The sequence below is a fragment of the Achromobacter aegrifaciens genome (assembly GCF_902859735.1).
GTDB classification, from domain to species: domain Bacteria; phylum Pseudomonadota; class Gammaproteobacteria; order Burkholderiales; family Burkholderiaceae_B; genus Achromobacter; species Achromobacter aegrifaciens.
On sequence record NZ_CADIJY010000008.1, the window covers coordinates 1 to 57,296 of the forward strand.

Annotated in this window: 49 protein-coding genes (1 of these 49 running past the window's edge); 35 read left to right on the forward strand and 14 right to left on the reverse strand. The window is 66.7% G+C overall.

The window, feature by feature from the left end:
* Window positions 1–1,536, reverse strand: a 1,536-nt coding sequence (locus HV766_RS20905) for a collagen-like triple helix repeat-containing protein (protein WP_175181771.1), incomplete at its 3' end; no start/stop codon positions are given.
* A 348-nt stretch (window positions 1,537–1,884) separates the two neighbouring features.
* Complete coding sequence (locus HV766_RS20910; protein ID WP_370126546.1) at window positions 1,885–3,483, reverse strand: ShlB/FhaC/HecB family hemolysin secretion/activation protein; 1,599 nt, start codon at window positions 3,481–3,483, stop codon at window positions 1,885–1,887.
* A gap of 608 nt (window positions 3,484–4,091) precedes the next feature.
* Between HV766_RS20910 and HV766_RS20915 the strand changes: the two genes are divergently transcribed.
* The 17 genes from HV766_RS20915 (at window position 4,092) to HV766_RS20995 (ending at window position 20,195) form a co-directional block, all read left to right on the forward strand.
* On the forward strand, window positions 4,092–4,922 hold the full coding sequence (locus tag HV766_RS20915; protein ID WP_175181772.1) for an MHYT domain-containing protein: 831 nt from the start codon (window positions 4,092–4,094) through the stop codon (window positions 4,920–4,922).
* 128 nt (window positions 4,923–5,050) lie between these two features.
* Window positions 5,051–5,251, forward strand: coding sequence for a Flp family type IVb pilin (locus tag HV766_RS20920; protein WP_054453678.1), 201 nt, complete (start codon window positions 5,051–5,053; stop codon window positions 5,249–5,251).
* Between the two features lie 142 nt (window positions 5,252–5,393).
* Window positions 5,394–5,915, forward strand: a complete 522-nt coding sequence (locus tag HV766_RS20925; RefSeq protein WP_082400946.1) for an A24 family peptidase — start codon at window positions 5,394–5,396, stop codon at window positions 5,913–5,915.
* Window positions 5,861–6,322, forward strand: coding sequence for a TadE/TadG family type IV pilus assembly protein (locus HV766_RS20930; RefSeq protein ID WP_082400878.1), 462 nt, complete (start codon window positions 5,861–5,863; stop codon window positions 6,320–6,322). The genes HV766_RS20925 and HV766_RS20930 overlap by 55 nt, the downstream gene beginning before the upstream one ends.
* 13 nt (window positions 6,323–6,335) lie before the next feature.
* Window positions 6,336–6,815, forward strand: a complete 480-nt coding sequence (locus HV766_RS20935; protein ID WP_254593341.1) for a TadE/TadG family type IV pilus assembly protein — start codon at window positions 6,336–6,338, stop codon at window positions 6,813–6,815.
* Complete coding sequence (gene cpaB / locus HV766_RS20940; protein WP_175164481.1) at window positions 6,812–7,771, forward strand: Flp pilus assembly protein CpaB; 960 nt, start codon at window positions 6,812–6,814, stop codon at window positions 7,769–7,771. The genes HV766_RS20935 and cpaB overlap by 4 nt, the downstream gene beginning before the upstream one ends.
* Window positions 7,772–7,836: 65 nt before the next feature.
* On the forward strand, window positions 7,837–9,198 hold the full coding sequence (locus HV766_RS20945; RefSeq protein WP_119450017.1) for a type II and III secretion system protein family protein: 1,362 nt from the start codon (window positions 7,837–7,839) through the stop codon (window positions 9,196–9,198).
* Window positions 9,195–10,523 carry a MinD/ParA family protein gene (locus HV766_RS20950; RefSeq protein WP_054453015.1) on the forward strand — a complete coding sequence of 443 codons (1,329 nt, stop codon included), beginning with the start codon at window positions 9,195–9,197 and terminating at the stop codon, window positions 10,521–10,523. Before HV766_RS20945 ends, HV766_RS20950 begins: the two co-directional genes overlap by 4 nt.
* Window positions 10,524–10,556: 33 nt before the next feature.
* A complete protein-coding gene (locus HV766_RS20955; protein WP_054453013.1) occupies window positions 10,557–11,918 on the forward strand; it encodes a TadA family conjugal transfer-associated ATPase in 1,362 nt (453 codons plus the stop codon).
* A complete protein-coding gene (locus tag HV766_RS20960; RefSeq protein ID WP_054453011.1) occupies window positions 11,918–12,841 on the forward strand; it encodes a type II secretion system F family protein in 924 nt (307 codons plus the stop codon). The genes HV766_RS20955 and HV766_RS20960 overlap by 1 nt, the downstream gene beginning before the upstream one ends.
* Before the next feature lie 13 nt (window positions 12,842–12,854).
* Entirely contained in the window at window positions 12,855–13,850 is a 996-nt protein-coding gene (locus HV766_RS20965) for a type II secretion system F family protein (protein ID WP_175181773.1), read from the forward strand.
* Window positions 13,850–14,719 carry a tetratricopeptide repeat protein gene (locus tag HV766_RS20970; RefSeq protein WP_054453006.1) on the forward strand — a complete coding sequence of 290 codons (870 nt, stop codon included), beginning with the start codon at window positions 13,850–13,852 and terminating at the stop codon, window positions 14,717–14,719. Before HV766_RS20965 ends, HV766_RS20970 begins: the two co-directional genes overlap by 1 nt.
* 22 nt (window positions 14,720–14,741) lie before the next feature.
* Window positions 14,742–15,179 (forward strand): DUF3613 domain-containing protein, encoded by a 438-nt coding sequence (locus tag HV766_RS20975; protein WP_175181774.1) that lies wholly within the window; start codon window positions 14,742–14,744, stop codon window positions 15,177–15,179.
* A gap of 102 nt (window positions 15,180–15,281) precedes the next feature.
* Window positions 15,282–17,324, forward strand: coding sequence for a pilus assembly protein TadG-related protein (locus tag HV766_RS20980; protein WP_175181775.1), 2,043 nt, complete (start codon window positions 15,282–15,284; stop codon window positions 17,322–17,324).
* 49 nt (window positions 17,325–17,373) lie between these two features.
* Window positions 17,374–18,771, forward strand: a complete 1,398-nt coding sequence (locus HV766_RS20985; protein WP_054453672.1) for a sigma 54-interacting transcriptional regulator — start codon at window positions 17,374–17,376, stop codon at window positions 18,769–18,771.
* Window positions 18,772–18,888: 117 nt separating this feature from the next.
* Window positions 18,889–19,593 (forward strand): DUF2968 domain-containing protein, encoded by a 705-nt coding sequence (locus tag HV766_RS20990; RefSeq protein WP_054453001.1) that lies wholly within the window; start codon window positions 18,889–18,891, stop codon window positions 19,591–19,593.
* Window positions 19,594–19,733: 140 nt separating this feature from the next.
* A complete protein-coding gene (locus HV766_RS20995; protein WP_054452999.1) occupies window positions 19,734–20,195 on the forward strand; it encodes a DUF1178 family protein in 462 nt (153 codons plus the stop codon).
* Between the two features lie 70 nt (window positions 20,196–20,265).
* On the opposite strand, the gene efp is transcribed toward HV766_RS20995, so the two are convergent.
* The 3 genes from efp to HV766_RS21010 all read right to left on the reverse strand — a co-directional run bounded on the left by efp (window position 20,266) and on the right by HV766_RS21010 (window position 23,292).
* Window positions 20,266–20,826, reverse strand: coding sequence for an elongation factor P (efp, locus tag HV766_RS21000; RefSeq protein WP_006225610.1), 561 nt, complete (start codon window positions 20,824–20,826; stop codon window positions 20,266–20,268).
* Between the two features lie 144 nt (window positions 20,827–20,970).
* The gene (gene earP, locus HV766_RS21005) at window positions 20,971–22,083 is read right to left on the reverse strand and encodes an elongation factor P maturation arginine rhamnosyltransferase EarP (RefSeq protein WP_175181776.1); all 1,113 of its coding nucleotides are present in this window, start codon (window positions 22,081–22,083) and stop codon (window positions 20,971–20,973) included.
* Window positions 22,084–22,089: 6 nt separating this feature from the next.
* Window positions 22,090–23,292: a DUF2863 family protein gene (locus tag HV766_RS21010; protein WP_054452990.1), complete on the reverse strand. Its 1,203-nt coding sequence runs from the start codon at window positions 23,290–23,292 to the stop codon at window positions 22,090–22,092.
* Between the two features lie 209 nt (window positions 23,293–23,501).
* Here HV766_RS21010 and HV766_RS21015 point away from each other — a divergent pair, with 209 nt between their 5' ends.
* A complete protein-coding gene (locus HV766_RS21015; protein WP_082400875.1) occupies window positions 23,502–24,278 on the forward strand; it encodes a DODA-type extradiol aromatic ring-opening family dioxygenase in 777 nt (258 codons plus the stop codon).
* 91 nt (window positions 24,279–24,369) lie between these two features.
* Here HV766_RS21015 and acnA read toward each other — a convergent pair whose 3' ends face one another.
* Window positions 24,370–27,075, reverse strand: a complete 2,706-nt coding sequence (gene acnA / locus HV766_RS21020; RefSeq protein WP_119450009.1) for an aconitate hydratase AcnA — start codon at window positions 27,073–27,075, stop codon at window positions 24,370–24,372.
* 268 nt (window positions 27,076–27,343) lie between these two features.
* Window positions 27,344–28,273 (reverse strand): LysR family transcriptional regulator, encoded by a 930-nt coding sequence (locus HV766_RS21025; RefSeq protein WP_175181777.1) that lies wholly within the window; start codon window positions 28,271–28,273, stop codon window positions 27,344–27,346.
* 148 nt (window positions 28,274–28,421) lie between these two features.
* On the opposite strand from HV766_RS21025, the gene HV766_RS21030 reads away from it, so the two are divergent.
* From HV766_RS21030 to HV766_RS21040, 3 genes are read left to right on the forward strand one after another with little or no spacing between them, the layout of a single operon-like run.
* Complete coding sequence (locus HV766_RS21030; RefSeq protein ID WP_054453670.1) at window positions 28,422–29,309, forward strand: SDR family oxidoreductase; 888 nt, start codon at window positions 28,422–28,424, stop codon at window positions 29,307–29,309.
* A complete protein-coding gene (locus HV766_RS21035; protein WP_175181778.1) occupies window positions 29,306–30,808 on the forward strand; it encodes an AMP-binding protein in 1,503 nt (500 codons plus the stop codon). Before HV766_RS21030 ends, HV766_RS21035 begins: the two co-directional genes overlap by 4 nt.
* Before the next feature lie 47 nt (window positions 30,809–30,855).
* The gene (locus tag HV766_RS21040) at window positions 30,856–31,842 is read left to right on the forward strand and encodes a Bug family tripartite tricarboxylate transporter substrate binding protein (protein WP_175181779.1); all 987 of its coding nucleotides are present in this window, start codon (window positions 30,856–30,858) and stop codon (window positions 31,840–31,842) included.
* Between the two features lie 45 nt (window positions 31,843–31,887).
* Here the strand turns inward: HV766_RS21040 and HV766_RS21045 are convergent, their stop codons facing one another.
* Window positions 31,888–32,721, reverse strand: a complete 834-nt coding sequence (locus HV766_RS21045; protein ID WP_054452979.1) for a FadR/GntR family transcriptional regulator — start codon at window positions 32,719–32,721, stop codon at window positions 31,888–31,890.
* A 320-nt stretch (window positions 32,722–33,041) separates the two neighbouring features.
* On the opposite strand from HV766_RS21045, the gene HV766_RS21050 reads away from it, so the two are divergent.
* The 8 genes from HV766_RS21050 (at window position 33,042) to HV766_RS21085 (ending at window position 42,933) form a co-directional block, all read left to right on the forward strand.
* Window positions 33,042–34,241, forward strand: coding sequence for an ABC transporter substrate-binding protein (locus HV766_RS21050; RefSeq protein ID WP_054452977.1), 1,200 nt, complete (start codon window positions 33,042–33,044; stop codon window positions 34,239–34,241).
* Window positions 34,242–34,330: 89 nt separating this feature from the next.
* A complete protein-coding gene (locus HV766_RS21055; protein ID WP_054452975.1) occupies window positions 34,331–35,188 on the forward strand; it encodes a branched-chain amino acid ABC transporter permease in 858 nt (285 codons plus the stop codon).
* A complete protein-coding gene (locus HV766_RS21060) occupies window positions 35,188–36,177 on the forward strand; it encodes a branched-chain amino acid ABC transporter permease (protein ID WP_054452973.1) in 990 nt (329 codons plus the stop codon). The genes HV766_RS21055 and HV766_RS21060 overlap by 1 nt, the downstream gene beginning before the upstream one ends.
* Window positions 36,174–36,953 (forward strand): ABC transporter ATP-binding protein, encoded by a 780-nt coding sequence (locus tag HV766_RS21065; RefSeq protein ID WP_054452971.1) that lies wholly within the window; start codon window positions 36,174–36,176, stop codon window positions 36,951–36,953. Before HV766_RS21060 ends, HV766_RS21065 begins: the two co-directional genes overlap by 4 nt.
* A complete protein-coding gene (locus HV766_RS21070; protein WP_054452969.1) occupies window positions 36,950–37,648 on the forward strand; it encodes an ABC transporter ATP-binding protein in 699 nt (232 codons plus the stop codon). The genes HV766_RS21065 and HV766_RS21070 overlap by 4 nt, the downstream gene beginning before the upstream one ends.
* A 39-nt stretch (window positions 37,649–37,687) precedes the next feature.
* Window positions 37,688–38,971, forward strand: coding sequence for a Zn-dependent hydrolase (locus HV766_RS21075; protein ID WP_175181780.1), 1,284 nt, complete (start codon window positions 37,688–37,690; stop codon window positions 38,969–38,971).
* Window positions 38,968–40,476: a M81 family metallopeptidase gene (locus tag HV766_RS21080; RefSeq protein ID WP_175181781.1), complete on the forward strand. Its 1,509-nt coding sequence runs from the start codon at window positions 38,968–38,970 to the stop codon at window positions 40,474–40,476. The genes HV766_RS21075 and HV766_RS21080 overlap by 4 nt, the downstream gene beginning before the upstream one ends.
* A gap of 252 nt (window positions 40,477–40,728) precedes the next feature.
* Entirely contained in the window at window positions 40,729–42,933 is a 2,205-nt protein-coding gene (locus HV766_RS21085) for a TonB-dependent receptor (protein ID WP_054452964.1), read from the forward strand.
* A gap of 16 nt (window positions 42,934–42,949) precedes the next feature.
* Here the strand turns inward: HV766_RS21085 and HV766_RS21090 are convergent, their stop codons facing one another.
* The 3 genes from HV766_RS21090 to HV766_RS30235 all read right to left on the reverse strand — a co-directional run bounded on the left by HV766_RS21090 (window position 42,950) and on the right by HV766_RS30235 (window position 48,112).
* Window positions 42,950–43,549, reverse strand: coding sequence for a transglycosylase SLT domain-containing protein (locus tag HV766_RS21090; protein WP_054452962.1), 600 nt, complete (start codon window positions 43,547–43,549; stop codon window positions 42,950–42,952).
* A 201-nt stretch (window positions 43,550–43,750) separates the two neighbouring features.
* Window positions 43,751–46,342, reverse strand: coding sequence for a bifunctional aconitate hydratase 2/2-methylisocitrate dehydratase (acnB, locus tag HV766_RS21095; protein WP_054452959.1), 2,592 nt, complete (start codon window positions 46,340–46,342; stop codon window positions 43,751–43,753).
* Between the two features lie 141 nt (window positions 46,343–46,483).
* On the reverse strand, window positions 46,484–48,112 hold the full coding sequence (locus HV766_RS30235) for an FxLYD domain-containing protein (protein WP_225596793.1): 1,629 nt from the start codon (window positions 48,110–48,112) through the stop codon (window positions 46,484–46,486).
* Between the two features lie 285 nt (window positions 48,113–48,397).
* Between HV766_RS30235 and HV766_RS21110 the strand changes: the two genes are divergently transcribed.
* Window positions 48,398–49,162 (forward strand): sulfite exporter TauE/SafE family protein, encoded by a 765-nt coding sequence (locus tag HV766_RS21110; RefSeq protein ID WP_054452957.1) that lies wholly within the window; start codon window positions 48,398–48,400, stop codon window positions 49,160–49,162.
* A gap of 30 nt (window positions 49,163–49,192) precedes the next feature.
* On the opposite strand, the gene HV766_RS21115 is transcribed toward HV766_RS21110, so the two are convergent.
* The gene (locus HV766_RS21115; protein ID WP_054452955.1) at window positions 49,193–49,633 is read right to left on the reverse strand and encodes a CBS domain-containing protein; all 441 of its coding nucleotides are present in this window, start codon (window positions 49,631–49,633) and stop codon (window positions 49,193–49,195) included.
* An 81-nt stretch (window positions 49,634–49,714) separates the two neighbouring features.
* Entirely contained in the window at window positions 49,715–50,620 is a 906-nt protein-coding gene (locus tag HV766_RS21120; protein WP_175181782.1) for a LysR family transcriptional regulator, read from the reverse strand.
* 155 nt (window positions 50,621–50,775) lie between these two features.
* Here HV766_RS21120 and bktB point away from each other — a divergent pair, with 155 nt between their 5' ends.
* Window positions 50,776–51,957 (forward strand): beta-ketothiolase BktB, encoded by a 1,182-nt coding sequence (gene bktB / locus HV766_RS21125; protein ID WP_054452951.1) that lies wholly within the window; start codon window positions 50,776–50,778, stop codon window positions 51,955–51,957.
* 63 nt (window positions 51,958–52,020) lie between these two features.
* On the opposite strand, the gene HV766_RS21130 is transcribed toward bktB, so the two are convergent.
* Window positions 52,021–52,791 (reverse strand): IclR family transcriptional regulator, encoded by a 771-nt coding sequence (locus tag HV766_RS21130; protein ID WP_119450004.1) that lies wholly within the window; start codon window positions 52,789–52,791, stop codon window positions 52,021–52,023.
* 112 nt (window positions 52,792–52,903) lie between these two features.
* On the opposite strand from HV766_RS21130, the gene HV766_RS21135 reads away from it, so the two are divergent.
* The 4 genes in view from HV766_RS21135 to HV766_RS21150 are tightly spaced (at most 29 nt apart) and all read left to right on the forward strand, a layout consistent with a single transcriptional unit that may run on beyond the window.
* Complete coding sequence (locus HV766_RS21135) at window positions 52,904–53,782, forward strand: enoyl-CoA hydratase (protein WP_254593342.1); 879 nt, start codon at window positions 52,904–52,906, stop codon at window positions 53,780–53,782.
* A complete protein-coding gene (locus HV766_RS21140; RefSeq protein ID WP_175181783.1) occupies window positions 53,779–55,863 on the forward strand; it encodes an acetate--CoA ligase family protein in 2,085 nt (694 codons plus the stop codon). Before HV766_RS21135 ends, HV766_RS21140 begins: the two co-directional genes overlap by 4 nt.
* 29 nt (window positions 55,864–55,892) lie before the next feature.
* A complete protein-coding gene (locus HV766_RS21145; protein WP_125473428.1) occupies window positions 55,893–56,861 on the forward strand; it encodes a Bug family tripartite tricarboxylate transporter substrate binding protein in 969 nt (322 codons plus the stop codon).
* A 4-nt stretch (window positions 56,862–56,865) separates the two neighbouring features.
* Window positions 56,866–57,296, forward strand: partial view of an acyl-CoA dehydrogenase family protein gene (locus HV766_RS21150; protein WP_175181784.1) — the 5' end (the start) only. 757 nt of this gene lie beyond the right edge of the window; the window shows 431 of its 1,188 coding nt (coding positions 1–431); it begins with the start codon at window positions 56,866–56,868; the stop codon falls past the right edge of the window.

A 57,296-nucleotide genomic window follows, 5' to 3' on the forward strand; every position in this document is an offset into this window, starting at 1 on the left:
GGCCGCGGCGCCCGCGCCTGCGCCCGCCGCGGCACCGCCGGCTCCGGTCAATCCGCCGACCAGTCCGCCCAGCAATCCGCCGCCAGCAGCGCCTCCCGCCGCACCGCCAGCCGTACCGCCGACGGCGCCGGTCACGCCGCCGAGCAGGCCTGTCACCGGAGCCAGCAGACCACCATTGGCGCCGCCAGTCGCGCCGCCCACGGCTCCGGTTACGCCACCCAGCAGACCCGTCACGGGCGCCAGCAGGCCACCCGTGCCGTTGGCGCCGCCGGTCAAGCCGCCCGTTACTCCGCCCAGGCCCAGACCGCCGGTGAGCGAGGCGACCGCGCCCGTGGCGTTGGCCAGCGTCGAACCCAGCGGATTGGCGTTGCCCGGCGTGGCATGCAGCAAACCGCCCGCGCTGGCGACAGCGCCGCCAAGTCCTTGCAGCACGCCGTTCAAGCCCGGCGTGCCGCCCGGCAACGCGCCGCCCAGATTCGTGACCGTGCCACCCAGACTGGTCAGCAGGCCGGCCACTGGCGCGCCCAGTTTGGTTGCATCGCCCACTTGCTGCGTCAGGCCCGTGACCTTGCCGGCCAGCGGACTGGCGGTGGGATCGAGCGCGCCGCCCACCCCGGCCAGCACCGGCTGCAGGCCCAGCGGCAGCACGTTGTCGACCGTCTTGCCGACGTTGCCCAGCGCGGGCTCGAGCAGCGGGGTGGTGGGGCCGCCAAGCACCCCGCCGGTCACACCGCCCACCACCTGGGTGATGGGCTGCAACAGGCCGCCCTGGCCTGACAGCGCTCCGGTCAAGGCGCCTACCGCGCCGGTGGCGTTGCCCAGCACGGTCGTCAGGGGATTCGGATTGTTGGGATTCGCGTTCAGCAGGCCGCCTGTGCTGGCCACGGTCTTGCCCAGGCCGTCCACCAGGCCGCCCACGCCGGCACCCAGGCCCCCGGGCAGTCCTGAGCCTTTGACGTTGCCGCCCAGGTCGCTGACCAGGCCGCCTACCTGTCGGACGATGCCGTCGGCCGGCTGCCCCAGACCGGTAGTCGCGCCGATCTGCTGGGTCAGGCCGACGACGGTGTCGGCGACCGGCTTGATCGTGGGATCCAGCGCCTTGCCCACGCCGCTCAAGGTCGTGTCCAGATTGAGGGGCAGGGTGTTGTCGAGCGCCGCGCCGGTATTGCCCAACGTGGTTTCCAGCAGGCCGCTCACGCGCGGCGGGTTGGTGCCGCCGCCAGGATCGGTGCCGCCTCCGGGGTCAGTGCCGCCGGGGTTGGTCCCGCCGCCGGGGTTGGTCCCGCCACCGGGATTGGTACCACCGCCCGGGTCGGTGCCGCCGCCAGGGTTGGTACCGCCGCCGGGGTTCAGACCGCCGCCGGGATCCAGGCCGCCACCGCCAGGATTGGTCGGAATGTCCGTCCCGGGCAGGCCCGCGGTTTTCTTTCCGCCGCCGCCACCGCCGCAGGCGGCCAGGGCGCTTACCAGCGCGGTGGCAAGGACGGTGGCGGTCAGGACGCGTTGCAGGCGGCGCGTGTCGGAATGGGTATGCATGGCGAGCTCCTTTGGTTGGAAGAGTCAGGCGTCGAAACAACCCGATACGCTTCCTCATGCACAAACCATGCCAAGATTTTTCAGACCCGCTTCAAGACGCCTGCTTCGGTAAATTCTGAGAAAATAAATCGCTTCATTATCAATGGGATATGGCGGTGATTAAGGGTTTTCCTTAAATCTGGAAAATCCTCACTTTTGCGATCGCCAGGAGCCTGCGAATGTTACGGAAAGCCGCCCATTCGACGTAACGTTACGGCGGGCGTTACGTAACGCCGGTGGCGTCACCCAAGAAAAAACGCCCGTCATGGCGGGCGTTCATCGGCTTGTCGGGCGCGCTGTTCAGGACGGCTAGAACGCGTCGTAAAACAGCGAATAGTTGGCGTTGAAGCGCACGTCGCGGTTGTCGTTCACGGTGGCCGATCCCACCGGCTTGGCCACGTTGAAATCGAACAGATAGTATTTGTCGTCGGTAAAGCGCAAGCCGAGAGCCACGGAAGACAGGTGCCGCTGGTTCAAAGTCTGCAGGTCCTTGTTGTTGTACCAAGTGCGTGCGTAGTCGACCAGGGCGTAGGGCTGCACGCTGGAAAGGTATTCCCAGCCCACGCCGAAGCGGCGATTGATTTCCGCCGATACGCCGACGCCCTTGTCGCCGCTCTGGTCGCCCTGCGGATAGCCCATGGCGTAACGCCAGCTACCGTACGAGATCTGTTCGGACGACGGCAGGATATTGCTGGAGTACTGCGCCGCACCCGAGAAAACCAGGCCGATCTGGGCGGGCAGCACGAAGGTCTGCCTGGCGTTGAGGTTGTAGCGGGTGAAGTCCAGGTCGAGCAGCGGAGTGGCGGAATAACCATAGTTGGTCGCGATGTCCTTCTTTGCCCCCGCCGCGTCGAACCCCTTGGCCACGCTCAACGTGACGTCGGTGGCCTTGGTCTCGGACACCTGGATGTAGCGCATTTCGGCGGTCGCCGCACGCACCTGCGCATCCTGCTGCAGCCACCGGTCGGTGCTGTGGGCCTCGTACCGGTCCTTCGAATTGGCCGCGTATACGCCCAGCGTTCCCGTCAGCGATCGGGTGTTGTTCAACAGGAACGGATAGCTCACGCCAACCCCGATGCGGTCGTTCTTCACGCGGCGTTCGAAGCCCAGCATTTCGATCGCGTCGTCCTGGGGCCGGGCGTCGTAGTGGTAGCCGTCGATCTTGATCGCCAGGCCGTCCGCACCAATCGGCACGCGGATTTCACCCGACACGTACTTCACGTCATCGGTATTGAAGGGCACCGAGGCTGTCAGCTTCACTTGCTCGCCCAGGGGCGTCAGGCTGTTGGTCGCCAGGTTCACGATGGGCTGCATGCCGGTGCCCAGGTCTGCGATGCCGCCGGTCAGGCTGACGGGCTGGCGGCTGGCCGCCAGCACCAGTTCGGTCGCGCCGTCCGCGCGGCGCGGCAAATCCAGGCTGGGCGTGAACTTGACGCCGGGCACGGTGCGCATCAGGTTCAACTGACGTTCCAGCGTGGCCTGCTTGAGCGGCCTTTCTTCCTGCATCGGCGCGGCCAGCGCTTCAAGCCGGTCCTGCGCATTGCCGATGTCGCCTTCGATCCGCACGTTGGCGATGTAGCCCTCGACCACTGTCACTACCACCAGGCCGTTGGCAAAGGTCTGGTTCTGCAGCAGCGCGAAGGAAAGCGGAAAGCCCTTGTCGCGGTAGAGCTGCGTGATCTTGTCGACTTCCTGGACCAGCTCGCCCAGGCTGATTTCCTTGCCAGCCAGAGGGCTGAGCAATCCGGACACTTCCTCGAATGGAATGGCGCGCACGCCGCTGACGTCGAAATTGCGCGGCACGATGCGTTGAGCCAGCCGGGCCTGCAAGGCCAGTTGTTCTGGCGTTGCGGTCTGGACGTAGGGCGGGGGTTGCGTTGCCGAGGGCGGACGCTCCAGCCGCGGCATGGCGTCCACCGGGTTGCCGCGTAGCGGGCCTTCCGCCCTGGCCTGAGAGCTGGCCGCCAATATGCACAAGAGGGCGAGGCAAATCGGACTCGCCGGAAACATGCGTCTCTTGCCTTTTTCGTCTCTCATTTCCGCTGGCGCTTCTGAACGGATAGCTGATCCCGATCGAGTATCGGATGGAAAAGGGCTGCAACAGTGTTAGGAAAAAGTTGCATTTGCCGGTGCGCATATGGTGCCAGCAATCCCGGCAGAATGACAATTAATTTCAAATTCCGCCTCCCTCGGCTCATCGCGTCGACATTATTTCGGAATATTCTTCCGTTGCGGAAACTATTTTCGGGCCAAGATAACCGCCGTTCAGCCGGATTTAATAATGTTTTCGAAAACTTAGGAGCGTTCGTTACACATCTTATGTCGCAATATAGCGAAATTCAGTGAAAACCCTGATGTGTATGATTTGGCAATATATAAACTAAAGATACGTATCAAAAATACGCAAAATGTGTGGCCCGCCCGGAGGTCAAGATGGCTGGGGATTACCGCAAGAATTGCTGCAACTGCCTGACGGCCGCGTATTGCCGTCATGGCTCGCCACAAACGGGGCATTCATGAGCCCGGGCGATATCGTTCCGCTTTCATTCAATGGCGGTCTGGTGGCGCTTTCGTTCCTGATCGCCGCCTTGGGTTCGTATGTGGCCCTGCTGGCCGCAGCCGGTATTCGGGCAGAAACCCAGGACGGCGAAATCCGCATCGGCTATATCGTCATCGGCGCGGTGGCGATGGGCGGCGTGGGTATCTGGAGCATGCATTTCATCGGCATGCTGGCGCAGAACCTGCCGTTTGAAGTGGGTTACCAGGTCGGCCTGACGATACTCAGTTTCGTGGTTGCCGCAGGATTTTCCGGCTGGGCGTTCTGGTATGTCGGCCGCGAACGCTTTACCTTTCTCCGCTGTCTGGTCGGCGGTTGCGCGGCGGGGTTTGGCGTGGCCTCCATGCATTATGTCGGCATGAGCGCGGCGCGCATGCCGGCGGTATTGCTCTGGAACCTGCCGCTGGTGGTTTTGTCGGTGCTGATCGCCGTCATCGCGGCTACCGCGGCCTTGTGGCTTGCCTTCAATACCCAGAATGAACGCCAGCGCATCGGCGCAGCCGTTTTGATGGCCATCGCGGTTTGCGGCATGCACTACACCGGCGCGGCCGCCGGCGCCGTCATCTGCACGACCCAGAATGACGCCGTCGGCCTGCATATCGGCGGCGCCAAGCTGCCATACATCGCTTTCGCGCTCTCGATCGTCACCTTGTTCCTCATGCGTTGGCATTTGCAGCGCGCTTCCGAACGCTTTCGCGCGCGCACGGCGCAGCGCATCGACTCGATCATTGAATCGGCACCTGGCGCGGCTCCGGACAGATTGCCCGGAGCCACGCCAGGGCCGGGTTAGCTGGACCCTGGACGCGCGCCGCGGGAATCACGGCGGCGCGCAGGCAGTTCCAGGCTTTAGGGGGCCCTGCTTCTTGAAGAATGTTGAAGAACGGCCCCAGTCATCAATCGAGACCCATGGAGCTCGACATGAAAGCGACACTTGCGCAGTTCTGGAATGACGAAGACGGCATCACCGCCCTGGAGTACGGGCTGATCGCGGGAATGGTGGCGGTCGCCCTCATTGTCGCAGTGGGGGCGTTTACCGGGTCCTTGAAGGGCATGTTCGAGGAACTTGGCACCAAGCTGGACAACGCCAAGACCGGTACCACCACCCCGCCTCCGACCTGAGCCGCAACCCGTTCGCGCCGTGGCGGCGGTGAGTCGCTTGCCGCCGCGGCGCGTGCCCGCAACATCGCATCACTTGATTGAAGGAGTCCGCGCCGATCCGGCGCGCCCGTTGTCGCATTCGTTTTTTCAGAAGGTCTTAGCCTTGTATCCAGGGGTAGTGCTGTGGTGGCTGTTGTTCACATGCTGGATTCTGGCGCTGATCCACGCCGATCTGCGCTATCGCCGCGTCCCCAACCGGCTGATCATCGCGGGACTTGCGGGCCAATTGCTATGGCTGCTGGCGGCCTTGCTGGCGCCTGGCTGGGCCTATCCGCCGCGATGGTCGGGATGGTGGATGGCGCTGGCCGGCTTTTTGGTCGCGGCGCCATTCCTGCCCTTGTGGCGCAGGCGTCTCATGGGAGCAGGGGATATCAAGGCCATCGCCGTGCTCGGACTGCTGCTGGGCTTCGCGCCGCTGATGGTGACGCTGGCGCTGGCCAGCGTGCTGGCCGGCCTGCATGGCCTGCTGTATCTGGCGGTGTCCCGGGTCTGGGCGCTGAGCAACCGGGCGCGGCAGATCCCCTATGCCGCGTATCTGGGCCTCGCCGCCGGCATCGCGGTTCTTATTCCGTGGAGTTCGCCTTGGTATTCGTGGTGTTCTTCCTGGTGTTTTACGGGATCCTGACGTATTCCCTGGTGGTCGCCGCGCAGCATTCCGTGACCTTGGCCGCGCAGGATGGCGCGCGCAAGGTCCTGCAGTGGCAGGCGGGTTCCGCGTCGCTGACGGCGCGAGCCGACGCCGGCCGCGATTCCGCGCTGTACCAGGCGGAGTGGATCAGCACGATGTCCGCCGCGCCGGTCCAGGTGGCGGTCTGCGGCAGCGCGGGCGCGCTCAGCAGCGCGGCCGGCGGCGCCTGCAGCGGCATGCCGTTGGCGCAGGACCAGATCGAAGTCACCGTGTCCTACGCCTATGGCGCCCATCCGCTCATCCCCTCGGTGCCGCTGCTGCAGGCGGCGTTGATGCCGGCCTCCAGCGTGCTGAGTGCGCGCGCCACGGTGCATCTGGGCAATGCCCTGGGCGGGGGAGGCTGAGATGCGAGCCTGCGTGCAACTCCCTGCCGGCCAGACTTCACGCAAGCGCCAGCGCGGCATCGCGGCGTTGGAGTTTTCGCTGACGCTCACCTTGCTGCTGCTCTTCATCTGCGGCGTGGTTGGATTCGGCGCGCTGTTCTGGATGCAGCAGCAGTTGGCCGCCGCCGCGGCCGACGGCGCGCGCGCCGCGGTCTACGCCCGTTTCAGTGGTCAGGCCGATGTGCCTGCGGCGGCCTGCCTGGCGGCGATGGGCACCTTTTCCGCCGGCTCGGCGGTGCTGTGCAGCACCACGCGCGCGCCGTGTGCATGGGCTGGGGCGGGCGGCAGGCCAGCCGATTGCGCCACCGTCGCCATGACCTACAACACGCAGTCCTGGCCGCTATTGGAGACCGTGCGAGGGCTGATCACGGCGTTGCCGGGCACGAACCGGAACTGGATACCCAACAGATTGCATTCGCAGGCCGTCGTGCAGATATCGCAGGGGACACCATGAGCAGTCTGAGCAAGATCATCGCGGGCATGTTGCTGGTGGCGGGCCTGGTGCTGGCCTTCGTGGCCTGGCGGCTGGCCTCGGCGCCCGCGAGTCCCCCGGCCAGCGTGGCGCCTGCGCCTGTCGCGGCGACGCGGGCGGAACCGCTCAAACTCCATCCGGTGGTGGTGGCGCGAGAGCCGATTCCGGCCGGTTCGCGCATCGACAGCGCAAGAATGCTGACGGTGGCGCAGTGGCAGGTTGCACTGTCCGGCGGGTTTGCCGACGTCGCTCCGCTGGAGGGCGCGGTGACGAAGGTCGACATCGCCGCAGGCGATCCGATAGTGCCCAGCCTGCTGACGCAGGGCCTGGCGCGCCAGCTCAAACCGGGCGAACGCGCGGTCGCCATCGCGGTGGACGAAGTGATCGGCGGCGGCAATCGCATCGTTCCCGGCGACATGGTGGACGTGTTCTTCATGATCGAGAAAAGCGCCGAAGTGGCCGTCGGCCAGGCCCGCCTGCTGCAGTCGCAGGTGCGCGTGCTGGCGTATGGCAAGGCGACGGTGGAAGGGCCGGACGAAAAGTCGGCGCTGCAACAGGGCGGTCCCGGCCAGCCGGCGCGCACCGCGGTGCTGGCCGTGCCGGTCGATCGCGTCAACGAGTTGATGCTGGCCAGCCGCGCCGGGCGCCTGCAGTTGGCTTTGCGCCCGGTGGGCGATGACAGCATGCCCGACGCGCAGTTGTTCGCCCAGCGCGGCACGGTGCTGCCGGTGCGGGCCGACTTGACCCCTGCGCAGCGCGAATCGCTGCTGACGGGACCGAACCGCGCCTATGCCGGCGAGAGCCTGGTGCAACTGGACGGCACGACGGCCGCGGCGCTGGCGCCCGCCGCCCGCGCCGCCGGCCGGCCCCAGGGTTCCGGCGGCGGCAGGACTGTGGAAATCATCCGAGGAGAGAAATCCGAGCGCGTGCGCTATTGAACGGGGCTGCGGGCGGACCAGGCGCTGGCCGCAGCCGGACTTATTCCATCATCGGGTCCAGCACTATGAAGAAACATCAGCGCACCACCATGATTTGCCTGCTGTCGGGCGCGGCAGCGATGATGCATGGCGCCCTAGGCCTGGCACAGACCGCAGCGCCCGCGGCAGGCGCGAATGCGCCGGCCCGCGACATCTCGATGGCGGTGAAGGGACAGCAGACCCTCATGCTGGATGGCGGCGCGCCCACGCGCATCGCCATCGGCGACCCGGATGTGGCGGACGTGAAGGTATTGCCCGCTTCCGGCAAGCGCGCGGGCTCAGTACTGCTCTATGGCAAGAAGCCCGGCACCACGCAATTGCAGGTCTGGTCCGGCAACAATGCGGCGCCGCAGATATGGAACGTCCGCGTCGGCGGGAGCGTGCAGGGCGCGTTGGCGAGCCGCGGCCTGGGCGGCGGCGCCAACGTGGACATCGCCGACGGCCATGCCGTGGTGTCGGGCCACGCCGAATCGCAGCTGGGGCAGATCGCGTCAGCCACCATGGCAGCATCCGCCGTGGGCGGGGAAAAGAATGTGGTGGACATGTCCACCGCAGGCGCCGGCGGCGTGGTGCAGGTGGAAGTGAAGGTCGTGGAAGTGTCGCGCTCGGTGATGAAGGCGGCCGGCATCAGCTTCACGGCCAGCAACGGCCCCTGGAGCGGCGGCAGCTCCACGATGCCCGCCAGTCTGGGCGGCGCGCTGGCTTCGGGTTTCTCGCTGTTCTACGACTCCAACAACTTTGCGGCGCGGCTGCGCCTGCTGCAGACCAATGGCATGGCGCGCGTCCTGGCCGAGCCGACCCTGGTGGCCCTGACCGGGCAGAGCGCCAGTTTCCTGGCCGGCGGCGAGCTGCCGATTCCGCAGGCCGGCGGCCTGGGCACGGTCAATGTGACCTTCAAGCCCTTCGGCATCGGCCTGACCGTCACGCCGACCGTGCTCTCGCGCGACCGCATCTCGCTGAAGGTCGCGCCCGAGGCCAGCGAACTCGACTACACCAACGGCATCGCCATCAATACCAGCGCGGACACCAGCACCATCATTCCCGCGTTGCGTACGCGCCGCGCTGATACCACGGTGGAACTGGGCGATGGCGAAAGCTTCGTGATCAGCGGCCTGGTATCGCGCCAGACCAAGGCCATGGTCAACAAGGTGCCCATGCTGGGCGACCTGCCCATCATCGGCGCGTTCTTTCGCAGCGTTGATTACTCCCAGGAGGACACCGAGCTGGTCATCGTCGTGACGCCGCGCCTGGTGCGCCCCATCGCGCGCGGCGTGGCCCTGCCGCTGCCGGGAGCCAAGCAGGAACAGACGGACACGGCATTCAACGCTTGGGGCTATTACCTGACCGGCCCGGTGGGCGGCCAGCAGATGCCGGGCTTTTCACGGTGAGCAATATGAAGACACATGCCAGCGAATGGGTGGGCCTGCAAAACGGCACGCGGTTCCTGTTCTGCTCCCAGGGCAACGCGGTTGCGGCGCAGTTGGGACAGGCTTTGGGCGACCTGGGGATGCTGACCCAGGAATCGCCGCGCATAGAGGAACTGGCGCGGCGCCTGACGGAGATCGCGCCGCAGGTGGTGTTCCTGGACTTCACCCTGAGCGACGACGAGCCTGGCAAACTGTTCAAGTCCGCCGAACTGGCGCGCTTGCTGGCCCGCATTGCGCCGACGTTGCCGCGCGTGGCGGTGGGCTTCCTGAGCCAGCCGGAAGGGGCGATCGCCGCCTTGCGGGCAGGCGTCAGCGATTTTGTCGATCCCTCGGTGGCGCCGCAGGAAATCAAGGAAGTGGTGCAGCGCCTGCTCGACCGGCAGTCCGATGGCCGCATGGACGGCACGCGCCGCAGCGTCGTGCTGCTGGGCGCGCGTCCGGGCGTGGGCGCCAGCACCCTGGCCGTGCATCTGGCGGGCATGGTGCAGGACCGCCTGAAGCTTGCGCACGGCCAGCGCGCCGCTGCCTTGGGAGCCAAGGCGGCCAAGCCTTCCGGCGAACCGCTGCCCTTGTCCAGCCGCGTGGCGCTGATGGACCTGGGCTGGCCCGTGGGCGATTGCCAGCTCTATCTGAATATCGGCGGCGACTTCGATTTCGCCGAGGCGGCCCGCAACCTGCGCCGCCTCGACTCGACGCTGCTGGGATCGGCCATGGCGCATACGGCCAACGGCTTGAGCGTGCTGTCGCTGCCGCGAGACCTGGGCCAGATGCGTGACGTGTCGCAGTCGGATTCGCTGCTGGTGTTCGAGCGCATGCGCCAGCACTTCTCGGTCGTGGTGGCCGATGCGGGCGGTTTCAGCAATCCCGAATTCGTGTCGGGGTTGGCGCGCGCCTCGCAGCTGAACTGGATCGTGACCGACCAGAGCGTCGGCGCGCTGGTGTCGCTGGCCGGCGTACTGCAGGAGCTGGAGCAGCAGCACGTGGACCGGCGCAGCCTGGGCCTGATCGTCAACCGCTATGACGAACGCTACGGCATGACGGCGCAGCAGATCGCCGAACGCTTCCAGCTGGAACTGGTGGGCACGCTGCCGGACCGCACGCTGCCCTTGATGGTGTGCACGAACCGGGGCCATCTGCTGCACGAAGAGGCCGAACGCGATGTCTACGTGCGCGCGGTGCAGGCGCTGGCGGAACGCCTGTGCGCCGAAGAGAACTCGCCTGGCGGGCGGGCAGGCTGGCTGGCCACCTGGCTGCCCGGCGTGCACCGCCGCATGGTGGTCGGTTGACGGACAGACAGACGGACGGCTACGGGATCCGACATGATCATGACAGCGACGATAGAGTTCGGCGGCGATGGCGACAAAGGCTTTTCGGCGTCGGACCGCTACCAGGAAGTGAAGACGGCGGCGTACGAGCACCTGCTGTCCCGCATCGAGGAGCTGGGTGCGGAGTTCGGCCGCTGGGCCAGGTCGGCGATCCAGGAATTCGTGGACATCGAGGTCGCGAGCTTCGTACGCCTGCGCCGGGTGCCGATCAACGAAGGGGAAATGCGCGCCATTGCCGAAGCGCTGACCAAGGAACTGGCCGGCCTGGGCCCCCTGGAGGATCTGCTGGCGGACCCGGCCGTGGAGGACATCCTGATCAACGGCTATGACAATGTCTTCGTCTCGCGCCGCGGCGTGCTGGCCCGCGAGACGCTGCGCTTCACCGACAATCAGCATGTGCTGCGCATCGTGCGCCGCATCCTGGCGCCGATCGGCCGGCGGCTCGACGAATCCAGCCCCATGGTGGACGCGCGCCTGCCCGACGGCGGCCGCCTGAACGTGGTGATCGAACCATTGGCGGTCGACGGCCCCATGGTGTCGATCCGCAAGTTCCGCCAGGACCCGCTCAAGCCGGCGGACCTGCTGACCTTGGGCAGCTTCGATGAAGAGATCTACCGGCTGCTGAACGAGGCCGTGAAGAACCGCTGCAACATCCTGGTGTCCGGCGGCACCAGTTCGGGCAAGACTTCGCTGCTGAACGCGCTGGCGTTCTTCATTCCGGAAACGGAACGCGTGGTGACGGTGGAGGACACCGCCGAACTGTCGCTCAACCATCCCCACGTGGTGCGGCTGGAGTCGCGTCAGGGCGGCTTTGACGGCAGCGGCGCCGTCAGCATCCGCGAGCTGATCCGCAACAGCCTGCGCATGCGGCCGGACCGCGTGGTGGTGGGCGAAGTGCGCGGCGCCGAGGTCATGGACATGCTGCAGGCCATGAACACCGGACACGAGGGATCCATGGCGACCATCCATGCGAACTCCCCGCGCGAATGCCTGTACCGGATCGAGATGCTGGCCGGCTTCGCCGGATTCCAGGGCAGCGAGGACAGCCTGCGCAGGCAGATCGCCAGCGCGCTGGACTTCATCGTGCAGATCGGCCGCCTGTCCAACGGCAAGCGCCGCGTGCTGTCGGTGACCGAGATCACGGGCATGGGCGACAACGTGATCTCCACCCAGGAACTCTATCGCCACGAATCCTACGCAACGCAGGATGGCGAGGAGAAAGATCGCTGGAACTGGCTGGGCATTCATCCTCACACGCCCAAGCTGGCCAAGCTGCGCAACGAGGCGCGCGCCAGCGACAACCCGCCGGACGATCGCGATGGCGGGGGCGGCGGATTCTGGAGCAGGAGGCGCTGATGCAGGAAGCCCTGGCGCTTGCGAGCCTGGCCGTGGTGCTGGCCATAGGAGCGGTGCTGCTGTGGCGCCATGCCGACCGCCGCGCCCGCCGGGCGGCCAGTTCCGCCTTTCTGGAGAGCCAGCTGCAGCGGGGCCGCGACGAGGCCGCCGCCGACGCGCCTTTCGCTGAGAACACACGTGAGTTCCGCAGCGGGTTTTCCGGTTGGGACCGCTTGCTGCGCCTGGCCGGCCTGCGGCAAAGCGCCGGCTTGTATGTGCGCATCGCGCTTCCCGTCGTGGTCGGCGCGGCGCTGGCATGGACATTCCTGGGGGCGCTTTCCGGCGCGGTGACCCTGCTGCTGCTGGCGGTGTTCGCCTACTTCCTGCTGTGGCTGAAGGCCGACAAGCGCCAGCGGCGCATGATCTCGCAGCTGCCTGCGTTCCTGGACAACATCGTGCGCCTGCTCACCATCGGCAACAGCATGGGCGCCGCGTTCCAGACGGCCGCCGCCGCTGCCGACGAACCTTTGCGCGAAGTGGTGGAGACGGCGGCCGGCCTTAGCCGCTCCAAGGAACTCGACGCGGCCCTGGCGCACGTGTCGCGCCTGTATGGGCTGAAGGAGCTGTACATGGTGGCGGCGGTGGTGTCGCTGGCCCTGCGCTTCGGCGGCCGCAGCGACCAGGTGCTGGAACGCATGGCGGCCTTCATGCGCGACGTGGCGCAGGCGCGAAATGAACTGACCGCCAGTTCGGCCGAGGTCCGCTTGTCGGCCTGGATTCTGGCCTTGCTGCCGGTGGGCATCGCGGGCTTCATCATCGTCGCCAACAACAACTTGTTCATGGGCCTGTGGCAGGACCCGCAAGGCTTCAGGATGCTGCTGACCGCGGTCTGCCTGCAGATCGGCGGCTGCTATTGGCTCTATCGCATGGCCAAGGCCATTTGACCGGAGGGGCGCCATGCAAATCCTGCAATCCTGGAACGCTTCCACCGTGCTGGCGATGGCGCTGATGCTGGTGGCGGCTGGCCTGGTGGTGCTGGGCCTGGGCATGGCGCGGCGCCTGCGCAGCCAGGGCCGCAGTCGCCAGGTGGTGGATCAGGCGCTGGCCGCGCGCGACGGCGCGAGGGCGTCGGCGGCCGCGCGCAGCGAAGGCGGGCAGGGCAGGCTGGCGGCGGCCGCGCGGGCGGCCGACACGTTCGGCAAGCGCCTGAGCGAAGGCCGGCTGGCCGATGCGCTGCTGGCCGCCGAGGACCGCAAGCTGGTGGACATGGCCGGCTATGCCAACCCCGGCACCGCGCGTTCGCGCTTCGTCCTGATCCGGCTTGGCCTGGCGATCCTGCTGCCCGTGGCGGCGGTCATGCTGGACTGGCACAAGCATCTTCCGGATATGCCGCTGGGCGCTTTTGTCGTGGCCTTCGTGGCTTTCGCTGTCGGCTACATGCTGCCGAAATGGATCGTGCAGCGGCGCCTGGCGCGCCGTCGCAGGCAAGCGGCCGATGAGTTGCCCTTGCTGATTGACCTGTTGCGCCTGTTGCAGGGCGTGGGCCTGTCGATCGACCAGAGCCTGCAGGTGCTGGTCAAGGAGTTCGGCCAGGTGCTGCCGGTGCTGTCATTCGAATTGCGGCTGGCGTCCGAGCTCTATGTGCGTGGCCGCACGCGCGAACAATCGCTGGCCAGGATGGCCACGGGCTTCGACAACGACGACCTGTCCGCCATCTGCCGCCTGATCGCGCAGGTGGACCAGCACGGCGGCGCGGTGCAGGAGCCCTTGAACCGCTTCGGCGAACGCCTGCGCGACAAGCGGCGCCTGGAACTGAAGGAGAAGGTGGGCAAGACCACGGTCAAGATGACCGGGGTCATGATCGTGACGCTATTGCCCGCGCTGTTGATCGTGACGGGCGGGGCTGGGTTCATCGCGGTGTTGCGCGGTTTGTCGCGCATGGGGGGGATGTAATGAACGGCGCAACGGAAAGCAGCTCGCGCGCATGGCGCTGCGTGCTTGTCGTCACGGTGCTGGCGGCGGGCGCGGGTTTGAGCGGATGCAAGACCAACAACGCGGAATCCGCCTGGCAACTGATCCAGCAACAGCAGCAGGAGCAGGCGCTGTTGCGGCAGAAGGAGGACGAGGCCCAGAGCAAGAGCCGGCCCAAGGAACCCGAGATGATGCTGTCCATGATCGTCGAGGCGCAACGCCAGGAACGCTATTTCGCGTCGCTCGCGTACATCGACGGCTATCAGCAGAAGTACGGCAACGACGCGCGCGTGGCCGTGCTCCGCGCCGAGGCGCTGCGCCAGACCGGGCAGGCGGCGCTGAGCGAACAGGCCTATCGCGCGCTTACCGCCACCGACCAGGCGGCCGAGGGCTGGCACGGCCTGGGTCTGATCGCCGGTTCGCGCGGGCAGTTCGACCAGGCGGCCGATTATTTTTCGCGGGCGGCCAAGCTGGCTCCCATGGACGCGCGCATCCTGGGCGACCTGGGCTATGCGCGCCTGCGCGCGGGCGATCCGGCGGGCGCGCGCGTGCCGCTGGGGCAGGCGGCCGAACTGACGCCGGAAAGCGGCAAGGTGCTGGCGAACCTGGCGGTGTTGCTGCTGGTCGAGGGCGATCCGCTCAAGGCGCAGCGCCTGATGGAGCGGGCGCAACTGAATGAAGAGGCGCGCGGACAGGTGCTGCGCCTGGCCGCCGAGATCCGCGGCCAGCTGGCCCCGGCGGCGGGCGCTTCCTATGCGCCTGCCACCCGGGTGTCCAGCGGCGAACAGGCCGTCATGCCGTTGATGAGCCCCTTGATGGACGGCTTGGGTAACGGACCCATCGTGCGCTAACCCCGTTTTGAGGAAGACTGCCATGTCCCATTCGACCCAGCACGCCTTGTTCATCGTGGCCTGCGCGCTTGCGGCGCTGGCGCCCGCGGCCGTCCTGGCGCAATCCAATGCGCCGTTGACGGGCAGCATGTCGGGCGCCGCGGGCAGCGCGCCGTCCGCTCAGGCGCCTGCCGCCGTGTCGGCGCCGGAACCTGTGTCCGCCATGCCGGAGCGGGCCGTGGTGCAGCAGGTGCAGACTCCGCTGCCGCAGGCGCCCGCCGCCGCGCCTGCGGCGCAAGAAGGCTTTGGCGACGTGACGCGCGGGCTGCTGGCGGCGCAGGCCGACGGGCGGCGCGCTGGCAATGCCTTGCCCGTGCTGGGGCCGGTGTCTACCGCCGCCTGGAACCGCTATCTGGAGAGCTTCAAGCATCCCATTCCCGTGTGGTTCGACCGGAATGTGGAAATTCCCAACGTCCAATAGGTTCCGGGCGTTGGTATTCCCCGCCGCATGCGGGTATGGAGTCGCAAGAGCATGTCAGCCGGCCGTCCACATCCTTCCTCGCCGTCGCGTCAACGCGGCAGCATGACCGTCGCCGTCGTCTTCGCGGTGCTGGTGGGGGTGGTGTTGCTCGGCGTGCTGCAGCTTGGCTACGGCTTCTACATGAAGCGCGAAATGCAGAAGGCGGCGGACCTGGCGGCGCTGTCGGCCGTCCAGGTGCTGAGCCTGGGCTCCAGCGCGGATTGCGCCCGGGCCGCCGCCGCTGGCCGCGCTTCCGCCCTGGCCAATGTGCCGAACATCCTGGATGCGTTCACGGCCGCCGATTTCACGGTGGAATGCAAGGTGTGGGATCCGACGCGGTCCGACCCCTCCGGCATGCACGTCTTCGACGCGGCGGGCGGGCAGGCCTATAACGCAGTGCGGGTAGCGGCGCGCAAGCAACTGGCCAATCTTATCCCTGGCGTGGGCGGCGTCACGGCGTCGGTGGCGGCGGTGGCGACCAACACCCAACCCGTGGCGACCTTCACAGTGGGGTCGCGGCTATTGCGCCTGGAACGCGGCGGCCTGCTGTCGCAGCTGCTGGCCACGGTGGGGGCGTCGCCTACGCAACTGGACGTGCTGGACGCCGCCGGCCTGGCCAATGTCGGCATTACGCCGGCCGGCCTGCTGGAGGCGCTGGGCCTGCCGCTGTCGGTGGCTGCGGGCGTGGGCACGCCCGAGCAATTGACGGCGCTGAGCAACCTAACCCTGGGTCAGCTCTTGCGCGCCACGCTAAGCGTCATCGACAAGCAGAGAACCGCCAACGCCGATGTCGGATTGTTGAGCGAAGCCATCAACACGGTGTTGGACTTGATGCCGCTGAACCTGCCTGTGAAGCTGTTCGGCGATGGCGGCGTGCTGAATCTGAACCTGGTGGGCGGCGACCCCACCGCTGCCTTGCAGGCCCAGGTCAACGCGCTGAACATCCTGGAAACCGGACTGGCCATCGCCAACGGCAGCAACCTGATCAATCTGGGGCTGAGCGTGCCGCTGCTGGGCCTGGACGCCCGGGTGCGCATCGTCGAGCCGCCTGCCGTGGGCGTGGGCGGTGTCGGCGCGCAAGCCATCAGCGCCGGCATACGCGTGTATCTGCGCGTCAACACCAGCAACATCCCGCTGGTCGGGCCCTTGCTGGCCAACACCCTGAATACCAAGGTGGATCTGCCCATCATCATCGACGTGGCGCAATCCACAGGTACGCTGCGCAAGCTGTGCGAAGCGCCGCTGGCCGAGAACCAGGCGATGATCGATGTGACGTCGGCTGCGGCCAGCGTCTGTCTGGGCCGCTTCCCCGGCATGGCGTCAGCCACCGACCCGAGCGCCGCGAATTTCCAGTCGCTCACGAACCGCTGCGAGCCCAGCGCATTCGGCGCCATAGGACGGCATCAGGTCTTGAACGTACTGGGCATATTGCCGCTTACCGCCCGGGTCACGCTGCCGGTGTTCAGTTCCTCGGCGCCCGTGTCGGTGACGCTCACTGCGCCGCCATCGCCCAACGCCACCACCACCGTCAATGCCACCAACGTGGACCTGTCCAAGCTGGCCTCCAACCTGACGGACGCGCTGATCGGGGGCATCCTGGGGGATTTGTTCAACACCGGCACCCCGCTGACCGAAACGCAACGCACAGAGCTGGCGACGCAGTTGGTGGGCGGAGACAAGAACAACGCCGGCAAGACCATCTCCAAGGTCGTCAACGACATGCAGTGGTCCAAGACGGCGATGGACCAGCTCGGGGCGCGCCTGACCACGGGTGGCTTGACGGGGGTGTTGGGCGGCACGCTGCAACTGGTTGGCGGCATCCTGAACTCGCTCTTGTTGGCCCCCCTCAGCGACGTGACCTGCGCGCTGGCGCTGGTGCCGGACGCGATCCGGCAGTGCCGCGTCAACGCCGTCGGCGCGCTGGCCTTGAACGGCAGCGGGCAGGTGGGCGGCGTGCTGTCGGTCGTCATGGTGCTGCTGGATCCTTTGCTGAGTTCGTTGTCCGTGGCGTTGCAGCAACTGCTTAATGTGCTGGGCCTGAGCGTGGGCCAGACCGACGTAGCGCTGATTTCCGTGGATTGCGGCAAACCCCGCCTGGTGTATTGATGATGAAGCCTCTGACCCCTGTCCTTTCCATCCCCGCATGGTCCAAGCGATGAGCCAGAATTTCGCGCGCGAAGAATTCGACGTGTACGTCTGGGAAGGCACCTCCGACATTGCCAGCCGCGCCGAGCGTTGCCTGGCGGGCATGGACGTGTCGCTGCTGCGGGCGGACGCCGGCACCGCGTTTCCGCCGCCCCGCGACCTGGCGCGGCCCGCGGTGGCCCTGGTGTCGGTGTCGGTGATGGGCGACAAGCGCTTCAGCGGCTACGACTGGCTGGCGGCCCAAGGCCTGCCGGTCATCTGGGTCGCCGCGGAAGCGCGCGGACGCGACCCGCGCTACTACCCGCCGGAATACTCCTACACGCTGCCGCTGACCTTCACCACCGCGGACCTGCGCAAGCTGTTGTATGAGCTGCTGGGCACGCTGAATCAACTCAATCGCGCCGCGCCCCGGCGCGAGCAGCCGCTGATTGCCGTCTCCGCGACCATGCGGGACCTGCTGGCGGAAGTGGACATGTATGCAGACTGCCGCAGCAACGTGCTGATCCATGGTGAAACCGGCGTGGGCAAGGAACGCATTGCGCGCCTGCTGCATGAGCAGGCCGCCTGGTTCGACGGCCCCTTCGTGGCGGTCAACTGCGGCGCCATTCCGGAGGGCCTGTTCGAGGCGCATTTCTTCGGCCATGCCAAGGGCGCATTCACCGGCGCGATCGGCGCGCACAAGGGGTATTTCGAGCAGGCCAGCGGCGGCACGCTGTTCCTGGACGAAATCGGCGACCTGCCGCTGTACCAGCAGGTCAAGCTCTTGCGCGTTCTGGAGCAGAACACGGTGACGCGGCTGGGCTCGACCGTGGAAGTGCCGGTGGACTTCCGCCTGGTCGCCGCGACCAACAAGGATTTGCGCGTGCTGGTGGGGCAGGACGAGTTCCGCGCGGACCTGTATTACCGGCTGGCGGTGATCGAACTGCGCATACCCAACCTGGAGCAGCGCGGCCCGCAGGAGAAGGCGGCGATCTTCCGCGCCTTGCTGCAACGCCTGGGCGTGGAGGACGAACCGCCGCAGTGGTTGCTGGAGCGCGTCTCGCGCACGCGCTACGAGGGCAATGTGCGTGAACTGTCCAACGTGGCCGAGCGCGTCGCGATCGTGCGGCGGCAGCTCCAGGCCTGGGACCCGCCGCGCATCGAACGCATCTTCGACCAATTGGCCGAGCCGCTGCACTCTGCTCCAGCCTCGGCCGCCGCGAGGGTCGAGCCCGCCGCTTTCACCGATGCCGAGCGCGCAGAACGCGAGCGCGTGCTGGCGGCGCTGGACGCCAACGGCTGGCGCCGTCAGGATACCGCCCACACCTTGGGCATCAGCCGCAAGGTGTTGTGGGAAAAAATGCGCAAGCTGCAACTCGGGACGGGCCAGGGCGAACCCGCCGATGGTCTCGCCGAGACGACGATGTGAACACGCAATAGGTAATGCCCCGTAGTGGGCGACAGTTGCGGAGCCGGCGCATGTAAGCGGGTCTGTCCCGGCCGAAATAAATTGCTATAGTTCCGCAACGATTTTTTTGGGGAAGGCATGAACGTCCAATTTATCCGTGGCGCCGCCCGCATGGCGCTGTTGGGCACGGCCCTGTCCGGCCTGGCCGCTTGCGCCAGCGCACAATCCGAAGCGCCCCGGGCCACGGTTAAACAGGTCGAGGACACGCAGGCGGCCTCCACGCCCGTGACTCCCCCCGCGCCGCCGCCCGCCGCGCGTCCGGCATCCACGCTGTCGGAGCTGCAAGGCCTGATCCAAAGCCGCCAGGTGTCGGAGCTGCGTACTGCCTATAACGGCACCTACGGCGCCAGCCTGCTGTTCAAGCCGGACGACCTGACCTATTACGTTGCCTTGTTCCAGCAGAAGGATTTCTGGCGCGTGGTGAAGAGCAAGTCGGACAAGCAGGCCGAAGCCACCTACCGCGCCTTCGTCGCCCAATCCGCCGAGCTGGCCGAAGTGGATATCAAGCGCATCAAGATGCAGGCTGAATACGCGCACGCCGAGAAGCTGCTGGCCAGCCGCAGCGCCGAACTGAGCACCCTGCAGGCCGATCGCGCGGTGCGCCTGCAGCAGGAAGAGCAGGTCGCGGCCCGCCAGGAACAGTCGCGCCAGGAAGCCACGGCGCTGGCTGACCAGCAGAAGGACGTGCGCCAGCAATTGCGCGATCTGCAACGCCAGATCGACGCCTTGCAGGCGCAGCAGGCGCAAGTGGGGAACCCGGCGGCCCAGAACCGCGGCAAGTAACCCTCAGGGCAGGCTGAGTAGCGGGCCTGCGGGCCCGCTTTGTCTTGGCCGGCCGTGAATAGGCATTGCGCACGCAGGGGCTAAGCGCCTGCCCTGGGGCGCTTTCTTGTATTCTGGGAGTTGCACCCCATATAGACGCCATGGCACTTAAAGTTTTCGACCTCCAGTGCGAACACAGCCACATTTTCGAGGGCTGGTTCGGTTCGCACGAAGACTATGACGCGCAGCAGGCGCGTGGCCTGGTCACGTGCCCGGTTTGCGGTTCGGCCAGCATCACCAAGCGGCTGTCCGCGCCGCGCCTGAACGTCGCCCACCTGCACGCGCCAGCCGCCCAGCCGCCGGCGTTGCCGGCCAACGCGTCCGACGCGGAAAAAATGGCCGCATTGCAGGCAGTCGTCATGCGCCAGGTGCGCGCCTTGCTGCGCAACACCGAAAACGTCGGGCCGCGCTTCGCCGAAGAGGCGCGCCGCATCCACGAAGGCGATGCCGACGACCGTCCCATCCGCGGCACGGCAACGCCGGAAGAGCGCGAATCGCTGGCTGAGGATGGCATCGACGTCATGGCGGTGCCGGATTTCCTGGACGACGAGCGCCTGCAGTAGTGTCTGCACGCGCCGCGGCAATAAAAAAGCCAGACCCGAAGGTCTGGCTTTTTCTTGCCTGCTTGCCGGATCAGTTGTTGACGCGGCTGCGGTATTCGTTCGTGCGGGTGTCGATTTCGATCTTGTCGCCGATGGCGCAGAACAGCGGCACGTTCAGTTCGTAGCCGGTGTTGATCTTGGCGGGCTTGGTCACCTTGCCCGAGGTATCGCCACGCACGGCGGGTTCGGTGTAGGTGATTTCGCGCACGAGCGTCGTGGGCAGTTCAACCGAAATGGCGCGGCCGTCGTAGAAGACCACTTCCACGGGCATCGCTTCTTCCAGGTAGTTCAGGGCGTCGCCCATGCTTTCGGCTTCGATTTCGTACTGGTTGTACTCTTCGTCCATGAAGACGTACATCGGGTCGCCGAAGTAGGAGTAGGTGCACTCCTTGCGGTCGAGCTGGACGACTTCGAACTTTTCGTCGGCCTTGTAGACCGATTCGCTGGCCGAGGCGGTCAACAGGTTCTTGAACTTCAGCTTCACAACAGCGGCGTTACGGCCCGACTTGTTGTATTCGGCTTTCTGGACCACGAGGGGATCCTTGCCGACCATGACCACGTTGCCGACTCGCAATTCCTGAGCGGTTTTCATCGATAAAACTCCGGGGGTGATGGGTGCACTCGCCGTGCTTGCAAAAAGCCGCCGCAGCTATAGCTTCTAGCGGCTTCGTGCACACCCCGGGAGGCGTCATAGTTGAGGCCCGACAAATACAGGGCGCTCGGAAAACTCTCTATTCTAACGTTTCTTGGCCAAGTCTGCGCAAAAATCAGCCAGATTTTCGGCAAGATCCGGTAGCGCGGCCTGGCTTGCGTCCCAGGCCCGCGCGGCGGCGGCCCAGTCCCCCCAGGCGGCTGGCGCCAGGGCGGCAGACAGCGCCGCAGCGGTTGCGCCCGTTTCCGGCTCGTTCCAGGCCCGGATCAGCGTCTGGGCGATTTCCGGGGCCGGATAGCGCGCCAGCCACGCTTCCAGTTTCTCCAGATGCACGTTTTCGTCCTGGGGATAGATCTGCCAGACCAGCGGGCGCGCGGCCCAGGCGGCGCGGACGAAGGAATCCTCGCCCCGCACGAAATTCAGGTCGCAGCACCACAGCAGACGGTCGAAATCCGGCTGCGCCACGAAGGGCAGCCGGGCCACCGCCGGCGCGCCCGGCGCCGCACAGGCGGCTTCCAGCCCGGGGGCCACGCCTTCGGGGGCAAGCAGCAGGGTGGGCCGCGGATCCGCCGCCAGAGCCTCGGCCAGCGCCGTTATCGGCGCCGTCGGATAGCAAAACAGGGACACGGTGCGCGCGCCGTCGCGGCGGCGCAACAGCAGGTCCTGTGGCACGCCCAGCGACCGCAGGAAGGCTTCCTGGTCTTGCGGCGATGCCTGCAGGGCGTCGCGCTCCGCCGACAGGCCCGGCTCGCGCAGCAGTCCGCCGGTGGCGCTGGTGAAGCCGGGAAAGAAAAAGTGCTTGACCAGCCCGTCCGGCCGCTGCGAGGGCAGGCCGTGGCAGCTTTCCACCCAGGACTCGGCGCTCAGGTATTCCAGGTTGACCCAGGCCGGATGCTCACGCCGCATGCTCTCCAGGAATGCCTCGGGGGGATCGCAGGCGAATGCCTCGATCACCACATCGCGCGCGGCGAGCCCCGGATCCGGGGATTCGGTCCAGTGCACGATGTCGATGCCCGCCAGTTGCTGGCGCGGGCTATCCGTGGCGATCCCGGGCTGGATGCGGGCGAAGCTGGCCAGGTCGTCGACCCACAGGCGCACATCCCAGCCGCGGCCGTGCGCCAACCGGCGCGCCAGCCGCCAGCAGACGCCGATGTCGCCATAGTTGTCGACGACCCGGCAGAAGATGTCCGCTTGCATTGCCGCCTAGTGGAACTTGGCCGGCGAGGCTTCCGCGTCCTCGGGCAGTTCGGCGTGCACCAGTTCGCCCAGCGGATTCGGAAAGTAGGGCGCGCCGCAGTCTTCACAGTACTCGGGAGGCAGCACGCCGGGGATGCGGCGCACTTCGGTGACGCCGTATTCCTTGAGCAGCGCGGCGATCTCGTCCACCACGTCGGGCTGGCCTTCGTCAGCCGGCAGGTCTTCCTCGCGCCCATACAGCGGCCAGACGCAGCCGTAGTACACGTCGTTGCTGCTGCGCGCGGTGAAGCCGATGCGGTACTCGTCGATGCGGCTTTCGCCGCAGCCGGCCACCACCGCGCGCAACTGGGAGGCTTCCAGGCTGACCGCGCCCTCGAGCCAGCTGACCGCTGCACGCAGCGACAGCGGGCGCACGCGCCGGTCGGCTTCACGGTTGCTGACATAGTAGGCGTCGGGCAGCAGGGCTTCGAAACCGCAGCCCGGCAGCAGATTGGCGAGGGTCGGCTGGGCCTGCGCCGCCCATTGTTCCTGGCAGGCATCGCGGCTGGCGTCGGCTTCGCCCAGCTGTTCCTGCCAGCGGAAGATCGGCTCGCCTTCGGGCACCGCGACGGCCGCCACGATGTAGCGCGTATCGGCCAGCATGTTGGCCGTTTCGGTCTCGGTGTTCAAGGCGGGCTTGGCGGTTTCTGCGCCCAGCGCCTGGGTGCCCAGGCGCTGCAGCCATTGCCAGGTTTCGGAGAAGGTGCGCGGCATCTGGTCCACGCTGACCAGCACCGGCATCAGCGAGCTGCGGGCCTTGCTGGACAGGACATGCCCATGCAATTGCGCCATCAGGGCCTGTTGCGCGCCGGCGGCGATCGGGCCGGTCGGAATGGCGTAGCGGGTCCAGGCGACGATGGGGGCCACGACCAGCAAAATGTCGTAGTGGACGCCATTTTTCTCGATCTTCATCGATTCGGACAGGGTTTCGGCCTGTTCGATCAGGATCTCGTATGCGCCCACGTCGCTCTGGGCGAGGTGGTCCAGGGCCGCTTCCAGGGGGGCATCCTGCCCCGCCTTCAGCAGCTTCGGAATCGCTACGCCAAGCTGGTTCTCCCAGAACACGTCTTCGAGGCGGCTGCCCGAGCGGTTGAGCGCCTGGGCAAGCGCGACCAGTTTGGCGGCGTCACGGGTGAGGCGGGGAGCGGATTGGCTGCGGGATCGGGCCATAACTTCGGGGAGCGTCCAGTAAGTGTGCAACTGTGTAGTTTAACGCCCGGCGCGGACGGCGGCGCGCACCTCCGGCGGCGGGGCGCAACAACGGCGCCACGGTGTGATTGATGCTAAATAAGCAACAGATAATGCCGAGTCAAGTGGTTTATTGCTGAGAAGAATCGGCGGAAAATCTAGCCATCTACTCAATATCAGGAGGCACCGCCATGCGTTGGCCTACGCTTTTCGTATCCCATGGATCCCCCATGCTCGCCGTGGAACCCGGACTGACCGGCCCGGCGCTCGCCGCCTGGAGCGCCGAGCAGGGCCGCAAGCCCAAGGGCATCCTGGTGGTCTCGCCGCACTGGATGGGCGAGGGCCTGGCGCTGTCCACCCGCGACCGCCAGGTGGCCTGGCACGATTTCGGCGGCTTTCCGCCGGAACTCTATGAATTGCAGTACACGGCCCCCGGTTCGCCGGAGTTGGCGGCGCGGGTGCAGGCCCTGCTGGCCGACTCGGGTATCGCTGCAGACCTGGACCCCCGACGGCCGCTGGACCATGGCGCCTGGGTGCCACTGCGCTACCTCTATCCGGAAGCGGACGTGCCGGTGGTGCAACTGTCCCTGGACATGGGGCGCGACGCGGCTGGCCAACTGGAACTGGGCCGCGCGCTGGCCCGGCTGCGGGACGAAGACATCCTGGTCATCGGCTCCGGTTCGCTGACGCATAACCTGCGCCACGTGCGCATGCCGCAAGACGCGCCCGCGCTGCCTTACGTGCCGGCTTTCCAGCAGTGGTACGCGGACAAGCTGAGCGGCCATGACCTGGCGGCGCTCTTGGATTGGGAGGCTCAGGCGCCGGGCGCGGCGCAGGCCCATCCGCACGACGACCACCTGATGCCCTTGTACGTGGCGCTGGGTGCAGGCGGAGCCGGTTTCCGGCGCCTGACCGACGAAATCTCGTACGGCGCGCTGGCGATGGATGCCTACGAGTTCGCGGACTGATCCCAAGCGCGGCCGCGGTGCCGCGCAGGCCGCAATGAAAATGGCCCGGGAACCTCGCGGTTCCCGGGCCATTGCTTTGCCTGTCAGAGGATCAGGCAGCCAGCAGCTGGCGCAGCACGAAGGGCAGGATGCCGCCGTGCTGGTAGTAGTCCACCTCGATCGGGGTGTCGATGCGCAGCAGCACCGTGACGTCCTGCTTCGATCCGTCCTTGCGGGTGATCGTCAGCGTCACGTCCTGCATCGGCTTGATGCCGTTTTCCAGGCCGGAAATGTCGTAGGTTTCCTCGCCGGTGATGCCCAGCGACTGCACGCTGTCCGCGCCCTTGAACTGCAGGGGCAGCACGCCCATGCCGACCAGGTTGCTGCGGTGGATGCGTTCGAAGCTGCGGGTGATCACGGCCTTCACGCCCAGCAGCTGGGTGCCCTTGGCCGCCCAGTCGCGCGACGAGCCGGTGCCGTACTCTTCGCCGCCGAACACCACGGTGGGGGTGCCCGCGCCGACGTACTTCATGGCTGCGTCATAGATGGACATCTGTTCGCCGGTGGGCTGGAACAGGGTGTCGCCGCCCTCGAAGCGGCTGCCGTCCGGCAGCGCCGGAATCATGAGGTTCTTGATGCGCACGTTGGCGAAGGTGCCGCGCATCATGATTTCGTGGTTGCCGCGGCGTGAGCCGTAGCTGTTGAAGTCGGCCTTCATGACGCCGTTTTCCTTCAGCCACTTGCCCGCGGGCGAGGTCTCCTTGATGGAGCCGGCCGGCGAGATGTGGTCGGTGGTGACCGAGTCGCCGAACACGCCCAGCGCACGGGCGTTCTTGACCGTCGGCATCGCGCCCGGCGTCATGCCGAAGCCGTCAAAGAAGGGCGGCTCGGCGATGTAGGTGGAATCAGGCCAGTTGTACGTGTCGCCGGTCACGCCCTTGATGTTCTCCCAGAGTTGGCCGGGATTGCTCTTGACCTGGCCGTAGTTGGCCTCGAAGGCCTTGGGATCCAGGGCGTACTTCAGCAGCGATTCGATTTCCTCGGTGGTCGGCCAGATGTCGCCCAGCCACACGTCGCCGTTCTTGCCGCGGCCCACGGGCTCGGTCATCAGGTCGCGCGTGACGGTGCCGGCCAGGGCGTAGGCCACGACCAGCGGGGGCGAGGCCAGGAAGTTGGCCTTGATGTTCGGGTGGATGCGGGCCTCGAAGTTGCGGTTGCCCGAGAGCACGGCCGAGCAGATCAGGTCGTTGCCGGTGATGGCTTCGTTCAGGTCCGGGGTCAGGTCGCCGGCGTTGCCGATGCAGGTCGTGCAGCCGTAGGCGGCCACGTCGAAGCCCAGCTTTTCCAGGTAGGGCAGGAGGCCCGTCTTGGTCAGGTATTCGGTGACCACGCGCGATCCGGGGGCCAGCGAGGTCTTGATGTGCTTGGGCACCGTCATGCCGGCTTCCACGGCCTTCTTGGCCAGCAGGCCGGCCGCCAGCAGCACGCTGGGGTTGGAGGTGTTGGTGCAGGACGTGATGGCGGCGATCAGGACGTCGCCGTTCTTGACCTGGGTGCCAGCGCTGGTGGTGAAGGTCTGGCCCAGCTTTTCGGCGGGCTGATTGAAGCCGTTTTCAGCTACCGGCTTGGAGTACAGGTCGATGAAGGTGTTCTTGACGTTGCCGATCTCGATGCGGTCCTGCGGACGCTTCGGGCCCGCCAGCGACGGCGCGACGGTGGACAGGTCCAGCGTCAGCAGCTTGGTGAAATTGATGTCCTTTGCCTTGGGCACGCCGAACATCTTCTGGGCCTTGAAATAGGCCTCGAAGGCGGCGATTTCGTCTTCGGTGCGGCCGGTGCCGCGGAAGTAGTCGATGGTGCGCTCGTCGACCGGGAAGAAGCCCATGGTGGCGCCGTACTCCGGCGCCATGTTGCCGATGGTGGCGCGTTCGGCCACCGACAGGCTGGCGGTGCCTTCGCCGCAGAATTCGACGAACTTGCCCACCACCTTCTCGCGGCGCAGCATTTCGGTGATGGTCAGCACCAGGTCGGTGGCGGTGACGCCGCCGCGCAGCTTGCCCTTGAGTTCCACGCCGACCACGTCGGGGGTCAGGAAGTACACGGGCTGGCCCAGCATGCCGGCCTCGGCTTCGATGCCGCCCACGCCCCAGCCCACCACGCCGATGCCGTTGATCATGGTGGTGTGGCTGTCGGTGCCCACCAGGGAATCCGGGTAGTAGACGTTGTTCTTCTTGTCCAGGTGCACGCCGCGCGCCAGGTATTCCAGGTTGACCTGGTGGACGATGCCGAAGCCCGGAGGCACGACGCCGAAGGTGTCGAACGCCTGCATGCCCCACTTCATGAACTGGTAGCGCTCTTGGTTGCGCTTGAATTCCAGCTTCATGTTCAGGTCCAGCGCATTCTTGGTGCCGAAGTAGTCGATCATGACCGAGTGGTCCACCACCAGGTCCACCGGCACCAGCGGCTCGATGCTCTTGGGGCTCTTGCCCATCTTGTCGGCCACGGAACGCATGGCGGCGATGTCGGCGAGCAGCGGCACGCCGGTGAAGTCCTGCAGCACCACGCGGGCCACCACGAACGGAATTTCGTCTTCGCGCTTGGCATTGGCCTGCCAGTTCGCCAACTGCCTGACGTGCTCTTCGGTGACCTTCTTGCCGTCGCAGTTGCGCAGCACGGATTCCAGCACGATGCGGATCGAAACCGGGAGCCGCTGCACGTCGATGCCGAGGGACTTGCCCAGCGCCGGCAGCGAATAGTACTGACAGGATTTATTGCCGATCTTGAAATTCTTGAGGGTGTCTAGGGTGTTGTGCGGCATGATGGACTCCGTGGTTTTGCCCGGTTGAAGCCGGCATTTTCTGGCGTTTTTGCGCATTTGTCATTCTATGTGAGACTGGCGCCTGCGCAGCCGTATGTCTTATATCTTATATAAGACTTGAGCGAACCGCCAAAGTTCCCCTACTGCGATCAGGGGCGGGCGGCCGTTGGCCCAAACCGATACTCTGGCCGAGGCGTGCGCGGGTCGCAAGCCTCTTTTATCAAGAAAGTCCTACGCGGATGTTGCGGCCCTGCGAGGGAAGGCGGGTCTACGCAAGGAATTCGCGCAGCAGCACGGTCAGCTCGCTGCGCAGGAAATCGACGACCGCGCGCTGGGCGGTCGATGGATAAGGGTTGGGCGTGGTCAGGATGAACAACTTGTCGCCTGGCCCCAGGGCTTGGTATGCGGGCAGCACCGGCGTCAGCCGGCCCGCGGCAAGGTCCTCATGCACCACGTAGGCCGGCAGCAGCGCGACGCCCGCGCCGGCGCGCGCGGCTTGCGCCAGGAACGGGAAGTACTCTGATTGCAGCCGCGGCGCGAGCTTGGCCTCATGCAGCTGGTCCTTGCGCCGCAGCCGCAGCGTGACCTGGGGCCTGGGGGCGGGCGGGCCCAGGAAGTGCAGGCGGCCGAGATCGCGCGGATGAGCCGGCGGGCCGAACTGCTGCAGATAGGAGGGCGCCGCGCACAGCACCCATTTGACGTCGCCCAGCGCGCGCGCCACGTAATCCTGCGGCGGGGTCGTCATGACCCGCAATGCCACGTCGATTTCCGACGAAATCAGGTCGCTCACCCGGTTTGAGAACAGCACGCGCAAGGTCAGCGACGGATGGCGCAGGGCGAAGCTCACCAGCAGCGGACGCAATTGGTCCAGTTCCCCCAATCCGGTGGGGATGCTCAGCCGGACGTGGCCCGCGGGCTCGGATCCGAGCTTCTGCAACGCATGGCGGGCGGATTCGACTTCGTGCGCCATGCGCGCGCCGTGCTCGTACAGCACAGAGCCTTGTTGCGTCAGTTCCAGCCGCCGGGTGCTGCGGCGGATGAGCTGGGCGCCGAAGGCGCGTTCCAGCTTCTGCAGATTGCGGCTTACGTGCGAACGGGTCACGCCGTGGCGCACCGCCGCCTCGCTCAAGGTGCCGGCGTCGACGATGGTGACGAACAGCTGTATCAGGTTGAGGTCCAGCGCGGGCAGGGCGGGCATGCGCAGTCCTATTGTTGACTGTGAGGAAACATAGTTTACGCAAGCTGCGGGATTGTCGCGGCATGGCGGCGGTTGATATTCTGGCCACCATCGCAAAGGAGACCAGACCATGCCCCAAAACCCGTCCGGCGGGATGTCCCCGCAAACCATGTTCCGCGCCGATCTATTTCGCGGCGAGCGCATCCTCGTCACCGGGGGCGGCACCGGCCTGGGCTACGCCATGGCCGAGCGCCTGGCGTCGTTGGGCGCCGCGCTGCACCTGTGGGGACGCCGCGCCGCCGTGCTGGAAGAAGCCGCCGCCGGGCTGCGCGCACGTTACGGCGCCGAGGTCCACGTTCAGGCGGTGGATATCCGGGATGCCGAGGCCGTGGACGCCGCCGTCGACGCCATCTGGACCGGGCACGGTCCGCTGACGGGCCTCATCAACAACGCCGCGGGCAATTTCATCAGCCCCACTGAAAAACTGTCGCCGCGCGGCTTCAACGCCATTGCCGACACCGTGTTCCGCGGCACTTTCTACACGACCCAGGCCGTGGGCAAGCGCTGGATCGCGCAAGGCACGGGCGGGGCGGTGCTGTCCATCGTGGTGACCTGGGTCTGGACCGGTTCGCCCTTCGTGGTGCCCTCGGCCATGTCCAAGGCCGGCATAGACGCCATGACCAAGTCGCTGGCCATCGAATGGGGCCGCCACGGCATCCGGCTGAACGCCATCGCGCCGGGCGTGATTCCGACCGAAGGGGCCAGCGCGCGGCTGCGGCCCAAGGACTCGGGCGCGGACGCGCAGACGCAGCAGAATCCGATGCGGCGCCTGGGCACCGGACATGACATCGGCGAGCTGGCGGCCTTCCTGCTGAGTCCGGGCTATGACTGGATCAACGGCCAGACCATTGCGCTGGACGGCGGCGACTATCTGGCCAACGGCGCTTACTTCAAGCAGTACGCGGAATGGAGCGACGCGGACTGGGCCGCCGCGCGCCAGGCCATCGAAGCGCGCACCGCGCAGGACAAGGCGCAGCGCAGCACGGGGGGCGCATGACAGGCAGCACCATCCACGCGGGCGGCGACCGCCTGTCGGGCGCGGCGCTGGCCGCACGCGGCGAACAGGTTGCCGCCGGGCTGGCGGCAATGGGCGTGCGAGAAGGCGACGTGATCGCCGTGCTATTGCGCAACGGCCTGCCTTATCTGGAGATCATCCAGGCCTGCAAGCGGCTGGGCTGCTACTACTGCCCGATCAATTGGCATTTCACCGCGGCGGAAGTGGCATTCCTCATCGAAGACAGCGGCGCCCGCCTGCTGGTCGCGCACGACGACCTGTGGCTTCCGCTGCGCGATGCGCTGCCCGCCGGCCTGCCGGTGCTGCTGGCCGGTCCCGGCGCGGCGCAATCAGGGCATGCCGACTACGACGCCTGGCGCGACCGCCAACAGCCCTACGACGGCCCGCGCGTGGCGCCGCGCGGTCATATGGCCTATACCTCGGGCACCACCGGTCGGCCCAAGGGCGTGGTGCGCGCGCCGTTCCCGCTGGAACACCTGGGGCGCCACCTGCACCAGGTCGAAGCGGTGGTGGAGACGGCCTACGGCCTGCGCCCGGGATCGCGCGCGCTGCTGCCCGCGCCGATCTACCACAGTGCGCCCAGCGTATTCGCGCAGGTCGCCCTGCGGGTCTGCGAGACCTTCGTGCTGACGGACAGGTTCGATCCCGTGGAAGTCCTGCGCCTGATCGAGGCCCACCGCATCGATACGGTGTATCTGGTGCCCATCATGTACGTGCGCCTCTTGAAGCTGGACGCCGCCACCCGCGCCGCGCACGACCTGTCGTCGCTGCGCTTCGTGGCCTCGACCGGCGCGCCCTGCGCGCCGGAAATCAAGCGCGCCATGATCGAATGGCTGGGACCGGTCATCCATGAAACCTATGCGTCGAGCGAGGCGGGCATGGTCACCGTCATCGATTCGCACGAAGCGCTCGCCCGTCCCGGTAGCGCCGGCCGGCCTATCGGCGGCGCGCAGGTCAGGATCTATGGCGAAGACGGATCGCCCTGCGCGGCGGGCCAGGTCGGGCGGATCTACGTGCGCCAGCCGGCCTACGCGGACTTCACCTATCGCAACAACCCGCAGGCCCGCGCCGAAGTGGAGAAGGACGGACTCATCGGTCTGGGCGACCTGGGCTATCTGGACGCGGACGGCTATCTCTATGTGTGCGACCGCGAATCGGACCTGGTGATCTCGGGCGGCGTGAACATCTATCCCGCCGAGGTCGAGCACCAGCTGATGCAGTATCCGGGCGTGGCGGATTGCGCGGTGTTCGGGGTGCCCGACGACGAATACGGCGAGCGGCTGATGGCGCTGGTGCAGCCCTCGGCGGGCGCCGCGCCCGACCCCGAGGCGCTGAGGCTATGGTTGGGTGAACGGATCGCGCGCTACAAGGTGCCGCGTGAACTGCAACTGCGCGCGGAACTGCCGCGCGACGACAACGGGAAGATCGCCAAGCGCCGGCTGCGCGCCGAATTCTGGGCGGGCAGGCAGCGCCAGGTATAGCAGGGCGGCGCATCGCCGCAACAACAAAACCCACAAGGGAGACAGGCATGGCAATCAGGCTGAACCTCAGGCTGCGTCGCATCGCGACCGCGGCGATCGTCGCGCTCGCGGCTCCGGCCGCCGCGCTGGCGGCATTTCCGGACAAACCGGTCAAACTGGTCGTGCCCTATACGCCGGGCGGCTCCGCGGACCAATTGTCGCGGGTGCTGGCCGAAGGCATGTCGCGCGACCTTGGGCAACCCGTGGTGGTGGAGAACAAACCCGGCGCCAATACGATGGTCGCGGCGACCCAGGTGGCCAGGTCGGCGCCGGACGGATACACGGTTTTCCTCGCCAGCAACGCCAGCATGGTGCTCAATCCCATGCTTTATCAACGCATCGCCTATGACGCCGCGCGCGACTTCCGCGTGTTCGGCATCGCTGCCGAGCTGCCGCTGGTGGTCGTGGCGAACAACGAGGTCCCAGCGGGCACGCTGGCCGAGTTCGTCACTTATGCCAAGGCCCGGCCCGGCAAACTGAACTACGCCTCCGTGGGCATAGGCAATCCGCTGCAGTTGGCGACCGAACTGCTGAAATCGCGCACGGGCATGGACGTGGCGCATATCCCGTATAACGGCAGCGCGCCGGCCCTGACCTCGCTGATGGGCAATGACACGCAGCTCATGGTGGACGTGATCAGCACCTCGCTGCCGCTGGTGCGGGAACGCAAGATCAAGGCGCTGGCCGTCACGACCAGCGAGCGGCTGGCCGTGCTGCCGGAGGTGCCGACCGTGGCGGAAAGCGGCTTTCCGGGATTCCGCGCCGCCACCTGGTTCGGTCTGGCCGTGCCGCGCGCCGTGCCGCAGGCCGAAGCGCAGCGCTTGCAGGCGGCGCTGGACAAGGTGCTGAAGGATCCGGCATTCCGCGGCCGTTTTGAACCCCTGGGCCTGGTGATCCAGGCGCCCCGCAGCCAGGCAGAGATCGATGCCTACGTGCAGGAAGACCGCCAGCGCTGGGGCGCGGTGATCGAAGCCAATCGCATCAAGCTGGACTGAGGCGGCCACGGCCGGCCGGCCCACGCCGCCTGGCCGTCGGCGCCGTCAGGCCTTCTTGCCGCCGCGGCGCGCCTTGCGCGTGACATTGCGCCGCGACATCTCGGAGTCCAGGATCAACCGGCCTTCGAGCTTGCCGTGCATGCGCTTGACCGAACGCATCGCGTCCTGCATGTGTTCGCTCATCAAGTCGCGCACCTTTTCCACGTCGCGCTCGCGCGCCGCAGCCAGGATCTTGCGGTGAAAGCCCGTATTGGCGCTGCCGAAACGCTGCTGCTCGGATAGCGGCATCTCGTTGTCGAACACGGTCAGCTGCCGGATCATTTCGTTGGTCATCTCGCAGCTGAAGCGCAGGAACGGGTTGGGGCAGGCCGCCGCGAAGATGTCGTGGAAATTGATTTCTTCCTGGCGCTGCGCCAGCGGGTCATCGACGTGCTCGGCCGACGGATCGCAGCAGGCGATGTTCTCCTCCAGCGCAGCGAAATGCGCGTCCGTCAGGAACGGCACCGCGCTGGCCGCGAGCTCGGGCTCCAGCAGCTTGCGCACCTGGTAGATGTCCTCGATCCGCACTTCCTTGAAGAACAGGTAGTTCTGCATCAGCTGGAAGGTGCGGTCCAGCGGCACCTCGACCACGGTGCCGCCGCCGCCCGGTCCGGTGCTGACCTTGACCAGCCCCTGCACCTCCAGCGACTTGAGCGCTTCGCGCATGGTGCTTTTGCTGACCGAGAACATGCTTTGCAGCTCGCTTTCGCGCGGCAGCTTGTCGCCCGGCAACAGGTTCTTGGCCGTGATCAGCCGCTTGATCTCTTCGGCGACCAGGTCGCTGCGCTTGGGCGGACTCGACGCGCCCGCGGCTTGTAGGTCGTGACTGTTGAACGCCATTGCGTTCCTCCGTTGCTGCGTGGTGTGCGCGGGGCATGCCCCGGGCGGGTTCTGCGCGGACCCCGGGTTATACCTGATGCGCCCGCTATTGACAGAGCCGGCTCGCCAAACTGATCATGATAATAATCCTATTTATCATGATAAATAGGATGGTAGTCGCAGTATAGGCATGAGCGCCGGGACTTGCGAATACGCCCACGCGGCGGCAGCCCTGGCACGGGAGCTTGGAGCAGACAGAGTCGGAATGGGGACGCGCATGGTGCGCGCTCGACATCGTCAATATGCCGCGGCACCGCCAGCGGCAGCCAGGGAGAACCATCTTGAATCGCCGCAACCTGCTGAAATTGGCCGCGCTTGGCGCCGTGCCCGGATCACTCTGGACCGCCCGGTCCGCGCTGGCGCAAGCCGACGCCATCCAGTTCGGGTGTCCGGTGCCCATGTCGGGCGCCTTTGCCGCCAACGGCAAATACGCCGACCTGGGCATGAAACTGGCGCTGGAGCAGTATGGCCGCGCGCTGGACCGGCCGCTGGCCTATACCGTGCTGGACACCGAGGGCAAGCCGGCCACGGCGGTGCGCAAGGTCCAGGAAGTCTCGCAACAGAAGGGCGTCAAGTTCTTCGCCGGCGGCATCCTGTCGTCCGAAGCGCTGGCCATGGGCAAGGAAGTCGAGCGCGCCGGCGGCGTCTTCATCACCACCGCGGGCGCGGACGAAATCACCGGCAAGGACTGCAACCGGGCCACCTTCCGCTGGTCCGTGCCCACCTTTGGCGCCATCGAGCAGACCGTGCGTCCCTTGCTCGAAAAGCTGCCCAACGCCAAGCGCTGGTACACCATCACGCCGCAATACGTGTTCGGCGACGGCCTGCTCAGCGCGGCCAAGGCGATCTTCAAGGAAAAGGGCATCGAGCATGTGGGCAACAGCTATCACTCGCTGACCGAGAAGGAATTCAGCGGCTACCTCACCAACGCCATGGCCGCCAAGCCGGACGTGCTGCTGATCCTGAACTTCGGCTCGCAGTCCTCCGACACGCTGCGCCAGGCCGTCAGCTTCGGCATGAAGCAGAACTGCACCATCCTGGTGGCCTGGGCTTCGGGCCTGGAACAGTTCGAAGGCCTGGGCGCGGACCTGTGCGAAGGCGTGTACTTCGGGGCGCAGTACTGGCACGGCATCGACTCGCCGCTCAACAAGGAACTGGTACAGCTGTCCCGCGACAAGACGCGCGCCAATCCCAATTACAGCCTGGCGGGCTCCTACATCTGCACCCGCATCATGCTGGACGCCATCGCCCGGGCCGGCAGCGCCGACCCGGCCAAGGTGATCGCCGTCATGGAGGGCATGGCCTACGAGGGCCTGACGGGCAAGGAGGAAATCCGCAAGGAAGACCACCAGGTCCTGAAGAACTACTACCTGCTCAAGGGCCGCGCCAAGAAGGACATGAAGGACAAGGACGATTACGCCGAGATCGTGCATAGCGGCCGTTCCTTCCTGCCGCCCGCGGAAACCGGCTGCAAGCTGTAGCCCGCCCCTGAGGCGGGCGGCCGTGGGCGCGTCGCGTCCGCGGCCGCCGCGCGCCCCGCGGCCTTCCGTTACCTCCACCGGGCATACCCATGAACGTCTATCTCCTCCAGATCATCAATGGGATCGGGGTAGGCATGCTGTACTTCCTTCTGGCAGTCGGCCTGTCCATCGTCTTCGGTCTGTTGCGCTTCGTGAACTTCGCCCACGGGGCGTTCTATCTGCTGGGCGCCTACTTCTGTTTCCAGGCCATCCAGTGGGGCCTGAATTTCTGGCTCGCGCTGGCCATCGTGCCGCTGCTGGTGGGCGCCGGCGCCTGGGTCGTGGAGAAAGTGCTGCTGCGCCACGTCTACGCGCAGGCGCATGAATTCCACATCCTGATCACCGTCGGCCTGGCGCTGGTCCTGCAGGAACTGGTCATCGTGATCTGGGGGCCGATAGGCGACAACGTCGCCGCACCCTCGGCCCTGCAGGGCGTGGTCATGTGGGGCAGCTTCATCTATCCCAAGTACCGTCTGTTCGTGATCGGCTTCACCGCTGTCTTCTCGTTGCTGCTCTGGTATGTGCTGGAAGGCACGCGGCTGGGCAGCGCGGTGCGCGCGGGCAGCGAATCGACCGAAATGGTGTCCATGCTGGGCATCAATGTGTTCCGCATGTTCAGCCTGGTCTTCGCGCTGGGCGCGGCGACCGCCGCCCTGGCCGGGGTGTTGGCCGCGCCCATACGCGGCGTCGAACCCTTCATGGGCATCGAGGCCCTGGGCATCGCCTTCGTCATCGTGGTGGTGGGCGGCATGGGCAGCTTCTTCGGCGCGCTGGTCGGCGGCCTCCTGATCGGCGTGGTGCAGAGCGTGATGAGCACGCTCTGGCCGGAAGGCGCGCGGCTGATGATCTATGTGGCGATGGCGGCGGTGCTGCTGCTGCGTCCCCACGGCCTGATGGGGAGAGGATGATGACGCGCTTGAAATCTCATGCCCAATTGCTGCTGGCGCTGGCCGTGGTGCTGCTGTTGCCGCTGTGCATGCAGTCGGGCTCGCTGGCCACGGAAGTGCTGATCTACGCGCTGGCGGTGCTGGGCTGCAATCTGCTGCTGGGTTTCACCGGGCTGTTGTCGTTCGGCCAGGGCATCTTCTTCGGCCTGGGCAGCTATGCCGTCGGCATCCTGTTGACGCGTACCGGCCTGCCGATGCCGCTGGCGTTGCTGGCGGCGATGGCGGTGGGCGCGCTGGGCGCGACGCTGGTGGGCTGGTTCGCCATCCGCCAGCGCGGCACCTACTTCGTGATGCTGACGCTGGCCTTCGCGCAGATGTTCTACTTCCTGGCGTACAGCCTGCCTGACCTGACCGGCGGCGACAATGGCCTGCTGGACGTGCCGCGTCCGGCGCTGTCGGTGGCGGGCCTGCAGCTCATGCCGCTGGCCACGCCCTGGCAGTTCTACGCCTTCGTGGCGGTGTGCTTCCTGGCGATATTCTGGCTGCTGCTGCGCGTGACCAACTCGGTGTTCGGCCGCACGCTGCTGGCGATCCGCGACAACGAGGCGCGCGCCATGGCGGTGGGCTACAACGTGCGCCTATTCAAGTTGGCGGCTTTCGCCATCTCGGGCGCCGTCACCGCGCTGGCGGGCGCCTTCCTGGCGATGATGACCGGCATCGCGCCGCTGTCCAGCATTGAATACCACAGCAGCGAGATGATCCTGGTCATGACGGTCATCGGCGGCACCGGCAACCTGTTCGCTTCAGTGCTGGGGGCAGCTTTCTACGTGCTGTTCGCGGACTGGCTTTCCACCTTGTGGCCGCGCTGGCTGATGCTGCTGGGCTTCCTGCTGATCGCGGTCAGCCTGTTCATGCAGAAGGGGCTGTGGGGGCTGGGAGAACGCATCTGGCTGGCGCTGCGGCGCAAGCCTGCCGGCGGCGAGCCGGCCGCCAAGGAGGGACGCGCATGAATCCGCAACATTCCGCGCCGCTGCTGCAGGCCAGGGGCATCGTCAAGCGCTTCGGCAAGTTCGTGGCCCTGCATGGGGTCGATCTGCAAGTGCAGCCGCGCACGGTGCACTCCGTCATCGGCCCGAACGGCGCGGGCAAGACCACACTGTTCCATACGCTGACGGGCACCTTGCGCACCAGCGAGGGCAGCATCGTGTTCGACGGCCATGACGTGACGCAGGAGGCCGATTATCAACGGGTGCAGCGCGGCATCGCGCGCTCTTTCCAGGTCACCAGCCTGTTCGCCAACCTGTCGGTGCAGGAGAACCTGCGGCTGGCGGCGCAGGGCGCGCATCGCGCCGGCGCCTTCGACTGCTGGCATCCGCCCACCGGCCCGCGGGCGCAGCGCGAGATCGTCGACGCGGCGCTGGAACGGCTGGGCCTGTCGCGGCTGGCCAAGGTGGCGGCGGGCGCGCTGTCGCACGGCCAGCAGCGGCGCCTGGAAGTGGGCATGGCGCTGGCCGCCCGGCCGCGCGCGATTTTCCTGGACGAGCCCACCTCGGGCATGGGGGTGGACGACCTGGATGAGATGAAGCGCTTGATCCGCAGCCTGCGCGACGATCACACGGTGGTGCTGATCGAGCACAACATGAACATCGTGATGGATATCTCCGACACGATCACCGTGATGCAGCAGGGCCGCGTGCTGGTCGAAGGCACGCCTGCCGCGATCCGCAGCGACGAGCGGGTGCGCGCCGCGTACCTGGGCAACATGATCACGGGAGGCCGGGCATGATGCTGCATGTCGACGCCGTACACAGCTATTACGGCAAGAGCCATATTCTGCAAGGCGTGTCGCTCGAGCTGCCGCAGGGCGAGGTGATCACGCTGCTCGGGCGCAACGGCGCGGGCAAGTCGACCACGCTCAAGACCATCGCCGGCGTGATCGCGCCCAAGGGCGGCGCGGTGCGCTACGGCGGACGCGACATCGCCGGGCTGCCGGCGCACAAGATCGCGTCCATGGGGATCTGCCTGGTGCCCGAGCACCGCGGCATCTTCAAGCTGCTGACGGTCGAGGAAAACCTCAAGCTGGGCATGCGCCGCGATTCGCCCTGGCAGCTGGAAGACGTCTACCGCATCTTTCCCCGCCTGAAGGAGCGGCGCAGGAACGGCGGCGGCCAGTTGTCCGGCGGCGAACAGCAGATGCTGGCCATCGGGCGCGCGCTCATGAACCATCCGCGCGTGCTGATGCTGGACGAGCCGGTCGAAGGCCTGGCGCCGGTGATCGTCGAGGAGATCGTGGCGCAGATCAAGTCCATCAAGCAGGCCGGCGTCACCATCCTGCTGGTGGAGCAGAACCTGGAAGTCTGCACGCAGCTGGCCGACCGTCATTTCATCATCGAGCAGGGATCCATCGTCTACCAAGGCAGCAACGCGGCCTTCATGGCGGACGAAAACGTGAAGGACCGATACCTGGGCGTGGGCGTCTAGGGACCGCCTGCGCCGCGCAACCGAAGCAAGGGAAACACCATGGAAATGAACACATTGGAGGCCGTCAGCGGCATCCGCATCGATGGCAGCCGCCTCTGGAATTCGCTGATGGAATTGGCCCGCATCGGCGCCACCGACAAGGGCGGCGTGTGCCGGCTGGCGCTGAGCGACCTGGACCGGCAGGGCCGCGACCTGGTCTGCGCCTGGGCTCGTGAGCTGGGCTGCAGTGTGCGCGTGGACGCCATCGGCAACATCTTCATGCGTCGCCCCGGCCTGCGCGATGACTTGCCCGCCGTGATGACCGGCAGCCATATCGACACCCAGCCCACCGGCGGAAAATTCGACGGCAACTATGGGGTGCTTGCAGGCATCGAGGTCCTGCGCACGCTGCACGAACGCGGCATTGCCACCGAGGCGCCGCTGGAAGTGGTGGTGTGGACCAACGAGGAAGGCTCGCGCTTCGTACCCGTGATGATGGGTTCCGGCGTGTACGCCGGCGCTTTCACGCTGGAGCACGCGCTGGCTGCGCGCGACCGCGACAGCGTCAGCGTGGATGAAGCGCTGCGCGCCATCGGCTACGCCGGTCCGGAACCCGCGCGGCCCGGGGATGTCGGCGCCTACTTCGAGGCACACATCGAGCAAGGCCCCATCCTGGAGGACCGCGGCATCACCATCGGTTCGGTGCAGGGCGCCCTGGGGCAGCGCTGGTACGACGTCGCCATCACCGGCCAGGAGGCGCATGCGGGGCCCACGCCCATGGAACTGCGCCGCGACGCCTTGCTGGCCGCGTCCAGGCTGGTGCTTGAGGTCAACCGGATCGCGCTGGAGCATGCGCCGCATGGCCGCGGCACGGTTGGCTGCATCGACAGCTTCCCGAACTCGCGCAACGTGATTCCCGGCCGCGTGGCGCTTACCGTAGACCTGCGCGCCGCCGACGACGCCACGTTGGACAGCATGGCCGCGGCGTTTGCGCGCGTCTGCGAGGAACTGGCCGAGCCGGGCCGCTTCCAGGTCGACAGCAAGGAGGTCGTGTACTTCCCGCCGCAGCCCTTCGAGCCGCGCCTGGTGCAGGCGATCCGCGACGGCGCGGCCACGCTGGGCCTGGATTCGCTGGACGTGATCAGCGGCGCGGGCCATGACGCCGTCTACATGGCGCGGGTGGCGCCCACCGCCATGATCTTCGTGCCGTGCAAGGACGGCATCAGCCACAACGAGATCGAGGACGCGCAGCCCGAGCACCTGGAGGCGGGCTGCAATGTGCTGCTGCACGCCATGCTGCGCTGCTGCGGGCGCATCCAGTTTTCCGATGGGGGCGCGCAATGAAGGCGCTGATCGCGAGGTTGAACCACGAGACCAATACCTTCTCGCCGGTTCCCACGCCGCTGTCCGCCTTCGGCAACGGCGGCCCCGCCTACGATGCGGCGGCCTATGAAGAGAACAAGGGCAAGCGCACCGCGATGTCGGCGTTCATCGACCTGGCCGAAGCGCGCGGCGCCGAACTGGTCACCCCCGTGTCGGCCACCGCCTATCCCAGCGGCCGCGTCGATGGCCAGGCCTATGCCGAGCTATGCGACCGCATCGTGGCCGCAGCGCCAGGCTGCGACGTCATCCTGCTGGACCTGCATGGCGCCATGGCGGTGGAGACCACCGATGACGGCGAGGGCGACCTGCTTGAACGGCTGCGCGCCGCCGCGCCTGGCGTGCCGGTTGCCGTGGCGCTGGATCTGCACGGCAACGTCACGCAGAAGATGATGGACAACGCCGACGTCATCGTCAGCTTCAAGACCTATCCCCACATCGACATGTACGAAACCGGCGAACACGCCGGCAGGCTGCTGTTTGCGGGCATCGACGGCCGATGCAAGCCGCTCATGGCGTGGCGCCGGTTGCCGCTGGTGTCGCATTCCCTGCGCAGCAACACGGCCGAAGGCGCCATGCGCGCCGCCGTCGTAGCGGCGCGCCAGGCAGAGGCCGCGGGGGCGCTGGGCGTGTCGGTGCTGGCGGGCTTCGGCCTGGCCGACATCCCGCATCCCTGCGTCAGCGTGGTCGTGGTGGCCGACGGCGACCGCGCCGAGGCGGAGCGCGTGGCGGGCGAGATCGCCTCCCTGATCTGGGAGCAGCGCGACGGATTCTTCTATGACAGCGAGCCGCTGGCCGAGTCGCTGGCGCGCGCCAAGGTCCTGGCCGAAGGCGCAAGCAAGCCGGTGCTGCTGCTGGACCATGGCGACAATTGCATGAGCGGCGGCACTTGCGACACCCTGGACGTGCTGATGGCCGCGCTGGATGCGGGCCTGGAAGGCATACAGGCGGGGCTGTACTGCGATCCCGAGGCGGTAGCCGAATTGACCCGCGCCGGCGTCGGCGCCACGGTCGAGCTGCCGGTAGGCAACAAGCGCGCCATCGGCGAAATCGGCCGGGAGGCGCAGCCCGTCACGCTGCGCGGCACCGTGCGCGCGCTGAGCAATGGCGAGTACCTGATCACCGGGCCGACCTATACCGGGCAACTGGCCTGCATGGGCCGCAGCGCGGTGCTGGACATAGGCGGCGCGCAGCTGGTGCTGACCGAGCAGACCCACGAACCCTGGGATCTGGGCGTGTTCCAGAGTCTTGGACTGGATCCGTCCCGCGCCCGTTACGTGCTGGTGAAGTCGCGCATGTACTGCCGCCCGGTGTTCGTGCCGATCTCCCAGGCGCTGGTCGAATGTGACAGCCCCGGCGTGACCAGCTCCGACTGGTCGCTGTTCGAATTCCGCAGACGCGCGCGGCCGCTGTACCCGCTGGAACCCATGGCGGCGGCGGACTACGATCCTCGCGCGGGCGGCCGATAGACCCGCCGGAAAGAGCAGGGCGCCACAAGCGGCAGCTGTGGCGCCCGGGCAACGAACATTCTCAAACAAAAAGTAACATAAATGAGAATGATTCCGTTTGCCGTAGAATGGGGCGCTCAGCAATTCCAGTCCCCTTTGGTGCAGCCGGCCCGGCAAGGCCCTGGCCTTCCGGCACATTCCAGACGCATCCGTAATTCTTAGTGCGCGCGTGACCCCATCGGGATTTTGATCTCTGCCTGCGAACTTCCCGACATGAAAATCCGAACTCTTGCCTGCATGGCCGCCGCGCTGCCGTGCTATCTCCCCGTTGTCCACGCCCAATCCGCGTCCGATCAGGCCGGCTCCGTCGTTTCCATGGACGCCATCAAGGTCGAAGCCAGCGCCGATGCCTCGGCCGGCGGCCTGGCCGAACCCTTTGCCGGCGGGCAGGTCGCCCGGGGCGGCCGCGTCGGTTTGCTGGGTACGCAGGACCTGATGGACACGCCATTCAGCATCACCAGCTACACCAATGAACTGATCCAGGACCGGCAGGCCCGCAGCGTGGGCGACGTGCTGCAGAACGACCCGGGCGTGCGCGTGGCCCGCGGCTTCGGCAACTTCCAGGAGTCGTACTTCATCCGCGGCTTCATCCTGGGTTCGGACGACGTGGCCTACAACGGCCTCTACAGCCTGCTGCCGCGCCAATACATCGCCACCGAACTGTTCGAACGCGTGGAGGTCCTGCGCGGCGCGTCCACCTTCCTGACGGGCGCGGCGCCCGGCGGCGGCGGCATCGGCGGGGTGATCAACCTGGTGCCCAAGCGCGCGCCGAACGAACCTCTGACCCGTGTTACCACCGGCGTGTCCAGCGGCGGGCAGTTCCAGTTGTCCACCGACATTGCTCGCCGCTTTGGCCCGGGCGACAGCACCGGCATCCGGCTCAACGCCGCACAGCGCAGCGGCGATACCGGTATCGACGATGAACATTCCCGTACCAGCCTGGTATCGCTGGGCCTGGATTGGCGTTCGGCCGACACCCGTTTGTCTGCCGATATCGGCTGGCAGGAGAACAAGCTCAAGCGCGCGCGTCCCAACGTGACGCTGGGCGCCGGCGTCACCAAGGTGCCCGACGCGCCCGACGCCAGCTCCAACTATGCGCAGCCCTGGTCGTATTCGAACGAGCGCGACGTCTTCGGCACCGTGCGCGGCGAACATGATTTCAGCGACAAGCTGACCGCCTACGCGGCCTTTGGCATGCGCCGCAGCGATGAAGCGAATTCGCTGGGCAACGTCACGCTGACCAACGGCAGCACGGGGGCGGGCACCTTCTACCGCTTCGACAATACCCGCGAAGACAGCGTGAACACGGGCGAACTGGGCCTGCGCGGTAAACTGCGCACGGGGCCGGTAGGCCACGAGTTCGTCGTGTCGGCATCCTTCTTCGACCTGAAGAAGAAAAATGCCTATGTGATGGACTGGCAGAACACGTATCCCACCAATATCTACAACCCGATTTCGTATGACAAGCCGCCATTCAGCGCCACCGCGCTGCGTGGCAACGACCTGGACGATCCGGCGCTGCAAGGCCGCACCCGCCTGAGCAGCTACGCCATCGGCGACACGCTGTCGTTCCTGGACGACAAGGTGCTGCTCACGGCGGGCATCCGCCATCAGCGCTTGTCGCAACGCGACTACGCGTACAACACCGGCAAGGAAAACGGCGCCTACGACGCCAGCCATAATTCGCCCGCCGCGGGCCTGGTCGTCAAGGTCGCGCCCAGCGTTTCGCTGTACGCGAACTACATCGAGGCGCTGGTCGCGGGACCGACCGCCCCGGCCAATGCCGGCGGCAAGCCGGTGCCCAACGCCGGCCAGAGCCTGCCGCCCTTCGTCTCCAAGCAGAAGGAAATCGGCGCGAAGTATGAAGGCGACGGACTGGGCGCGGGACTCGCGCTGTTCTCGACCGACAAGCCGCGCGCCATGTACAACGCCAGCAACGAACTGACCACGTCCGGCAAGGACCGCCATCAGGGCGTGGAGCTCACCATGTACGGCGAGCCCGTCAAGAGCGTGCGCCTGTTGGGCGGCCTGACTTGGCTGGACGCCACGCAGCGCTCCACCGGTAACCCGTCCATCGACGGCAACCGCGTGATCGGCGTGCCGCGCTTCCAGGCGAACATGGGCGTGGAATGGGACATCCCCGGCGTGCCGGGCCTGGCGGTGGATGGCCGCGTGGTCTATACCGGTTCGTCCTACGCGGACGACGCCAACACGCTCAAGGTGCCGGGCTGGACCCGCTTCGATGCGGGCCTGCGCTACATGATGGACGTGGACGGCCACGTCGTGACCCTGCGCGCCCGTGTGGACAACATCGCCAACCGCAACTACTGGTCGTCGGTGGGCGGTTATCCGGGTAACGGCTATCTGGTGCTGGGCGGACCGCGCACCTTCTCGCTCAGCGCGAGCATGGACTTCTGAGTTCAGGCGGCGGCGTTCACCAGAACCAGCCGCCGCGCGTGAGGTCGCTCTCGCAGCTCTTGTACTGCGCGGCGAACTTCTGGGCCCGTGCCTGCACTTTCTGCGACACGGTCTTGAGCCAGGCCTTGCGGTCGTAGCTGCGGTTGCGGTAGCCGGTCCAGCCTTCGTGGTAGTTCAGGTATTGGCCATAGGCGTCGGACTTGGACACGCCGTTGATGCGCTGGGTCTTGTTCATGTACCAGCCCATGAAATCCAGCGCGTCGGCGAAGTCGTCGCGGCTGGAGCCCCAGCCGCCGGCATCTTTCTTGTAGTCGTCCCAGGTCTCGTCCTTGACCTGGGCGTAACCGTAGGCGGAACTGACGCGTCCCCAGGGGATGAAGCCCAGGAAGTAATAGCGCGGCGGCACGGCGTCATGCTTGAAGGAGGACTCCTGGTACATCATGGCCATGGGCACCGGCACGGGCGCACCCCATTTCTTCTGCACCTTCAGGGCGGCATCGTGCCAGTCCGGCTTTTCGCGAAAGATGGCGCAGATGTTCTCGGGATTCGAGGGCGGCGCGGTGGCGCAGCCGGCAAGCGCCAGCAATAGCAGCGGCGGCAGCAAAAGCCGGGTCATTGGCGGTCTTCCTCCGGAGATCGGGGCAGGGTTGGGGGCGGATGTCACAAGTTACCGCGATTGTATGAAAACGTATCGCGAAAAAAGTTCCGTCCCTGAAATTCTCCGACCTGTGCCACATGCGCCAGGCAAAGAAAAACGGCCCCGGATTGCTCCGGGGCCGTGTTGCAGGCGATGCAGCCAGGCTGCGCTGCCCGATGCTTAGACTTCGATGACGTCAGCCACGTCCTTGTAGTCCGCGATCTTGTCGAAGTTCAGGTACTGGTAGATCTGGTCGCCGCTCTTGTTGATGACGCCCATGTCGGCCATGTACTCGTCCTTGGTCGGGATGCGGCCCAGCTTCGAGCAGATGGCGGCCAGTTCGGCCGAACCCAGGTACACGTTGGTGTTCTTGCCCAGGCGGTTCGGGAAGTTGCGGGTGCTGGTCGACATGACGGTCGCGCCTTCGCGCACCTGTGCCTGGTTGCCCATGCACAGCGAGCAGCCCGGCATTTCCGTGCGGGCGCCGGCGGTGCCGAACACGCCGTAGTGGCCTTCCTCGGTCAGCTGGGTGGCGTCCATCTTGGTCGGGGGGGCGACCCACAGCTTGACCGGGATGTCGCGCTTGCCTTCCAGCAGCTTGGAGGCTGCGCGGAAGTGGCCGATGTTGGTCATGCAGCTGCCGATGAACACTTCGTCGATCTTGGCGCCAGCGACTTCCGACAGCGTCTTCACGTCGTCAGGGTCGTTCGGGCAGGCCACGATGGGCTCGTGCACGTCGGCCAGGTCGATCTCGATCACGGCGGCGTATTCGGCGTCGGCGTCCGGCTCCAGCAGCTTGGGATCGGCCAGCCAGGCTTCCATGGCCTTGATGCGGCGGCCCAGCGTGCGCTCGTCTTCGTAACCGTTGGCGATCATCCACTTCAGCATCACGATGTTGCTGTTGATGTACTCGATGATCGGTTCCTTGTTCAGGCGCACCGAGCAGCCGGCGGCCGAACGTTCGGCGGAAGCGTCCGACAGTTCAAAGGCTTGTTCGACCTTCAAGTCGGGCAGGCCTTCGATTTCCAGGATGCGGCCGGAGAAGATGTTCTTCTTGCCTTGCTTGGCAACCGTCAGCAGGCCTTGCTTGATGGCGTACAGCGGAATCGCGTTGACCAGGTCGCGCAGGGTCACGCCGGGCTGCAGCTTGCCCTTGAAGCGGACCAGCACCGATTCCGGCATGTCCAGCGGCATCACGCCGGTGGCGGCGGCAAAGGCGACCAGGCCCGAGCCGGCCGGGAAAGAGATGCCGATGGGGAAGCGGGTGTGCGAGTCGCCGCCGGTGCCGACGGTGTCGGGCAACAGCATGCGGTTGAGCCACGAGTGGATCACGCCGTCGCCCGGGCGCAGCGAGACGCCGCCGCGGGTGCTGATGAATTCCGGCAGCGTGTGGTGCGTCTTGACGTCCACGGGCTTCGGATAGGCGGCGGTGTGGCAGAACGACTGCATCACCAGGTCGGCCGAGAAGCCCAGGCAGGCCAGATCCTTCAGTTCGTCGCGGGTCATGGGGCCGGTGGTGTCCTGGCTGCCGACCGAGGTCATCTTCGGTTCGCAGTAGGTGCCCGGGCGGATGCCCTTGCCTTCGGCCAGGCCGCAGGCGCGGCCGACCATCTTCTGGGCCAGCGTGTAACCGCGGCCGGTGTCGGCGGGGTCCTTGGGGAGGCGGAACAGCGTCGAGGCCGGCAGGCCCAGCGCTTCGCGCGCCTTGGCGGTCAGGCCGCGGCCGATGATCAGCGGAATGCGGCCGCCGGCGCGCACTTCGTCGAACAGCACGTCGGACTTCACTTCGAATTCGGCGATGACTTCGCCGTTCTTCAGGGCGCGGCCTTCATAGGGGCGCAGTTCGACCACGTCGCCCATTTCCATCTTGGAAACGTCGAGTTCGATCGGCAGGGCGCCGGCGTCTTCCATGGTGTTGTAGAAGATCGGGGCGATCTTGTTGCCCAGGCACACGCCGCCGAAACGCTTGTTCGGCACGAAGGGGATGTCTTCGCCGGTGAACCACAGCACCGAGTTGGTGGCCGACTTGCGCGACGACCCCGTACCCACCACGTCGCCGACGTAGGCGACCAGGTGGCCCTTTTCCTTCAGGGATTCGATGAACTTGACCGGACCGCGCTTGCCGTCTTCTTCCGGTTCGAACGCGGCGCCGTCGCGCTTGTTCTTCAGCATCGCCAGGGCGTGCATCGGGATGTCGGGGCGGGTGGTGGCGTCGGGAGCCGGCGACAGGTCGTCGGTGTTGGTTTCGCCAGGCACCTTGAAGACGGTGATGGTCAGGCTCTGCGGCAGTTCCGGACGGCTGGTGAACCATTCGGCGTCGGCCCAGCTTTGCATCACGGACTTGGCGTTGGCGTTGCCCTTGTCCGCCTTTTCCTTCACGTCGTGGAAGGCGTCGAACATCAACAGGGTCTTCTTCAGCGCATCGGCGGCGATGGTGCCGATTTCAGCGTCGTCCAGCAGGTCGACCAGCGGGCCAATGTTGTAGCCGCCCAGCATGGTGCCGAGCAGTTCAGTCGCCTTGGCGCGGCTGATCAGCGCACAAGCTTCCTTGCCCAGCGCCACGGCAGCCAGGTACGAAGCCTTGACCTTGGCGGCGTCGTCCACGCCGGCGGGCACGCGGTGGGTCAGCAGGTCGACCAGGTTCTGCTCCTCGCCAGCGGGCGGGTTCTTGAGCAGTTCGATCAGTTCAGCGGTTTGTTTGGCCGTAAGGGGCAGCGGGGGGATCCCCAGAGCCGCGCGTTCGGCAACGTGTTGGCGGTAATTATCCAGCATGTGAGGCCTGCTCAAAGTCGGGTTGGAAGAAGGGTTGTTCGCCGAATTGTAGAGGGAACAGGGGGACGCAAGCAAATGTCTTATATCTTATATAAGACTTGAGCCCATAGCTGTTGCTTAAGGGCGACGCAGGACGGCACCCTAGCGCGGCCCGGCGTCGTACACCACGCCCACCCGGGCGAAGTTGCCGCCGTATTGCTTGACGTCGACCTGGAACGGCGCGCTTTCCTCCGGCTTGAGCTTGGGCAGCCGCAATTCCTGGAAAACCGCGCCGGTCAGCTTGTCCTGGGCGTCGTAAAGGCTGATCCAGACCTTGACGTTCTCGACCTCGGCCTGGCTGTCATTGCGCACGCGGCCGTGCACGGTCACGTACTTGTAGCGGAAGCGGTGGGTGAAGTTCAGGGTGCCGGTGCCGACCTGGGCCTCGGTGTTCTCGACCGTGACCGCTAGCTTGGGGCGCGGGCCGGGCAGGGCGGCGCGCTTGGCGGGCAGCCAGTCGGTCTTGACCTCGGTATAGCGGTCGACGCGGCCGGTCAACGCCACCGGCACCCGCTCGCCGGGGTACAGGCGCGCCGGCAGGCTCCAGCTCTGGCGCAGGTCCAGCCGGTTGGAACCGTCGAACACCGTAATGTTGGCTTTCGGCGACAGGACGACGTACTGGTCGCTGGTGTTGACCAGTTCGGCGTACAGGACCGGGCGCTCGATCTCGTCGAGCAGGCGGCGCGGCGCGGACAGCTTGAGCGCGCTGGCGTCGAACAGCGCGAAGTCCGGATCCAGCAGTTCCGCGGTCGTCAGGCGCACGTGCTCGATGATTCGCGGGTCGGCCGGGCTGACGCGCACGATGCGGCTGGCGGGCGTTTCCGCCTTGGACGCGGCAGACGCTGCGGTGTGGGTCTCGCTTTGCACCATGTAGTCGTAGGTGGCGACCCGGCCCTCGGTCAGCATCTCGCAGCGCACGTCAAAGGAGGTCAGCGCGTTCGGCGCCAGCGGGCTGGCGGCGCCGTAGCCGTTGCCGGTGCCGATCAGCTTGCCGTCCTCGCCGTACAGCATCACCGTGATCTGGCTGCTGTTGGCCTCGTTGGCGCCGTTGTTCTTCAAGAGGCCGACCAGGCGGTAGGCGCCGTCGTTGCGCACTAGCTGCACCTTGCTGGCGGCCACGTCGTTGTTCCTGTCCCGCGCCAGCGTCGGCTGCGAGACCTGCAGCGTATAGCGGCTGTAGGCCTGGCTGGGCGTGGAGATGATGACAGGTGTGTACTCGCCCGGCTGCAGCGAACGCGCCGGCGCCGAGCCGGAGTTCGACGGCAGCGACAGGTCGCCCTGGAAGAACGAAGCCGTGACGCGCGGCACGTCGATCTTCTTGCCCGTCTCGTTGCGCATGATCATGACCAGCTGCGTGCGGTCGCGGACCCGGATCTCCTGCACGTCCGTCAGCTTGACCAGCGAGGCGTCGATGGGAGGCGGCGCAGGCGGCTGCCGTGTGACGGTCGGTTTGGACCCGATCATGGAGGCGACCAAAGGCACGGCGATTACGGCGGCGACGGCGACTGCCACCGCCGCGATGGCGCGCGGACCGAGCTGCGGCTTGGGAGCCGGCTGCTGCATCCCGCGCAGGATCTTCTCCAGCCGTTGGGCGACGTTGTCTTCGACCAGCGTGACCGCGTGGCAATGGCTGCAGCGGTATTCGTTGGTGTCCAGCTTGGTGAATTGGGCGCTGCCGCAGGTCGAGCAGGTCAGCGTCACCGTGTTGATCGTGGTCTGTTTGGGCGTCATTCTCGCAGCCGTGCGCGCCGTATCCAGACGGCGCGGCGGATGGCGCGGCGGGAGCAAGGCGCAAGGGATTTACAGGGCGGCAAGGATAGCGGCAGGGCGCGCCGGTCATGGTGCACGAGCGCATCCAGTTGTGACAAAGTGTGAGTCGGCGCATCCCGGTGCTATGATCGCCGGCGGAAAAAACCCGATCCCAAACCCCTAACGCTGTTCCCCGTCGATCCGCTCCCGCGCCGCGCAACGCGCCGCTCCGGGCAGAGCCGAGGCAGGTCAGGCTCTCCCATTAGCATGAGCATTTCCCAATATTTGCTGTTCCTCGCCTGCGTGGCGCTCGCCACCTATGCGCAGACCATGACGGGCTTCGCCTTCGGGCTGGTGTTGTTGGGCCTGTCGGGCGTGTTCCAGCTGGCTTCCGTGTCCGAAGTGGCCAACGTGGTCAGCGTGCTGTCGCTGGTGAATGCCGCCGTGACGCTGGCACGCGCCAAGCCGCAGGTGAACTGGTCGTTGATGCGGCCCGCGATGGCCAGCAGCCTGGTCGGCGTGGGGGCGGGCGTGGCGGCGCTGGCCTGGATCAGCGGCTCCATGGGCGTGCTGCTGCAACTGCTTTTGGGCTGCACCATCCTGGGCTGCGCGGTGCTGTTGATCGCGCGTGCGCAGCCGCTGGCGCATGTGTCCTCGCGCGGTTCGTTCGTGTTCTTCGGCGCGATTTCCGGCGTGCTGGGCGGATTGTTTTCCAGCGCGGGTCCGCCCATGGTCTATCACCTGTACCGCCAGCCCCTGCCGCTGGCCGCCATCCGCAACAGCCTGCTGATTCTGTTTTCGCTTAACGCGGTCGTGCGCCTGGCGCTCGTGACCGGGCAGGGGGCCTTCATGGCCTCGTCGTTCTGGTTGAGTCTGCTGGCGTTGCCGGTTGTGATCGGCGTCACCTGGGTGGCTCGCCGCTACAGCACGGCGGGCTCGATGAAGACCGTCAAGCGCATGGTGTTCGTGCTGTTGCTGGCGGCCGGCATGGGTTTGATCGTGCCGGCATTCAAGGCGCTCGCGGCGGGCTAGCCGCGAGTCCGTCGCATGGACCGCGCGGCGTCAGCCGCGCTCGCCGGTGATGTAGCGTTCGAGTTCGTGGATGATGAACTTCTGTTCGCTCATGACGTCCTTGACCAGGTCGCCGATGGAAAGCAGGCCGACCAGCTTGCCGTCCTCGATGACAGGCAGATGACGGAAGTGGCGTTCCGTCATCATCGCCATACAGTGTTCGCGCGTGTCCGCGCGGCTGACGTAGTAGACGGAATCGGTCATGATGTCGCGCACCTTCGTGGTACGCGAGGAGCGGTCCTGCAGCACGATCTTGCGGGCGTAGTCGCGCTCGGTCAGCATGCCCAGCACCGCGTCGCCCTGGACCACCACCACGGCGCCGATGCTGCGTTCCGCCATGATTCTGACGGCTTCGAAAACCGACGCGTCGGGCGAAACCGTCACGACGGAATGATTGGCTTTTTCCCTGAGTATCTCAGCAACTGTCTTCACGATGCGCTCCCGGATCGCTGGTGAGGATAAAACCCATGCTCCATCCTAAGCCTGGCGGCCGTGTTGCCGCAAGCGGCGCGCTTATTTCGCGTTCTTGTCCCGGAACGCCTGACTGGCCATTTCGCGCAGGTTGCGCGTGGCGCTGCGTTCGGTCGCGGGGTTCCATGCCAGCGAAATGCCGATCGTTGCATCCGCGGGAAAATCGGGCAGCGTCTTGTAGACGACGTTGGTGCCGGGCAGGCGCCGGCCGCCGGCTGGTACCAGGGCCACGCCCAGGCCGCTTTCCACCAGGCTGAGCAGCGTCTGCACCTGCACCGCCTCCTGCGTGATGCGGGGCGTGAAGCCGCGTAGCTGGCAGGCGTTGATGGCGGCCATGCGCAGGCCGGCAGCCTCGGTGGCGGTGTACATGATGAAGGCCTCGTCGGCCAGGTCCGCCAGGCGGATGCGGCCGCGCCGCGCGAGCGGATGCGTCTTGGGCACGGCCAGCGCGAAGTTCTCGGTCGTCAGCGGCGCGAGCCGCACGTTCGATCCCATCGCCACCGGCACGCGCACGATGCCGATCTCCAGCGTGTCTTCTTCGAGTTCCTGCATGATGCGTATGGAGGTGGCTTCGCGCAGCACCACGGTGACGCCGGGATAGCGTTGCCGGAACTGCGGCAGGATGCGCGGCAGCACGCCGTGCGTGGCCGAGCCCACGAAACCGATGCGCACGGTGCCGCCTTCGCCCGCGGCGCCGGCGCGCGCCGCCTGCCGGAACTGTTCGGCATGGAACAGGGCGCGGCGCGCCTCGTCCAGCGCGGCCAGGCCGGCTTCGGTGAGTTTCACGCCCTGGCGTCCGCGCAGGAACAGCGGCACTCCCACCATCTCTTCGAGCTTGCGTATCGAGACGGACAGGGGCGGCTGCGACATGTGCAGTTTTTCGGCAGCGCGGTGGAAATTCAGCGTTTCGGCCAGGACCAGGAACTGCTGCAGATGACGGAAATCCATGCGGGCGCTCCAGATGGCATTGGGCATGGATGATATGAAGTTCGTATCGATAGGGGTATTGGTGCTATCCCTTCGGTATCGGGCATTCACGCCGCGCCAGCCCCGGGCACAAGACGGCGGCGGTATGATGGAACGCATTACAAGGAGGAAACACCATGAATGAAGTCATCGTCGCGTCCGCCGTCCGCACCGCCATCGGCGATTTCGGGGGCGCGCTGAAAGACGTGCCGCCGTGCGACCTGGGCGCAACCGTCATCAAGGCCGCGCTGGAACGCGCCGCCGTCAAGGGCGATGAGGTCGGGCACGTCGCCGTGGGCCACGTCATCAACACCGAACCTCGCGACATGTACCTGTCGCGCGTGGCGGCCATGAACGCCGGCATCGCCAAGGAAACCCCCGCCTTCAACGTCAACCGCCTTTGCGGTTCGGGCTTGCAGGCCATCGTGTCGGCTGCGCAGACCATCATGCTGGGCGATGCCGAAATCGCCATCGGCGCGGGCGCCGAAAGCATGAGCCGCGCGCCGTACATCGCGCCGGCGCAGCGCTGGGGCGCGCGCATGGGCGATAGCGTGATGCTGGACATGATGACCGGCGCGCTGTCGGATCCGTTCGGCCGCATGCACATGGGCGTGACCGCCGAGAACGTGGCGGCCAAGTTCGGCATCAGCCGCCAGGACCAGGACGCCGTGGCTGCGGAATCGCATCGCCGCGCCGCGGCTGCCATCGACGCGGGCTACTTCCGCGACCAGATCGTGCCGGTGGTCATGAAGTCGCGCAAGGGCGAAGTGGTGTTCGACACCGATGAGCATGTGCGCCGCGACGTCACGGCCGAAAACCTTGCGGGCCTGAAGCCGGTGTTCCAGAAGGAAAACGGCACGGTGACGGCGGGCAACGCCTCGGGCCTGAACGATGGCGCGGGCGCCGTGGTGCTGATGAACGCCTCGGTCGCGGCCAAGCGCGGCGTCAAGCCGCTGGCGCGCCTGGTGGCCTATGCCCACGCGGGCGTGGACCCCAACATCATGGGCATCGGTCCGGTGCCGGCCACGCAGGCCGCGCTCAAGCGCGCCGGCCTGACGGTGGATCAGCTGGACGTGATCGAAGCCAACGAAGCGTTCGCGGCGCAAGCCTGCGCGGTGTCGCGCGAACTGAAGCTGGATCCGGCCAAGGTGAACCCCAACGGCAGCGGCATCGGCCTGGGCCACCCCATCGGGGCCACCGGCGCCATCATCACCGTCAAGGCGCTGCACGAACTGCAGCGCGTGGGCGGGCGCTACGCGCTGGTGACCATGTGCATCGGCGGCGGGCAGGGCATTGCCGCCATCTTCGAGCGGATCTGAAACGCCTAGGGGCGCCTCTGGGCGCCCGGCCGCAAGACTGCCCCCTCGCTGCGCGAGGGGGCTTTATTTTTCCAGGTAGTCCTGGGCCCACGCCTGGCACTCGGCGCGCAGCAGCGCGCCCATCTGCGCCCGCCGCGGCGCGTCCAGCCGGCTGCTGATCGCGCCAAAGCTGAATGCCACCCAGGTCAGTTCCGACACCCGGAACGCCACGCCCACGCCCGACACGCCGGGCGTGATGGTGTCCACGATTTCCGAATAGCCCGCTGCGCGCGCCTGCCTGACCGATTTCATCAGGGCAGCGCTGGATGCGCCGATCTGCGCGTAAGTGGCGGAGTGCCGTGCGTACAGCGCGGCGATTTCCTCGTCGGGCAGGGTGGCCATCAGCGCCAGGCCGCCCGCGCCCACGCCCAGAAGACGCCGCTCCCCCTGGTCGATGGTGAATACCTTGACGGGGAACGAGCCAGCCTCGCGCAGCAGGCACAGGGCGTAGTCGCCCTGGCGTATCACCAGGAACACCGTGTCGCCCGACAGGCGCGCGAGCTTCTGCGCAAACGGACGCAGCGCGTCCAGGAGCGGCGTGCGCCGCAGCGCCGCGAATCCCAGTTGCATGGAGTCCACGCCCAGGCGGTAGCGCCGGGTTGTGGCGTCGCGCTCGGCGAATTGCTCTTCCAGCAGGCAACTGAGCAGCCGGTGCGCGGTGGAGCGTTCCAGTCCGGCCTCGGCCATGACGCCTTGCAGGTCTATGCCGTCTTCCTGGTGCTGCGCCAGTACGCGCAGCAGGCCCAGGGCGCGCCGCATGCTCTGGGTACCGCCTGTGGATCCACTGTTGTTCATAATGTGGGAAATATTGATTGAATATTTTGTATTTTAGGATTCCAGGTGCGTTAATTCAATCCAGTCGACCGCGCCGCCTCTCAAGGCGCGGCGGAACAAGGACGAGGAGACCATGGAATACGCCACCCTGGCCGTCGAGCGGCACGACTCGGTATGCCGCATCAGCCTGGCGCGCGAATCCGCGCGCAATGCCCAAAGCCAGCAGATGCTGGACGAACTGGATGACGCGTTGACGCGCGCAGAACAGGACGACTCGGTACGGGTCGTGGTGTTGGCCGGGCGCGGCGCGCATTTTTCCGCGGGCCATGACCTGAAGGAAGCCCAGGCCAAACGCGCCGACTTCACGGTGGAGGAGCGCTGGGATTACGAGTCGCGCCGCTACTACGGCTATTGCATGCGCATCTGGGACTTTCCCAAACCGACGGTGGCGCAGGTGCAGGGCGCCTGCGTGGCGGGCGGTTTCATGATCGCCAATATGTGCGATCTGGTGGTGTGCTCCGACACCGCCTATTTTTCGGATCCCGTCGGCCACACGCTGGCGGCCGCCGCCACCGAGGTGCTGATCCATCCCTGGGTCATGGGGCTGCGCAAGGCCAAGGAAATGCTCTACACCGGCGAAAAGGTGGACGCGCAGGAAGCGCTGCGCATCGGCATGGTGAACCGCGTGGTGCCCGAGGCCGAGCTGGACGCCGCGACCCTGGCGCTGGCGCAGCGCATTGCCCAGGCGCCGCCCTTCGGCCTGCGCCTCATCAAGCGCTCGCTGAACCGCACCGCGGACGCACAGGGTTTCCGCACCGCTCTGTCGGCGCATTTCGATACGCACCAGCTGTCGCATCTGAGCGAGGAGTTCCAGGCCGTCCGTGCACGCGGCCTGGCGCAAGCCATCCAGCGCAACGAGCAAATGGCCCCACGCGACGCAAGCGCGCTGCCCCCCGAGGGGGCGCCTTTTGCCTTGGGGCGGCCCGGCGGCAAAACGGGTGAGGCAGCATGACTCTGGACCCCTTGCTCAACCCGCGCTCCATCGCGATGATCGGCGCCAGCGCCGACGCAGGGCGCATCGGCGGCATGCCGCTGGATCTGCTGACGCGCTTCGGCTATGCGGGCGGCATCTATCCCGTGAATCCGAAGTACCAGGAAGTCTTCGGCCGCCGCTGCTGGCCGGACATCGAGTCCGTGCCCGAGGCGGTGGACCTGGCGGTGCTGGCCATCGCGGCCGCGGACGTCACGCCCATGCTGCGCCGCTGCCACGCAAAGGGCGTGCGCGCCGCCATCGTCTACGCCGCGGGCTTTGCCGAAGCGGGCGGCGAGGGCGCGCGCCTGCAGGACGAGCTGGAGGCCTTCGTGGCCGAAAGCGGCATGGCCGTGGCGGGCCCGAATTGCATGGGCTTCGCCAACCTGAACACGCAGGCCTACACGGCGTTCGCCTCGGTCTTCAAGACCGCGCCGGCGCAGACGGGGCCGGGCAAGGTCAGCCTGCTGACGCAAAGCGGCAACGTGTGCGCGGCGGTGTACGCGATCGCGCGCCGGCTGGACCTGCCGTTCTCGCATTTCATCAACACCGGCAACGAAGCCTGCCTGGATTTCTCGCAATACCTGGAGTACCTGGCGGCCGACCCGCAGACGGAAATCGTCCTGGGCTACATAGAACAGTTGCGCGATGGCGAGCGCTTCAAGCGCGCCTGCCGCGAACTGGAGCGCCAGGGCAAGTTGCTGATCGCGCTGAAGGCCGGCACCACGGACAAGGGCGCGCAGGCGGTACAGTCGCATACCTCGGCGCTGGCCGGGGACCGGCGCGTGTACGGGGCGGCCTTCCGCCAATTGAATGTGATCGAGGCCACCGATTTCGCGCAGATGGCGCATCTGGCCAGCCTGGCCACGCTGCGCCACCGCACGGCGGGCAAGCGCGTCGCGGTGCTGACCATGTCGGGCGCGCTGGGCGCCATCCTGGCGGACAAGTTCATCGGCGCAGGACTGGAGTTGCCCGATCTGCCGCCGGACCTGCAGGCGGTACTGCGCGGCGGGATTCCCGACTACGGCATGGTCGGCAATCCGGTGGACGTGACCGGCAACGTGGTCAACGATCCCGCCTTTGTGCATACCGTGCTGGAAGCGCTGGCCACCACCGATGCGATCGACGCGGTCGTCGTGTATGCGCCCGGCTACATGCTGGACCGCATGGCCGACGCGCTGACGGACGTGTCGCGCCGGCACAAGCGCCTGTTCGTCGCCATCGATACCGGCCTGGCCCAGAGCCGCGCGGCCTTGCGCGACGCCGAGGTGGCCGTGTTCGAGGACTTGGGTCTCGCGGTCGCGGCCCTGGCGCCTTACCTGCTGTGGTGCGAGGCGCGCGGCGCCAAGCGCATCGCGGCGGCGCCGCAACTGGACGCGCCAGCGGTGCCGGCTGTGCCCTGCAATGAAGCGGATGCGCGCGGGTACGTGGCTGCTTTCGGCCTGCCGCAAGCGCGGACCAAGGTGGCCGCGAACGCGGATGAAGCCGTCGCGCAGGCGCGGGAGGCCGGATATCCGGTTGCCCTGAAGATACTGAGCGCCGACATCGCCCACAAGACCGAGGCGGGTGGCGTGGCGCTGAACCTGGCCGACGACGACGCCGTGCGCCGCGCGTACGGCGAGGTGACGCGGGCGGCGGCCGCGGCGCAGCCAGGGGCGCGGATCGACGGCGTGATGGTGCAGAAGATGGAGCGCGGCGTGGCCGAGATCATCGTCGGCGCCACGCGCGATCCCGTCTTCGGTCCGGTGCTGACCGTGGGGCTGGGCGGTGTGCTGACCGAGCTGTACCAGGACACCAGCCATCGCCTGCTGCCGGTGGACGAGGACATTGCGCTGCAAATGCTGCAGGAGCTCAAGGCCTACGCGCTGCTTGACGGTTATCGCGGCAAGCCCCTGGCCGACGTGGCGGCCGCGTGCCGCAGCATCGTGGCCGTGGGCAATGCCTTGCTTGCCGCGCCCGCGCATGTGGCGGAAATCGAAGTCAATCCATTGCTGATCAAAGAGGCTGGACAGGGCGTTGCGGTACTGGACGCGCTGATCCTGCCCGCAACCCGTAGCGCCTAGCGCGCAATCCATCCCAGGAGGAGACAAGCATGATGAAGAAACTATTGGCCGGCGTCGCGCTGGCTTGCATCGGCGTCACGGGTCCGGCCATGGCCCAGGACAGCTATCCCAACCGTCCGATACGCATCGTGGTGCCGTTCTCGCCAGGAGGCGCGACCGACATCATGAGCCGCCTGCTGGCGGAAAAGCTCAGCGGCAAGCTGGGCCAGCCGGTAATCGTGGAAAACAAGCCGGGCGGCGGCACCATGATCGCGTCCGACTACGTGTCGCGCGCCGAACCCGACGGCTATACCTTGCTGATGGCGGCTTCGTCGCTGGGCATCGCACCCAGCATCTACGCCAAGGTGAACTACGACCCGATCAAGGACTTCGCGCCCATCAGCCAGGTGGCCTCGGTGGTGCACGTGCTGGAAGTGCATCCCTCGGTGCCGGCCAAGAACGTGGGCGAGCTGATCGCCTACCTGAAGGCGAATCCGGGCAAGGTCAGCTACGGTTCGGTCGGCACCGGCAGCTCGACCCATCTGGAAGCTGAACTCTTCAACAGCATGGCGGGCGTGCAGATGACGCACATCCCGTACAAGGGCAGCGCGCCAGCGCTCAACGATCTGGTGGCGGGCCGCCTGCAGGTCATGTTCGACGCCTGGGCCTCATCCGGCCCCTTCGTGAAGGACGGCAAGCTGCGCGTGCTGGCGGTGACTACCGCCCAGCCCTCGGCCTCGGTGCCGGACCTGCCGACCGTCGCGGCCTCGGGCCTGCCGGGCTATTCCGCCATGCCCTGGCTGGGCCTGGTGGCGCCGGCGCGTACGCCGCAGCCGGTGGTGGACAAGATCTACAGCAATCTCGCGCAGATCCTGCAGCAGCCCGACGTCAAGGCGCAATTCACGGGCCTGGGCCTGGACATCATCGGCAGCGATCCCAAGACCTTCGCCGCTTTCATCCGCCAGGACGTGACCACGTGGGCCAAGGTCGCGCGCGATTCGAACATCCGCCTGGAGTAATGGCATGACGCAGTTGGAAAGCGCCGCGCGGGAAGACGAGGCGTTCCGCCTGGACTTGCGCGGCTGGCTGGCATCGGCCTACGCCGGTTTCGTCAAGGATTGGCCGGGCGGGGCCGAGCCGCGCAACCTTGATTTCCGGCGGGCATGGGAAGACACCCTGTGCGCCAACGGCTGGTCCGGTTTGGGCTGGCCCAAGGAGCACGGGGGCCGCGCCCTGCCGCTGTCGCGGCAGGCAGTGTTCCACGAAGAGCACGCGCGCTGCGGCGCGCCGCTGGGCGTGAACCTGATCGGGCACGGCATCCTGGCGCCGACGCTGCTGCATTTCGGCACCGAGGCGCAGAAGCGCCGCTTTTTGCCCGGCATCCTGTCGAACCGCGAGGTCTGGTGCCAGGGCTATTCGGAGCCGGGCGCCGGCTCCGACCTGGCGTCGGTGCG

Excerpts from the sequence above, each read along its gene's own strand:
- HV766_RS20910 (WP_370126546.1), bottom strand. The coding sequence starts at position 3,483 with ATGCCGCGGCTGGAGCGTCCGCCCTCGGCAACGCAACCCCCGCCCTAC.
- HV766_RS20915 (WP_175181772.1), top strand. The coding sequence starts at position 4,092 with ATGAGCCCGGGCGATATCGTTCCGCTTTCATTCAATGGCGGTCTGGTG.
- HV766_RS20920 (WP_054453678.1), top strand. The coding sequence starts at position 5,051 with ATGAAAGCGACACTTGCGCAGTTCTGGAATGACGAAGACGGCATCACC.
- cpaB (WP_175164481.1), top strand. The coding sequence starts at position 6,812 with ATGAGCAGTCTGAGCAAGATCATCGCGGGCATGTTGCTGGTGGCGGGC.
- HV766_RS20945 (WP_119450017.1), top strand. The coding sequence starts at position 7,837 with ATGAAGAAACATCAGCGCACCACCATGATTTGCCTGCTGTCGGGCGCG.
- HV766_RS20955 (WP_054453013.1), top strand. The coding sequence starts at position 10,557 with ATGATCATGACAGCGACGATAGAGTTCGGCGGCGATGGCGACAAAGGC.
- HV766_RS20960 (WP_054453011.1), top strand. The coding sequence starts at position 11,918 with ATGCAGGAAGCCCTGGCGCTTGCGAGCCTGGCCGTGGTGCTGGCCATA.
- HV766_RS20965 (WP_175181773.1), top strand. The coding sequence starts at position 12,855 with ATGCAAATCCTGCAATCCTGGAACGCTTCCACCGTGCTGGCGATGGCG.
- HV766_RS20970 (WP_054453006.1), top strand. The coding sequence starts at position 13,850 with ATGAACGGCGCAACGGAAAGCAGCTCGCGCGCATGGCGCTGCGTGCTT.
- HV766_RS20975 (WP_175181774.1), top strand. The coding sequence starts at position 14,742 with ATGTCCCATTCGACCCAGCACGCCTTGTTCATCGTGGCCTGCGCGCTT.
- HV766_RS20980 (WP_175181775.1), top strand. The coding sequence starts at position 15,282 with ATGACCGTCGCCGTCGTCTTCGCGGTGCTGGTGGGGGTGGTGTTGCTC.
- HV766_RS20985 (WP_054453672.1), top strand. The coding sequence starts at position 17,374 with ATGAGCCAGAATTTCGCGCGCGAAGAATTCGACGTGTACGTCTGGGAA.
- HV766_RS20990 (WP_054453001.1), top strand. The coding sequence starts at position 18,889 with ATGAACGTCCAATTTATCCGTGGCGCCGCCCGCATGGCGCTGTTGGGC.
- HV766_RS20995 (WP_054452999.1), top strand. The coding sequence starts at position 19,734 with ATGGCACTTAAAGTTTTCGACCTCCAGTGCGAACACAGCCACATTTTC.
- efp (WP_006225610.1), bottom strand. The coding sequence starts at position 20,826 with ATGAAAACCGCTCAGGAATTGCGAGTCGGCAACGTGGTCATGGTCGGC.
- earP (WP_175181776.1), bottom strand. The coding sequence starts at position 22,083 with ATGCAAGCGGACATCTTCTGCCGGGTCGTCGACAACTATGGCGACATC.
- HV766_RS21010 (WP_054452990.1), bottom strand. The coding sequence starts at position 23,292 with ATGGCCCGATCCCGCAGCCAATCCGCTCCCCGCCTCACCCGTGACGCC.
- HV766_RS21015 (WP_082400875.1), top strand. The coding sequence starts at position 23,502 with ATGCGTTGGCCTACGCTTTTCGTATCCCATGGATCCCCCATGCTCGCC.
- acnA (WP_119450009.1), bottom strand. The coding sequence starts at position 27,075 with ATGCCGCACAACACCCTAGACACCCTCAAGAATTTCAAGATCGGCAAT.
- HV766_RS21025 (WP_175181777.1), bottom strand. The coding sequence starts at position 28,273 with ATGCCCGCCCTGCCCGCGCTGGACCTCAACCTGATACAGCTGTTCGTC.
- HV766_RS21030 (WP_054453670.1), top strand. The coding sequence starts at position 28,422 with ATGTTCCGCGCCGATCTATTTCGCGGCGAGCGCATCCTCGTCACCGGG.
- HV766_RS21035 (WP_175181778.1), top strand. The coding sequence starts at position 29,306 with ATGACAGGCAGCACCATCCACGCGGGCGGCGACCGCCTGTCGGGCGCG.
- HV766_RS21040 (WP_175181779.1), top strand. The coding sequence starts at position 30,856 with ATGGCAATCAGGCTGAACCTCAGGCTGCGTCGCATCGCGACCGCGGCG.
- HV766_RS21045 (WP_054452979.1), bottom strand. The coding sequence starts at position 32,721 with ATGGCGTTCAACAGTCACGACCTACAAGCCGCGGGCGCGTCGAGTCCG.
- HV766_RS21055 (WP_054452975.1), top strand. The coding sequence starts at position 34,331 with ATGAACGTCTATCTCCTCCAGATCATCAATGGGATCGGGGTAGGCATG.
- HV766_RS21060 (WP_054452973.1), top strand. The coding sequence starts at position 35,188 with ATGACGCGCTTGAAATCTCATGCCCAATTGCTGCTGGCGCTGGCCGTG.
- HV766_RS21065 (WP_054452971.1), top strand. The coding sequence starts at position 36,174 with ATGAATCCGCAACATTCCGCGCCGCTGCTGCAGGCCAGGGGCATCGTC.
- HV766_RS21070 (WP_054452969.1), top strand. The coding sequence starts at position 36,950 with ATGATGCTGCATGTCGACGCCGTACACAGCTATTACGGCAAGAGCCAT.
- HV766_RS21075 (WP_175181780.1), top strand. The coding sequence starts at position 37,688 with ATGGAAATGAACACATTGGAGGCCGTCAGCGGCATCCGCATCGATGGC.
- HV766_RS21080 (WP_175181781.1), top strand. The coding sequence starts at position 38,968 with ATGAAGGCGCTGATCGCGAGGTTGAACCACGAGACCAATACCTTCTCG.
- HV766_RS21085 (WP_054452964.1), top strand. The coding sequence starts at position 40,729 with ATGAAAATCCGAACTCTTGCCTGCATGGCCGCCGCGCTGCCGTGCTAT.
- HV766_RS21090 (WP_054452962.1), bottom strand. The coding sequence starts at position 43,549 with ATGACCCGGCTTTTGCTGCCGCCGCTGCTATTGCTGGCGCTTGCCGGC.
- acnB (WP_054452959.1), bottom strand. The coding sequence starts at position 46,342 with ATGCTGGATAATTACCGCCAACACGTTGCCGAACGCGCGGCTCTGGGG.
- HV766_RS30235 (WP_225596793.1), bottom strand. The coding sequence starts at position 48,112 with ATGACGCCCAAACAGACCACGATCAACACGGTGACGCTGACCTGCTCG.
- HV766_RS21110 (WP_054452957.1), top strand. The coding sequence starts at position 48,398 with ATGAGCATTTCCCAATATTTGCTGTTCCTCGCCTGCGTGGCGCTCGCC.
- HV766_RS21120 (WP_175181782.1), bottom strand. The coding sequence starts at position 50,620 with ATGGATTTCCGTCATCTGCAGCAGTTCCTGGTCCTGGCCGAAACGCTG.
- bktB (WP_054452951.1), top strand. The coding sequence starts at position 50,776 with ATGAATGAAGTCATCGTCGCGTCCGCCGTCCGCACCGCCATCGGCGAT.
- HV766_RS21130 (WP_119450004.1), bottom strand. The coding sequence starts at position 52,791 with ATGAACAACAGTGGATCCACAGGCGGTACCCAGAGCATGCGGCGCGCC.
- HV766_RS21135 (WP_254593342.1), top strand. The coding sequence starts at position 52,904 with ATGGAATACGCCACCCTGGCCGTCGAGCGGCACGACTCGGTATGCCGC.
- HV766_RS21140 (WP_175181783.1), top strand. The coding sequence starts at position 53,779 with ATGACTCTGGACCCCTTGCTCAACCCGCGCTCCATCGCGATGATCGGC.
- HV766_RS21145 (WP_125473428.1), top strand. The coding sequence starts at position 55,893 with ATGATGAAGAAACTATTGGCCGGCGTCGCGCTGGCTTGCATCGGCGTC.